This is a genomic window from Massilia norwichensis (genome assembly GCF_024753245.1).
GTDB lineage: Bacteria > Pseudomonadota > Gammaproteobacteria > Burkholderiales > Burkholderiaceae_D > Telluria > Telluria norwichensis.
In genome coordinates this window covers 1-54,641 of sequence record NZ_JANUGX010000020.1, presented here as the reverse complement: position 1 = coordinate 54,641, position 54,641 = coordinate 1, and the positions used below count along the sequence as shown (strand labels likewise).

Sequence of the window (54,641 nt, the reverse complement as noted above, 5' to 3'; positions counted from 1 at the left end):
TGCCGGCACCGTGAAGAACAGCGTCTCCGCAACGCCGCCCTGTGTGGCGGTGCCGTCGACGCAGCAGCCGGCGCCCGTTACGCCGCCGCCGCAACCCACGCAGCCCGCCCAGCCGGCCAATCCGCCGCAACAGGAAAAGCCGGTACCGGCCAACTGGGGCATCACACCGAACAACGCCTGAGTCTTCGAGCCATTTTATGAGCGACACTACCAGCAGCACCCCGACCGTCAAGCGCCGCCTGATCGTGATGGTCTACGAGACCTTCCTGCTGCTGGCGGTCGAGATGCTGGCGGTGGCGCTCTACCTGCTGGTGACGCGCAACAGCCATGAGGCGCTGGCCCAGTACGGCCTGAAATTCTTCCTGTTCCTGGTCACCGGTGCCTACTTCGTCTGGTGCTGGACCGACAGCGGCCACACGCTGGCGATGAAGACCTGGCGCCTGCGCCTCACGGCCGACCAGCAGTCGCGCGTGCCGCTCAAGACCGCGGTGCTGCGCTATGTGCTGGCCTGGGGCTGGTTCCTGCCGGCGCTGCTGGTGTGCGCGGCCTTCGGCCTGAAGGGCAAGCTCGAAGTGTCCGCCGTGATCGCCGCGGGCATCGCCGCCTGGGGCCTGACCGCCTTCCTCGACAAGGACCGCCAGTTCCTGCACGACCGCCTGGCCGGGACCCGCCTGGTGCTGCTGCCCAAGCAGGCCAAGCCCGCCAAGCCCGCCGCCGACGCCGCGCAAACGGCAGGCGCCTGATTTCTCTTCCTTAGAACTTCTCGCTGTCGCGCAGATAGCGCCACTGCCCCACCGGCAGGCTGCTCAAGGCCAGGCGGCCGATGCGCAGGCGGCGCAGGCCTGTCACCTGCAGCCCGACCTTTGCGCACAGGGCTTCGATCTGGCCCGGCACGATGCCCTTGCCGGCGAAGCGCAGCCGCGCCTCGCTCTGCCAGCTGGCCTTGAGCGGCGTCTTCGGGCTGCCGCCCGCGTTCAGGCGCGCCAGGCCGTCCTCGACGATGGCGCCGCTGACCTCCGCCACGTATTCCTGCTCGATACGGTCGCTGTCCTGGCCCAATTTGCGCAGCACGCGCCAGTCCTGGCTGAACACGACCAGGCCGCTGGCCAGGGTCTCCAGCGGCATCGCCGGCGTCAGGCGGCTCAGGTGGCGCTTCAGGAAGCGCTGGCCGGGCTCAGTCTGAAACAGGGTCTCCGCCTGCAGCGAGTCGAGCGCCGCCTTGCCGTGCAGGCCGGCCGGCTTGTGCAGCAGGATGGTGACCGGCTGCGGCTCCTCGGCCGTGGCGCCAGGCAGAAGAGCGACCTGCTGCGCAGGCAGCACACGCGTCGCCGGTTCGTCGACCACGGTGCCGTCCACGCTGACCCAGCCGCCGGCGATGTAACGCTCGGCCTCGGCGCGCGAACACCCCGCGAACTCGGCCACGCGCTTGGCGAGGCGGATGCCTTCGTCACTCATCAGGCGCGCCAGTCCTTGAAGAAGTCCTTGAACGCGGCGACGGTCTTCTGCACGTCGTCGCGGCTGATGTCGAGGTGGGTCACCAGGCGGGTCTGCGTGCCGATCGAGGCACGGATACCCTGGTTCGCCAGGTGCTCGCGCAGGGCGGCGACCGCCGCTGCCGGGATCTCGACGTAGAAGATGTTGGTCTGCGGCGTGGTCACGCGTAGCTGCTCGATCTGGGCCAGACCGCTCGACAGGTCGGCGGCGTTCTGGTGGTCCTCGGCCAGGCGCTCGACGTTGTGCTCGAGCGCGTACTGGGCCGCCGCGGCGATCACGCCGGCCTGGCGCATGCCGCCGCCCAGCATCTTGCGCCAGCGCTTACCTTGCTCGATGAAGGCCTTGGGGCCGAGCAGCACCGAACCGACCGGCGCGCCCAGGCCCTTCGACAGGCAGACCGACACGGTGTCGAAGCCGGCCACCTGCGCGCGCAGGCTCAAGCCATTCTTGACGGCGGCGTTGCAGACGCGTGCGCCGTCCAGGTGGGTCGCCAGGCCCTTGTCATGTGCCAGCCCGGTGGCGGCGAGCACGTAATCCTGCGGCAGCACGCGGCCGCCGATGGTGTTCTCGAGCGCCAGCAGGCGCGTACGCGCGAAGTGCATGTCGTCGGGCTTGATGTAGGCCGCGATGTCGTTCAAGGCGATCGAACCGTCCGGCTGGTTGGCGATCGGCTGCGGTTGGATGCTGCCGAGGACGGCCGCACCGCCGCCTTCGTATTTGTAGGTGTGCGCTTCCTGGCCGACCAGGTATTCGTCGCCGCGGCCGCAATGGGTCATCAGCGCGATCAGGTTGGTCTGGGTGCCCGAGGGTGCGAACATGCCGGCCTCGAAGCCGAACAGCTCGGCCGCGAAATCCTGCAGGCGGTTGACGGTCGGGTCGTCGCCATACACGTCGTCGCCGACGGGGGCCGCGGCCATGGCGGCACGCATCGCGGCGGACGGTTGGGTGACGGTGTCGCTGCGCAGGTCGATCCAGCGCTCGGTGCTCGGGTGCTCGCTCATGGGTCTCTCTTCAAACGTAAAAGCGCTGGGCCATCTCTTCCAGGCCCACTTCGGCCAGCACCTGCTGCAGGCGCTCGGCGGGCCGCTTGCGCGGCAGGTTCTTGTAGGTCGCGACGATCAGCTCGTTCTTCATCGAGTGCTCCCAGCCCACCAGTTCGGTCACGGTGACCTGGTAGCCGTGCGCTTCCAGCTGCAGGCAGCGCAGCACGTTGGTGATCTGACTGCCGAATTCGCGGGTATGGATCGGGTGGCGCCAGATCTCGGTCAGCGCGCTGCGGCCCAGGTCCTTGCCCTTGTTCTTGCGCAGCACCGACGCCACTTCGGCCTGGCAGCACGGCACCAGCACGATGTGTTTCGCCTTCTTCTTGAGCGCGAAGTCGATCGCGTCATCGGTCGCGGTGTTACAGGCGTGCAGCGCAGTGACCACGTCGATGGTGGCCGGCAGCTTGCTCGACTCGGTGGACTCGGCCACCGACAGGTTCAGGAAGGACATGCCCTCGAAGCCGAGGCGCGCGGCCAGCTCGGTCGATTTCTGCACCAGCTCTTCGCGGGTTTCGATGCCGTAGATGTGGCCGCCCTCACCCGCGGGTTTGCCCTTGAACAGCAGGTCGTACAGGATGAAGCCGAGATAGGACTTGCCGGCGCCGTGGTCGACCAGGCTCACGCCCTGCTTGTTCTCGCCCTGCGCAGCGGCGCCCTGCTGCGCCAGCACGTCGGCCACCAGCGGCTCGATGAACTGCACCAGGTGGTAGACCTGCTTCAGCTTGCGCCGGCTGTCCTGGTTCAGCTTGCCCTCGCGGGTCAGGATGTGCAGCTCCTTGAGCAGTTCGATCGACTGCCCCGGCTTGATCTCGGGAAGGAGTTCGTACACGGTCGGCGCCGGCTTCTTTGCGGCGCCCTTCTTTTCAGCTAGCTTCATCTATCCAGGCCGTTTGTATGGCTTCGAGCACGCGTTCGCCGCCGCGGGCGCGGTCGTCGTCGAAGCCTTCCAGCCCGACGACCCAGTTATGCAGGTCCACGAAGCGCACCGTCGTGGGATCGACGTCCGGATACTTCTCGTACAGCGCCTCGGCGATGGCGGTGACGTCGGTCCATTTCATGGTGCGCTCCATGCTCAAGAATCAGTGATTCTCGGCGGCGTGGTTGATCGTGTATTTCGGGATCTCGACCACCAGGTCTTCATCGGCGATGATGGCCTGGCAGGACAGGCGCGAGTTCGGCTCCAGGCCCCAGGCCTTGTCCAGCATGTCCTCTTCCTTCTCTTCCTGCTCGTTCAGCGAGTCGAAGCCTTCGCGCACGATCACGTGGCAGGTGGTGCAGGCGCACACGCGGTCGCAGGCGTGCTCGATCTCGATGTCGTTTTCCAGCAGCGTGTCGCAGATCGACTTGCCGCTCTGGCCGTCGAGCACGGCACCTTCGGGGCAGAAGACGGGATGGGGGAGGATGACGATTTGTGGCACTTCTTTACCTCGTTTGATGATGAATTACGTCGTTCCCGCGAAGGCGGGAACCCAAGTTTACCGGCGTTTCGTCAGCTCAAGGAGAACCTGGATTCCCGCCTTCGCGGGAATGACGTGCTGCCGTTCGTGGCCTTATACCTGATCCAGTGATTTACCAGCCAATACCTTACGCACGCTCTTGTCCATGCGTCGCGCCGCGAATTCCTCGGTGCCGTGGGCCAGCGCCTGCACCGCGTCGTGCAGCTTGTTCTGGCGCTCGTCCACGTTCACGGACTCGTCGTTCGAGCGGGCCAGCGCGTCGCGCACGCCCTGCTCCAGCTTTGCCACCGCCGCGCGTTCTTCATCGCTCAGCAGCTCGGCATCCAGGTCCAGCGCCGATTGGGTGGCCAGCAGGATGCGCTCGGCCTCGACCTGCTCTTCGCGCAGCGCGCGGGCGACCATGTCGACCTGGGCCGAGTTGTACGAGTCCTGCAGCATGCGCGCGACTTCGTCGTCGCCCAGGCCGTAGGACGGCTTGACGGTGATCGAGGCTTCGACGCCGGAGCGGGTTTCGCGCGCCGACACCGACAGCAGGCCATCGGCATCGACCTGGTAAGTCACGCGGATGCGCGCCGCGCCGGCCGCCATCGGCGGGATGCCGCGCAGCTCGAAGCGCGCCAGCGAACGACAGTCGGACACCAGCTCGCGCTCGCCTTGCACGACGTGCACGGCCAACGCTGTTTGACCATCCTTGAAGGTCGTGAACTCCTGCGCACGCGCGCATGGAATCGTCGAGTTGCGCGGGATGATTTTCTCGACCAGGCCGCCCATGGTCTCGATGCCCAGCGACAGCGGGGTCACGTCCAGCAGCAGCCAGTCGTCGCCGGCGGCGCGGTTACCGGCCAGCAGGTTCGCCTGGATCGCGGCGCCCAGCGCCACCACCTTGTCCGGGTCGATGTTCGCGTGCGGGATGGTCTTGAAATAGTCGCCCACCGCGCGGCGCACGTTCGGCATGCGGGTGGCGCCGCCCACCATCACCACGCCGTCGACGTCTTCCACGCTCACGTTGGCATCGCGCATGGCCTTGCGCACGGCATTCATGGTCTTCGCGACCAGCGGCTGGGTGATCTCGGCGAAGGTCTTCGCGCTCACCGTCACCTGCACGATTTCGCCCGACTTCAGGATCGCCTCGACAGTGGTTTCTTCGTTGGTCGACAGCAGCTCCTTGGCCTGGCGCGCCTTGACCATCAGGGTCGCGGTGTCTTCATCCGACAGCGGCGCGAGGCCGGCCTGCTGGGTGATGTGGCAGAACAGGCGCTGGTCGAAGTCGTCGCCGCCCAGGGCCGAATCGCCGCCGGTCGAGAGCACCTCGAACACGCCTTTCGACAGCCTCAGGATCGAGATGTCGAAGGTGCCGCCGCCCAGGTCGTAGACCGCGTAGACGCCTTCCTTGCCATGGTCCAGGCCATAGGCGATGGCGGCCGCGGTCGGCTCCGACAGCAGGCGCAGCACATTCAGGCCGGCCAGCTGGGCCGCGTCCTTGGTCGCCTGACGCTGGGCATCGTCGAAGTAGGCCGGCACGGTGATCACGGCGCCGACCAGTTCGTCGCCGAGCGCGTCTTCCGCGGTCTGGCGCAGCGTGGCCAGGATCTGCGCCGAGACTTCGACGGGGCTCTTCACGCCGGCCACGGTTTTCAGCTGCACCATGCCCGGAGCATCCACGAAATCGTAAGGCAGGTTCTCGGCGTGCGCGATGTCCTTCAGGCCGCGGCCCATGAAGCGCTTGACGGAGACGATGGTGTTCTTCGGATCGGTGGTGCGGTGGGCTTGCGCCTTGTAGCCGATGTTGGCGTGGCCATTCGGCAGGTAACGCACGATCGATGGCAGCAGCGCGCGGCCGTCCTCGTCGCTCAGCACTTCGGGAATGCTGGAACGGACGGTCGCGACGAGGGAATTGGTGGTGCCCAGGTCGATGCCCACCGCCAGCCGGTGCTGGTGCGGTGCGGTCGACATGCCGGGTTCGGAAATCTGCAGTAGTGCCATGGTCGTGTTACCTGATCGTTTTGTTTTTCTTGGAACTGTGTGTGCGTGGGCACGGCGTGCCCACCCTACGAGCCGGCGTTTTCCGGTAGGGTGGACACCCCGTGTCCACCAATGCGTGCCGATTACGATTCGAGCGCTTCGAACGCGTAGTGCAGCTCGTCCGCGAATTTATCGAGGAACATCAGTGCGCGCACGCCCTGCGCCGCCTGGGTGTAGTCCCCTAGATCGAGCAGCTTGCCGACCTGGGCCAGCCGGCTCTTCTTCTCGCTGCGGACCTGGGCCTCGAGTTCGTCGAGCGCCTCGGCATCCTTGGATGCGCGCGCATCGCCGAGCGCCTCGCGCAGCTCCATCTGCTGCATCAGGAAGTCCATCGGCATCGCCGTGTTGGACTCGGTCTGCAGGTCGACGCCGTGCAGCTCGCACAGGTAGCGCGCGCGCTGCATCGGGTTGCGCAGGGTCTGGTAGGCCTCGTTGGCGCGGGTCGCCCATTGCATCGCGACGCGCTTTTCGGTGTCGCTGGCATTGACGAAGCGGTCCGGGTGCACGCGGCCCTGGATTTCGCGGTAGGCGGCGTCCAGCGCGTCCATATCGACGTCGAACCTGGCCGGCAGTTGGAACAGCTCGAAGTGATTCTGCATCGCGGGTCTTCTCTACCTCAGATGCGGAAGGATTCGCCGCAGCCGCAGTTGTCCTTGACGTTCGGATTGTTGAAGCGGAAGCCTTCGTTCAGGCCTTCGCGGGCGAAGTCCAGCTCGGTGCCGTCGATGTAGGGCAGGCTCTTCGGATCGACGAAGACCTTCACGCCGTGCGACTCGAAGACATTGTCCTCGCCCGCCGGCTCGTCGACGTACTCCAGCTTGTAGGCCAGGCCGGAGCAGCCGGTCGTGCGCACACCGAAACGCAAGCCGACACCCTTGCCCCGGCGTTCGAGGTAACGGGTGATGTGACGCGCGGCTTTTTCAGTAAGGGTGATTGCCATTTCGTGATTCTCCAGCTTGATTCGTTAAATGCATCGTGGGCTCGGCGAGCCCACCCTACGTCCTCGTTGCGGATCGTAGGGTGGGCACTCCGTGCCCACGCATCACATTAAGCGGCCTTTTCTTCGGCTGCGTGCTTGTGCTTGTAATCGGCCACGGCGGCCTTGATCGCGTCCTCTGCCAGGATCGAGCAGTGGATCTTCACCGGCGGCAGCGCCAGTTCTTCGGCGATCTGGGTGTTCTTGATCGACAGCGCTTCGTCCAGCGACTTGCCCTTCACCCATTCGGTCACCAGCGAGCTCGAAGCGATCGCCGAGCCGCAGCCGTAGGTCTTGAATTTCGCGTCTTCGATCACGCCGGCTTCGTTCACCTTGATCTGCAGCTTCATCACGTCGCCGCAGGCCGGGGCGCCGACCATGCCGGTGCCGACGTCGTCGGAATTCTTGTCGAACGAGCCGACGTTGCGCGGGTTTTCGTAGTGGTCGAGGACTTTGTCGGAATATGCCATGTCAGTGCTCCTTGGATGCGTATGCGTTAATTAGTGGGCGGCCCACTGGATCGTGTTCAGGTCGATGCCGTCCTTGTGCATTTCCCACAGCGGCGACAGTTCGCGCAGCTTGCCGACTTTATCTTTCAGCAGCTTGATGGCGAAGTCGATGTCTTCCTCGGTGGTGAAGCGGCCGATGGTGAAGCGGATCGAGCTGTGCGCCAGTTCGTCGCTGCGGCCCAGGGCGCGCAGCACGTAGGACGGTTCCAGCGACGCCGAGGTGCAGGCCGAACCCGACGACACCGCCAGATCCTTGACCGCCATGATCAGCGATTCGCCCTCGACGAAGTTGAAGGACACGTTCAGGTTGTGCGGCACGCGGTGTTCCATGTCGCCGTTGATGTAGACCTCTTCGATCTCCATCAGGCCCTTGGCCAGGCGGTCGCGCAGCGCCTTGATGCGTGCGAGTTCGCTGTCCATCTCTTCCTTGGCGATGCGGAAGGCTTCGCCCATGCCGACGATCTGGTGCGGTGCCAGCGTGCCCGAACGCAGGCCGCGCTCGTGACCGCCGCCGTGCATCTGCGCTTCCAGGCGCACGCGCGGCTTGCGGCGCACGTACAGGGCGCCGATGCCCTTCGGACCGTAGGTCTTGTGCGCGCTGAAGCTCATCAGGTCGACCTTCAGCTCTTCCAGGTTGATCTCGACCTTGCCGGTGGCTTGCGCGGCGTCGCTGTGGAAGATGATGCCCTTCTTGCGGCACAGTTCGCCGATTTCCTTGATCGGCTGGACCACGCCGATCTCGTTATTCACCAGCATGACGGAGACGATGATGGTGTCCGGGCGGATCGCCGCTTCCAGCTGCTCGATCGAGATCAGGCCGTTGTCCTGCGGCTCCAGGTAGGTCGCTTCGAAGCCGACGCGCTCGAGTTCGCGCACGGTGTCCAGCACGGCCTTGTGCTCGGTCTTGACGGTGATGATGTGCTTGCCCTTGCTCTTGTAGAACTGGGCGGCACCCTTCAGCGCCAGGTTGTTCGATTCGGTCGCGCCCGAGGTCCAGATGATCTCGCGCGGATCGGCGCCGACCAGGGCGGCGACGTTGGCGCGCGCTTCCTCGACGGCCGCTTCGGCGCTCCAGCCATAGGCGTGGCTGCGCGAAGCCGGGTTACCGAACTGCTCGCGCAGGAACGGGATCATGGCGTCGGCGACGCGCGGATCGATCGGCGTGGTGGCCGAGTAATCCATGTAGATCGGGAAGTGCGGTGCAGTCTGGAAGCTCTGCTCGATTTTTTTGTCCAGGGGCGCGTTCATCAGTTCACTCCAATATGCTTTGCTTCAGTATTTTCCGAAGGAGCGTGGCGGTGCATGACCACCACGTTCTGCTCTTTCTGTTCTTTCTGCTTCTGCTGTTCGACCAGGTCCTGCAGGGTGACCGAATCGAGATAGTCCACCATCTTCGCGTTCAGCGTGGCCCACAGCTCGTGGGTCATGCAGCGCGTGCCGCTGGCGGCATCGGCGCCGTGGCAGTTTTCCTTGCCGCCGCACTGGGTCGCATCGAGCGGCTCGTCGACGGCGATGATGATGTCGGCCACGGTCACCTTGTCGGCGGTGCGCGCCAGGCTGTAGCCGCCGCCCGGCCCGCGCACCGACTCGACGATCTCGTGGCGGCGCAGCTTGCCGAACAGCTGCTCCAGGTAGGACAGCGAAATGGCCTGGCGCTGGCTGATGCCCGACAGCGTGACGGGACCGTTACCCTGGCGCAGGGCAAGATCGATCATCGCAGTAACAGCAAAACGGCCTTTGGTGGTCAGACGCATCACAACCCCGGGTTGGTTTCCAAACAGTGTTAAAATCTTGCTTCTCTTCAACGCCCCAAGTTGATCTCTCGCATAAGCAAGAACAAAAACCTGATTAGTTGATTGATTTAGTCAAGTATAGCGTATTTGATCGGGTTTGTCTTGGCGCCCCCAATTTCTGACCTACCGCAAACCGGGGTCAGACACCGAAATTTGGCAAGTTCCTCGGGGCAGTTTCCAAAAACCGGTGTCTGACCCCGGTTTGATGTTGCGATTTCTGACTTCCCTCAAACCGGGGTCAATTGGGGTGCAGCAGTTGCATCGGGCCGAACAGCTTGTGCATGCCTTCGTGGCCGATGAAGCTCAGGTTGTAGGGATGCTCGGCGTGGATCTGCGGCAGGCCTTCGGTTTCCGGCACCTTCTTTAATTGCTCGGCGATCTTGCCCCACAGGACCAGGGTCGGCTTCTTCGCGCACCCGCTCAGGGCCGCGAACACGGCGCGCTGGAAAGGCAGCCAGGCGCGGGCGTCGACCACCGGCGCGACGTGCTTGCGGAACACCAGCGATGCATTCAGCAGCAGGAAGCCCTGTCCGGTCAGCTTGTCCTGCAGCTCGGGCAGGGTCTGTATGAAGCTGCCGGCGCGCGCGGCCTTCGCGATCGGTGCCAATGCCGCGCCGCCGGTATCGTCGATATTGAGTTGGCCGTCGGCCACCAGCAGCATCTTCATGAAGTTGCGCAGCGAGGTCGCGCGGTTGACCGGCTTCGACAGGCCCGTCTCCGACCACAGCTCGCCCACCGCGCCATCCATGAAACAGACCCCGGTCGCGCTTTCCGCGCGCGGGTACGGCCCCTCGCCCACCAGCACGTAGCGCACCTCGTCCAGCGGCAGCGCGAAGGCGGCGAACAGGCGTCCGCCGGTCGGCAGGTAGTCGTCTTCGGCCAGCGCCGGCAGGTAGCTTGGGTCGGCTTCCATCATGGCGCGCAGGCCGGCTTCCAGGTGCGGGCGCCAGGAGGCGTCGGCAAGCTTCAGGGCATCGAGGATGGGGGCGGGAATGGCGGCAGGGTTGGCAATGATCGGCATGGCGAAATCGGCAAGCTGAAAGGGAGGCAGATTGTAGCCGACCCGTCCGTCCGCAAGGCCGCGCGCCGGCTTTTTTTGCGCGCTGTTCCGCACGTCAAACTGGCGTCCGGGTTTCGCGAATCGGTGCATCATCGGGTCCGCTCAAGCAAGCAATCCCACCAACCCAACTTGGCAGGAGGACCCCATGCAAACGATCCAGGATGTGATGACCCGCGACGTGCAAAGCATCTCGCCGCAGGAAACGATTCAACGCGCCGCCCAGATGATGGACGAGCTGAACGTGGGCGCGATCCCCGTGCTCGACGGCCAGAAGCTGGTCGGCATGATCACCGACCGCGACATCACCGTGCGCGCCACCGCTGCCGGGCAGGCACCCGACAGCACCCGCGTCGGCGACGTGATGAGCACCGACGTGCGCACCTGCTCGCCGAACCAGACCGTCGACGAAGTGCTCGGCCAGATGGGCGACGTGCAGATCCGCCGCGTGCCGGTGATCGACGAGAATTCGCAGGAAGTGATCGGCATCGTGTCGATGGGCGACATGGCGACCAAGCACTCGGCCGGCGTCGACCGCGCGCTGGAAGAGGTCTCGTCGCCGGCCGAACCCGACCGCTCGGGCATCGGCTCGGAAACCCGGCATTAAAAGAAAAACCGGCCGCGGATGCTGCCATCCGCAGCCGGTTTTATCGGGCGTTACAAGGGATTATTCCGCGTCCGGCTGGTTCGAGGGATGGGCCGCGATGAAGGCCGGGATCTCGACGCACTGGGCGTTGATGCGCGCGATATTCGGGTAGACCGACACGTCGATGCCGTGGCGCTGCGCATTGAAGACCTGCGGCACCAGGCAGCAGTCGGCGATGGTCGGCGTGCGGCCATGGCACAGCGGACCGGCGGCGGGGTCGCGCGCCAGGTGCTTCTCCAGCACTTCGAGGCCGCCGACCAGCCAGTGGCGGTACCACTCGTTCTTCTTCTCTTCCGAAATGCCGAGCTCCTGCACCAGGTAGCGCAGCACGCGCAGGTTGTTCACCGGATGGATGTCGCAGGCGATGATCTGGGCCAGCTCGCGCACGTGCGCGCGCTCGGTCGCGTCCTTCGGCATGATCGGCGTTTGCGGGTAGGCGTCTTCGAGGTATTCGAGGATCGCCATCGACTGCGTCAGCGTGATGTAGTCATCCTGGAAGGCCGGCACCAGGCCGCTCGGGTTGATCGAGCGGTACTGCTCCTGCAACTGTTCGCCGCCGCCGCGCAGCAGGTGCACCGGAATCGCATCGTACTGCAGACCCTTCAGGTTCAGCGCGATACGGACCCTGTAGGCTGCCGAGCTGCGAAAATACGTATAGAGCTTCATTGCTTCCTCCCATGATAGTGGGCGACCTCCTGGTCGATCGCCCCGAATATGCTCGCGCCGGCGCCGTCCAGCATCTCGATGCGGACCGTGTCGCCGTAGCGCAGGAACGGCGTTTGCGGCGCGCCCTGCTCGATCGTTTCGTACATGCGCAGCTCGGCCAGGCAGCAGTAGCCGACGCCGCCGTTGGCGATGCTCGAGCCGTGCAGCCCGCCCTGCTTGTTCGACACCGTGCCCGAGCCGATGATGCTGCCGGCCGCCAGCTCGCGCGTCCTGGCGGCGTGCGCGACCAGCTGCGCAAAGCTGAAGGTCATGTCGTCGCCGGCGTTCGGACGGCCGAAGGGCTGGTCGTTCAGTGTCACCTGCAGCGGCAGGCAGAGTTTGCTGTCGCGCCATGCATCGCCCAGCTCGTCCGGGGTCACGGCCACCGGCGAGAAGGCGCTGGCCGGCTTCGACTGGAAGAAGCCGAAGCCCTTCTCCAGCTCCTTCGGAATCAGGTTGCGCAGCGAGACGTCGTTCACCAGCATCACCAGGCGGATGGCGGCCGCTGCCTGCTCCGGGGTCGCGCCCATGGGCACGTCGCCGGTCACCACCGCCACTTCCGCTTCGAGGTCGACGCCCCACTCCTCGGTCAGCACCGCGATCGGATCGCGCGGACCGACGAAGGAGTCCGAGCCGCCCTGGTACATCAGCGGGTCGGTGTAGAAGGACGGCGGCACCTGCGCGCCGCGCGCCTTGCGCACCAGCTCGACGTGATTGATGTAGGCCGAGCCGTCGGCCCACTGGTAGGCGCGCGGCAGCGGCGAGGCGCACTCTTCTTCCAGGAAGGAGACGGCATCCTGGGCCACGCCCTGGTTCAGTTGTCCGTACACCTGCAGCAGCTGCGGCGCCACGCGGGTCCAGTCGTCGAGTGCGGCCTGCAAGGTGGGAGCGATGTGCGGGACGGCCTGGCAGGTGACCAGATCGCGGCTGACGACGACCAGGGTGCCGTCGCGGCCGCCGGTTTTCAGGGTGGCGAGTTTCATGATTTCCTCAGCGATGAATATTGCCGCAATTAAAAATGAAAACGGACTATCATACAAACAATATTTTTCGCCTCATTTATCGGATTATCTGATGAATCCCACCCTGCGCCAGATGCGGGCCTTCATTGCCGTGGCCAAGACCGGTAACTTTACGCTTGCCGCCCAGTTCTTGCACGTCACACAATCAGCTTTGTCCGGTTTGATCAAAGAACTCGAACAAACCCTTGGCGCGCGCGTGATCGATCGCAGCACGCGCCGAATCGCACTGACTGAAATGGGTAAGGAACTCTACCCCCTATTCAGCCAGATGATCGACGATCTGGACCGTGCGCTTGCTAACGTTGCCGATCATGCGCAACTCAGGAAGGGTATCGTGCGGGTCGCCGCGCCCCAGCTGATGGCCTGCACGCTGCTGCCGCAAGCGGTCGCAGCGTGGCGTTTGCGCCACCCCGGAATCAAGGTCAGCCTGGCCGACAGCGGGGTCGAGGACGTCACCGGACGCGTGCTGTCCGGCGAGGTCGACTGCGGCATCGCGCCGGAGCGCGACGAGAGCCCGGAACTCGACGCCCGCCTGCTGCTCGACATGCCGTTCGAGGCCGTGATTCCGCCCGGCCACCCGCTGGAGAGCCGACGGCAACTGAGCTGGGCCGAGCTGGCCGGCTATCCCTTCATCTCGCTGCGCGGCCAGTTCACCGAGCGCCTGTTGGCCGACATGGGCGAAGTCCCGCGCGACGCCACCCTGCGTCCCGAGCACGAAGTCAGCTTCATGACCACCGCCCTGGCGATGGTGGCGGCCGGCATGGGCGTCACGGTCTGCATGCCCTACGCCTCGGCGCTGGTGCACCGCCATGGCCTGCTGACCCGGCCGCTGCTCGAGCCGGTCCTGACGCGCCGCTTCTTCATCTACACGCGCGGGCAGCGCTCGCTGTCGCCGGCGGCCGAAGCCTTTGTGGCGTTTTTGTCGGACTACGTCGGCAAGGGCTTGCCGCAGTAGAATACGTCCCATGTCCCATAACACCATCGCCATCAACCGGGCCATGGACCGCTTCGACAGCCACGCCAGCGTCTGGCTGTTCGGCTACGGTTCGCTGATCTTCAAGGCCGACTTCCCCTTCCTCGAACGCCGTCCCGCCCACATCGGCGGCTGGAGCCGGCGCTTCTGGCAAGGCTCGCACGATCACCGCGGCACCGAGACCGCGCCCGGCCGCGTCGTGACCCTGGTGCCGGACGCCGGCGCCATTTGCCACGGCATGGCCTACCTGGTCACGCCCGAGGAATTCGCCCACCTCGACTACCGCGAAAAGAACGGCTACCTGCGCCTCGCCACCGACATCCACTTCGAAGACGGCAGCACGGCCGAGGGCCTGGTCTATATCGCCACCCACGAGAACGCGGCCTACCTGGGCCCGGCCAGCGAACGCGACATCGCGCGCCAGATCGCCGGCGCCGCCGGACCGAGCGGGCCGAACAGCGAATACCTGCTGGAGCTGGCCAAGGCCCTGCGCGAACTGGGCAAGTTCGACCAGCACGTGTTCGAGATCGAGCGCCACCTGGCGGAGTTTGCGGCCTGATTCCGCTGTCTATGGTCTAATCGTCATCGACCCATTCAAGGAGATGACGATGCAGGAAACCCCTCGCCCACCCTCGGCCGCCGAACTCGACGACGACACGCTCGCCTTCGTGCGCCGGGTATTCGGCTTTGCGCGCGCCGGCGAGGCGGCCGAACTGTCCACCCTGCTGGGCCAGGGCCTGCCGCCCAATCTGCGCAACGAACGCGGCGACAGCCTCTTGATGCTGGCCTGCTACCACGGCCACCTCGACGCCGCCAAAGTCCTGCTCGATCACGGCGCCGATCCCGAGATCATGAACGACGCCGGCCAGGCCCCGCTGCACGGCGCCGCCTTCAAGGGCGACCTGCCGGTGGCGACCCTGCTGCTCGACCACGGCGCGCGGGTCGATGCTGCCGGTCCGAACGGCAAGACGGCGCTGATGTTCGCCGCCATGTTCAATCGCGCCGACATCGCCCGGCTGCTGCTGGCGCGCGGCGCCGATCCCTTCCTGGTCGACGCGGACGGCAACTCGATGCTGGACGCGGCCCGCAAGATGGGAGCCGCGGATACGATGGAACTGTTGACGGCGGTGACGAACGAGCGCTGAGCGGCTGACTAAGGGGCTGACTCAGCGGCTGACTAAGCGGCTGCGGCAGCGCTGGCAGGCGGCGGGCAGATGCGGTCGCGTCCGCCCTGCTTGGCCTCGTACAGCATCCCATCGGCGCGCAGGAAGAGCGCGTTTTCCGTCTGGCAGGCCGGGTAGGCGGCCATGCCGCCACTGAACGAGAACTTGCGCACGTCGCCGGGGCGGACTTCGAAAGGCAGGCTGCCGAAGGCGCGCCGCATCGCGTCCAGTTTGCTCCAGCCCTGTTCCAGGGTGCAATCCCAGAACACGATCACGAATTCCTCACCGCCGAAGCGGCTCAGCAGGTCGCGCTCGCCCAGGTGGGACGCTAGGCAGACGGCGAGGCGCTTGATGACGATATCGCCGAAGTAATGGCCCCAGGTATCGTTGATGGTCTTGAACTTGTCGATGTCGATCACGCCGAAGGCCAGTGGACGCTCCTCGCGCGCGGCCTGGCGGATCAGTTCCTGGACCTTCTTCTGCAGGCCGATCTTGTTGAGCAGGCCGGTCGCACGGTCTTTCGCGATCAGATCCTTGGCTGTGCGGATCTTGCTGGCCCGGTTGACCAGCTGGGCGCACAGCAGGTCGGGGTCGCCCGCCGGCAGCACGGCGTCGAAACCGCTGGCCAGCGCATGCTGCATCAGGGCAGCATCCGGCTTGTGCTGCAGCAGCACGATCTCGCGCACCGGATCGGCTTCGATATTCTTCCTGAGCACGCGCGCCAGCGAATCGATGCGGGCGAACTCGGCATCGCCGATCAGGACCAGGTCGGGCTGCAGTTCGCGTACGCGCAGGTGCAGAGTCTGGGCCTGGTCGTGCGAAATCAGCTCGATGCGCGCGCGCTGCAGGCAGGCATCGTCCAGGCCGTCGACGGCGCCAAGGTGCATCAGGCGCACCAGGTCGCCACGCTTTTGCTGGACGAACAGATTGAACAGCTTGTCCACCAGCACGTCGTTGGCGATCGGCTTTTCGGCATAGGCCAGACAGTGGGAATCGACCAGCTTCTGCTGCAGCAGAAAGCGTCCGCCCTGGCGGCTGCTCTGCAGGTAGACGTATTCCTTGCCGGGCGGCAGGCGCTCCAGCAGCTCGCCCAGCATCAGCGTCTTGCGGCTGTCCTGCATGTCCGACTGCATATTGTGCAGCGCATCCAGGTCGATCACGAACAGGCCGTTGCCGGTATCGCCCTCCACCGCCGCCACGAATTGGCTGACCTCGCTGAAGAAGGCCATGTCGAAGTCGTACTTGTGCGCGTGCAGGCGCAGCTCGGCCTGGTTATCCTTGATGAAGAAATTCTGCGACAGCAGCAGTGCGCGGTATTTGTAGAGCGGGACGTGGCTGGCCATGTTGCGAAGTCCGTCTGTTTGCAAAAGTTGCACAGCAAACATACAAGGATATCGCCCCGAATGGTATAAAAAACAGTAACTTTTTTACCAATTCTGCATTCCGGCATGGCGTGGCAACAACACTCCATCTAGGCTTCGCCTGGTGCCGATGCCATCTGGCCGAGGTATTTGGGCTTGACCTCAGCCGTCAGCCAGACCCCGTTGTCGGATAAATAGAAGACGATCCCATCCGTGCGCATGCGTGCCGCATCGACGGCCAGCACCGCTGGGAACCCATGGCGGGCGCCGACCCGGGTCGCGGTATCGATATCGGCGGACAGGTGAACGTGATGGCGCGCGCCGGGCCGCAGCCCGGACGCCAGGATGGATTTCAAAAAGCGGCTGGCGGTACCGTGGTAGAGCACGGCGGGCGGCTCGGCCTCCTGCAACTGCAGGTCGACGGCGATGGAGTGGCCCTGGCTGGCGCGGATGCGGGTGCCGTCCGGGCTGAAGGCGAAGCGCTGTTTGTCGTTGCTGGCGACCACGCGGTCGAGCAAGGCGCGCTCGACCGGTTTGCCGTGCGCCGCCAGGCAAGCCAGCAGTTCGTCGACGCCGGCCCAGCCGTGGGCGTCCAGCGCCAGCCCGATGCTGTCGGGGCGGTGGCGCAGGACGTAGCTGAGCAGTTTGCTGGTGGCGACAACGGGATCCCGGGACATGCCCCGAGTATATGCCGGCCGCGACCGCAGCCGGCGTCCAGTTCCCGCTTAAACGACGCCCTCGATCACCCGCCGTACCTGCAGCGCACGCTCCTCGACGCTGCCGCTGACCAGCGTATAGGGAATGCCGCGCGCCTCCAGGTCCTTCAGCACCAGCTGGTGGATGCGTCCGCGCCAGGCTTCATCTTCGCGTGCCGGCTGCTCTTCGTAGGGAATGTCATCGGCGCAGACGAAGGTGTAGGCATAGCGTTCGCGGCACTCGTCGGCACAGCGCAGCAGCTCGGCCGGCACCGGTTCGGTGACCTGGCCGAATTCCAGGCCCAGCAGCAGCGTGGTCAGGGCATTCGTATCGACGAACAGATAGCGCCTGGCGTAGGGCATCTGCTCGTCTTCGGCTTCGCGGTGACGCAGGGCGATGTCGACGTAGTCGTCGGCATTCAGCTGGCCCTGCTTGTCTTCCCAGATGTAGCGCCCGATTTCCGGCACCGCGACGCTGCCGTACTGCCGCGCCAGATACTCGCACAAGGTCGACTTGCCGGTCGATTCCGCACCGACGAATACCACCCGCTTGACGCTCGCCTGTCCCTGCGACTGTCCCTGCCCCTGCCCTGCTGCGCTGCCCAGCTCGTCCATATGCATCCCGTGATCAAAAGCTTGCTAATTCCATCCAGAAAGATGGAGGCGCCATCCTAGCCGCGCAATCAGAACAAGTCCAGTTGCGGGCTCGCCTTGGCCTTGCGGCTGGCCGGCTTGCCACCGCCCTCGCCGGCCGGCATTCCACCGAACAGGTCGAGCTGGGTGACGTCCTCGTCGCGGCGCTGGCAGGCCGCCGCCGATGGCACCACCAGCGGGCGGCGGAACTGGGCACCATCCATCTTGCTGAAGCGGCCATTGAAGCCGTCCAGCCCCAGGCGCTTGACCGCCTTCGTGAACCGCTGGCGGATCAGGTCGGCCCACACGCCTTCGCCGCTCATGCGCTTGCTGAAGTCGCTGTCGTACTCCTTGCCGGCATGCATGTCCTTCATGCGGTTCAGCACGCGTTGTGCACGGTCTGGAAAATGAGCGTACAACCATTGATGGAACAAGGGGTTGACCTCCCACGGCATGCGCAGCACCGTGTAATGGGCGCCGACCGCGCCGGCATCCTTGGCGGCCTCGAGGATGCGCTCAATTTCCGGTTCGGTGATGAAGGGAATGATCGGCGCCACGCTCACGCTGACCGGGATGCCGGCTTCGGTGAGGGTGCGGATCGCGCGCAGGCGGCGTGCCGGCGCGGCTGCGCGCGGCTCGAGGGTGCGCGCGATCTCGCCGTCCAGCGTTGTCAGCGTGATCGCGGCGGTGGCCAGGCCCTTCTCTGCCATCGGCGCGATCAGGTCGATGTCGCGCTCGATCAGCGCCGACTTGGTGATCAGGCCATACGGGTGATTGCACTCGCCCAGCACCTGCAGGATCTCGCGGGTAATGCCGCGCTCGCGTTCGCAGGGTTGATAGGCGTCGGTGTTGACGCCGATGGCGATGCTTTCGGGCACGTAGCCGGGCTTGGCCAGTTCGCGGCGCAGCAGGTCCGCCGCATTCACCTTGGCGAACAGACGGCTTTCGAAATCCAGGCCCGGCGACAGACCGAGATAGCTGTGCGAAGGACGGGCGAAGCAATAGATGCAGCCGTGCTCGCAGCCACGGTAGGGGTTGATCGAGACATTGAATGGAATGTCCGGCGAGGCATTGCGGCTGAGGATGGTTTTGGCGAACTCATCCGTGACAATGGTCTTGGGCGCAGGCTTGCCCTCTTCCTTCAGTCCCGGGACCGTCCAGCCGTCGTCGAAACCTTCGCGGCGGTGGACCTCGTAACGGCCCTGGAGATTGGACACGGCTCCGCGTCCCTTGTGCGGCGTCAGCGGCCGTGGAGGGATCATGACCTGTCCTTGCAATTCCACGTCTTCTGCCCAAGCTTGTTGGCGATTCACTATGGCGCTCCCGAGTACTGTATGGATATACAGTATCGTACACCCGCTTTACAGTGGGTTCAAGCGCGAAATAGCTGGGATTGTTGTTCCACAAACGCGTCGAAGCCATCGAACAACGTTTGGTAGTGGGTGGGACGGTTTTCGAGTTGCGACAATGCATATGCGGCCGCTTCCAGCGAAGACAACTGGTCCGGCGCATGGGCCTTGCGAATCCGGTAATTCGAGGGCGGCAGGTCCTGCAGGGCGAGGCGCGGCAGGCCTTGCAGCAAGGAATTAAGGTAGAGCATCTTGCGGCTCTTGCGCCAGGTGGCGTCCAGCAGCACCAGGCGCAAGCGCTCAGGCTGCTGCAACAGGCGAGGCTCCAGCGATGGCGGCGCCGGCAGCCCCAGTGCCGCCTCGCCTGCCAGCTGCGGATACAGCAGCAAGGGCGTGCGCCCGCCGTCATGCAGGGTCGCGTCCAGGACTTCGGGAGCGAAGCTTTCGCCGACCAGCAGACGGCTCGACGGCAGCGACAAATGCAGCAGGCGCGCGCTGTTCTTGGCGTTGCGCACCTCGAGCGGATGCTGCAGCACCAATAGTTCGACATGGCTGTCGAGAGGCGTGACGAAACGGCAGATACAGGCGCTTTGCGCGCGCAGGCAGGCGCCGCAGGTAGCGCGGCGCGGCTGAGGGGTGGAAGAAGTCATTGACGCGGGGAGCCTAAAGCTTCTCCTCCAGCCACAGGATTGCCTGTGACATGTCGTTGTAGAAGACCCGGTACGCGCCTTCGCCGAATTGTCCAAACGCGATACGCGCCAGATAAGCGATACGCGTGTTGGGAACCAGAATGGCTCTGCGCAGCGGAACGGGGCCCAACGCCTGTCTGGCCTCCATGTCCATTTCCTGTTGCAACAGAGCCATGTCAACCGTCGGGTCTTCCAACTCCAGTGCGTCGTACAACACCTTGAACTGGCCGGTATCCTTTACCAGTTCGAAAACGCGGTGCATGCATTCCTTCAATATGTCCTCGTCGCACCTGCCACGTAGGCGCGCCAGAACGATGTCGCCCACCGGCTCCACCCAAATCTGCTGCTGATTCATCTGCTAAGTCATGAAGGTTATGGCAAGACGCGACACTTTATCAGATGCACCAACATCCTCAGAAACTGCCGCCCACCCGCTCCCCGCGCGGCGGCATGTTGTCCGGCACCTCGACCGGCGGATCGTCCTTGCGCAGCGGCTTCAGCGCGCCGGCCCACTGCACCACCTGGTCGAGCATGGTTTCGACCGCGCGCTCATGATGCTCGGCCGGATTGAAGGTCGTGAAATTCTCGAAATCGGTGAACAGCGACAGCATGACCTGGGCCCGCACGTCGGCCACCATCAGCTCGCCCATCACCAGGCGCAGGTTCTCGATCGCGCGCGCGCCGCCGGCGCTGCCGTAACCGACGAAGCCGGCCGCCTTGTGGTTCCACTCCTTATACAGGAAGTCGATCGCGTTCTTCAGCGCGCCGGAGGTGGCGTGGTTGTACTCCGGGGTCACGAACACGAAGCCGTCGAACTCGGCGATCTTCGCGGCCCAGGCCTTGGTATGCGGTTGCGAATACTGGCCCATCGAGGGCGGCACCGGCTCGTCCAGCAGCGGCAGATTGAATGCCTGGATATCGACCAGTTCGAAAGCGGCATCGCCGCGCGTGCCCGCCACTTCCATCACCCAGCGCGCCACGTCGAGCGCCTTGCGTCCGGGGCGGGTGCTGCCCACTATCACTCCGATATTGATCATGCTGCCTCCACTGTTTGCAAGTTTGTCTAAGATGCCACGTTCCAGCCGCCACCGAGCGCGCGATACAGGTCGACGTGCGCCTGCAGCCAGCTTGCCCGGAGCTGCAGCACGCTGGTCTCGGCGCTGAAGGCATTGCGCTGGGCGTCCAGCTCTTCCAGGTAGGACGAATAGCCGTTGCGGTAGCGGTTGTGGGCGATGCGCAGCACCTCGGCGGTGGCGACGCGGCGCGCCTCGGCCTGTTCCAGCTGCTCGCGCAGGCGCTGCACGCTGCTCAAGCCGTTCTCGGTCTCGGCGAAGGCGTTACGCACCACGCTCTCGTAGGCGAACACGGCGCGGTCGCGCAGCGAGGCCGAGATCTCGGCCTGGGCGCGCAGGCGGCCGGCGTCGAAGATCGGCGCCAGCACGCTGCCGCCCACGCTCCACAAGGTGGTGCCGGCGCCCAGCAGGTCCGGCAGATTGTGCGCATAGCCGCCGACCGATGCGGTCAGGCGCAGCGAGGGCAGCATCTGGTCGCGGGCCGCGGCCAGGCTGGCATCCGCCGCCGCCACCGTACGCTCGGCCTGGGCGATGTCGGGGCGGCGGCGCAGCAGTTCGGACGGCAGGCCCGGCGCGATGCCGGGCGGGCGCAGGGCCGTCAGCTCGGCGCCGCGCGCTACCGGTCCGGGATTGGCGCCGGCCAGCAGGTTCAGCGCGTTCTCCTGCTGGGTGATGGCGCGCTCCAGCTGGGGCACGACGGCGGTCGTGTTGCGGTACTCGGCCTCGGCCTGGGACAGCTCCAGGCGCGAGCTGTAGCCGACCTCGAACTGGCGCCGCGCCAGCGCCAGCGACTGTTCGCGCGAGGCCAGGGTCTGGCGCGCCAGCGCCAGCTGGGCATCCAGGCCGCGCAGGTTCAGGTAGCCCGACGCGGTATTCGCCGCCACCGACAGCGCCACCGCATCCGCCGCCGCCTGCTGGGCCGCGAGGTCGAAGCGCGCGGCCTGCGTGGCCGCTTCCAGCCGGCCCCAGGGATCGAATTCGTAGGCCGCCTGCACGTTGCCGGTGATCGCGGTCGATTCGACCGGCGTGCCGAGCGGCCCGATGCTGCGGGCACGGGTCGGGCCGACGCTGACCGACAGGTTCGGTTCCTGGGCCGCGCGCGCCACCCGGATGCGGGCCTGGTATTCCAGCAAACGTGAGCGCGCGGTGCGCAGGTCGCCGTTGCGCGCCAGCGCCTGCGCCACCAGGGCGTCCAGCGCCGGATCGCCGAAGGCGCGCCACCAGCCCTGCTCGACGGCGGCATTCGGCCCGACCTGCAGCGGCGCGCGCCAGGCCACCGGCACCTCGAGCGTGGACACGGGGCGGTCCGGCACCGCGATCCGGCAGCCGGCCAGCAGCAGCGCGGCCGCGCCCGCCGCCAGCGAACAACCCAGCCCGCGCCTCATCGCTGCTGCCCTTTGGAAGCAGCGGCGGCGGCGGCCGGCGCCTTGGTGTCGATGCTGGCGACCACCGACATGCCCGGTCGCAGGCGCGTTGCCAGCTCCTGGTTGGGGTCGATGCTGATGCGCACCGGGATGCGCTGGGCGATCTTGACGAAGTTGCCGGTCGCGTTGTCCGGGGTGATGACCGAGAACTCGGAACCGGTGGCCGGCGCGATCTGCTCGACGTGGCCGCGCATCTTCGCGTGGTTCAGGGCGTCGACGGTGAAGGTGACCGGCTGGCCCAGGCGCACCCCGGCCATCTGCGTCTCCTTCATGTTGGCCACCACCCACATGGTCTGCGGCACCAGGGCCGTCAGCTGGGCGCCGGCGTTGACGAAGGCGCCCAGGCGCACCGTCACCTGGCCCAGCTGGCCGTCGCGCGGTGCCAGGATGCGGGTATTCGACAGGTCGATTTCGGCCAGCCTGACGGCCGCTTCCGCGTTGGCCACCGCCGCTTCCAGCGAGGCGCGGTTGACGTCCACGGTGCGCAGGTTCTGGCGCGAGATCTCGAGCGCGGCGCGCGACTGCGCGGTCTGGGCCACCGCCTGCGCGTGCGCGGCGCGCGCGGCGTCGCGTTCACGCGTGGACAGCGAACCGTCGGCCGCCAGCTCCTCGACCCGGCGCAGGTCGGCCTGGGCGCGCTGGGCCTGGGCGCCGGCGTTCGCCACCGCCGCCTCGTTCTGGGCGATGGTGGCGGCCGCGCTCTTCTGGCTCTGGGCGAAATTGGCGAGCGCCGCGCGCTGGGTCGCCAGCTGGGCGCGCGCCTGCTCCAGGCGCTGCTGGTAGATGCGGTCGTCGATGCGCATCAGGAGCTGGCCCTGCTTGACGTTCTGGAAGTCCTGCACGTCGACCTCGACGATGTAACCGGACAACTGCGGACTGATGATGGTCACCTGCCCGCGCACGGTGGCGTTCTCGGTGGTCTCGACGGTGCTGCGGAAGGGCGGCAGGTCCCAGGCATACAGCACGATCAGCACGCCGATCAGCGCGATGAGCGCGAACAGGGCGCCGCTGACGATGACGTGGCGGTTCGATTTTTGCTGGGCTGCGGTCGTGGTGGTTTCGGCCATGGCTGTGTCGTTTCAAATGTTCATGTTGGGCGTACCGATCCGTCGACGGTCGGCTCGGGCGCCTCGCCCTGCGCGTCGGCGATCGGCGAATCGGTCAAGGTTTCGGGCACCTCCGCCGGAGGCGCCGGGGTCGGGGTCGGGGTCGGCGGCGGCGCGGCGGGCTTCGGCGGCGCCACATACTTCAGCCACAGCGCGCGGCCGAAGATCCAGGCCGCCAGCAGGGCGGCGAGGATGGAGATCATCAGGAACACGTCGTTGTAGGCCAGGATGTTGGCTTCGCGCGTGGCGGTCTGGCTCAGCACCGAAATGCCCTGGCGCGTGCGCGAGGACGGGTCGGCGAGTACCCGCCCATAGGCCGCACCGCCCTGCTGGATGCGGGCCGCCACCAGCGGATCGAGGCTGCTGAGCTGGTCGGCCAGGTTCGAGGAATGGAATTTTTCGCGCATCACCTGCCAGGTGCCCAGCAGCGAGGAACCGAGCAGGCCGCCCAGGTTCTGGGTCAGGCCGAACAGCACCGAGAAGGTGATCAGGTTGGCCGGATTCGTGATCACGGTACCCAGCAGCGTGAGCAGCAAGGGGCCGAGGAAGAACACGCCGCCGAAGGCCAGCAGGGCCTGGCTGACATACATCTCTTCCGGGCGGGTCTGGCTGGTGGCGTGCGAATCGATCCAGGCGCCCAGCGCCATGATCAGCAGGGCGACCACCTGCGGCGCCATCAGGTGCGGCGGATTGAAGGTCAGCGCCGACATCACGATGCCGAGGATGGTCGCGCCCAGCACCACCAGGAACAGGGTCTGCAGCTGGTCGTTGTTCAGTCCCACCATGCGCAGGAAGCCGACCGCGCCCACGCTCTGCTCGGACAGCACCACCCGCACCAGCACCATCGCGATGAACAGGCGCGCGATCATGCCATTGGTGAGCCAGCGCAGGTTCAGCAGCGGGTTCTTGCGGTTGTGCTCGACGGCCACCGCCGCCAGGAGCAGGAAGATCGACACGGCCAGCGCCACGCCGACCCAGGGCTCCTGGGTCCACCACAGCACGCGGCCGAAGCTCAGCGCCGCGCACAGCAGCGCCATGCCGGGCGCGAACAGCGCGAAGGTCACGAAGTCGGTCGGGCGGAAGGCTTTGAAACGGTCGCCAGGCGGCAGCTTGAGCCACAGCACCGCGCCCAGCGTAACCAGGGTCAGGCCCAGCTCGAACACATACAGCCCGCGCCATTCGGCCACTTCCAGCAGCCGTGTCGAGAACAGATAGGCGATCGGCTGCGCCAGCTGCGAGATGCCGGTCGAAATGATGATGCCGCGCGGCCGCCACTCCTTCTTGAAGGATTGCAGCGTGTAGTACAGGCCCAGCGTGGACAGCGCCGCGCCGACCATGCCGTGCGCCGCGCGCACCGCGATCGCCGAGCCGAGATCGTTGACGAACAGGTGGGCGAAGGTCACCAGCGCGTACAGCACCAGGAAGAACTCGGTGAACGCGCGCAGGCCGAACTGCTGGCGGAACTTCACCAGCAGCAGGTTCATCGAGACGTTGGTCATCACATAGGCGGTCGGCAGCCAGTTGGTCTCGGCGGCAAACGCGCCCAGCGTGCCCTGCAGATTGACCAGGTTGACCGTCACCAGCGCATTGCCGAGGCCACCGGTCAACGTGACCAGGGTGCCGACCAGGAAGAAGGCGATGCGGCGCGGCGTGGAGTGAGCCGGGAAGGACGGCCCGCCCGGCATGGTCGGGCGTTCGTCGGGGTGCCATTCGCGCGGGGCGTACTTGTCGCTCATGCGTTCTCCAGCACCTGCTGCAACTGTTCCAGCACCTCGGCGGCCACCGCGAGACCGCCGGGGTCGAGACGCGCCAGCGCCTCGCGCCGCAGGGCATCGGCCTGGGCCCGCGCCTTTTCTTCGAGCTGCCTGCCCTGTTGCGTGAGCACGACGAGCTTCACGCGGCGGTCCTGCCGGCTCGGTATCCGTGCGATCAGATTCGCACTCGCCAGGCGGTCGATGGTGGCGACCAGGGTCGCGCCGTCCACGCCCAGCTGCTGGGCCAGCGCGGTCTGCGAAGGCGGGCGCGCATCCTCGCCGGCGGCGCGGCGCATCTCGGCCAGCGCGGCGATGGCGCTCCAGCCGGCCGCGGTCAGGCCGCAGGTCTTGAGCTGGCGCTCGAGCGCCTTTTGCCAGGCCCTTCCACCTGCCTGCAGAGCCTGCATGAACTTCTCATCAAGCGTATCCATAGGCCACCCAATCGTTGGACATGCGAATTATCTGCCTGTTCTGGCATATGTGGCCACACGCGAAGATTTAATGCGCGAATTGGTTAAACGGATATTGCTCTCAGAAATTACAGTGCTTAGAATCAACTTATTCCGCTAAGCAATTGGTTTCTTGCGAGCACATCCGTAAGGCCACTGTCTCAGAGTTTTCCATGTTTAGAGCACCCGCATCTGTTCGCAAACTTACCTCCGCAGCGATTGTGGTCCTGGCCATGCTGCCCGGCTTCTCGGTCGAGCAGGAGCTGCAGCTGGACTACCGCATCAACGAGCACATCGTTCTGATCCCGGCCGGCCGCAATCACCAGGCACGCCTGGAGACGACCGTGTTCCAGCCCAACGGTCCGGGCCCGTTCCCGCTCATCATCATCAACCACGGCAAGGATCCGGGTCACCCGAACCTGCAGCCGCGCGACCGCTTCTACCACATGGCGCACGCCTTCGTGGCCCGCGGCTATGCAGTGATGGTGCCGATGCGCCAGGGCTTCGCCAACTCGACCGGCCGCTACCGCGACCACGGTTGCGACATGACGGCCAACGGCTACACCCAGGCCGAGGACATCCGCGACACCCTGGAATATGCCCGCTCGCAGAAGTGGATCGACGCCGACCATATCGTGGTTGCCGGCCAGTCCTATGGCGGCCTGGCGACGATTGCCCTGGGCACCCAGGAACTGCCGGGCGTGCGCGGCCTGATCAACTTTGCCGGCGGCCTGCGCGACGACAGCAACGGCTGCGGCTGGCGCTCGGCTTTGGTCTCGGCCTTTGCCGAATACGGTGCGCAGAACAAACTGCCGAGCCTGTGGATGTACGGCCAGAACGATTCGCTGTTCGGCCCGGAACTGGTGGCGCGCATGCACGACGCCTTCGAGCAGGCCGGCGGCAAGGCCAAGCTGGTCGAGTACGCGGCCTTCAAGCGCGATTCGCACGGCATGCTGGCCAGCCGCGACGGCGGGAAGGTCTGGCTGGCCGACACCATGGAATTCCTGGACCGCATCGGCATGCCGACCAAGGTGATCTACAAGGTGCCCGAGCCGCCGATGCCGCAGCCGACCAATTTCGCGAAGGTCGACGACGTCGAGTCGGTGCCCTTCCTGAGCGAAAACGGCAAGCGCGCCTATGCGGAGTACCTGACCAAGATGACGCCGCGCGCATTCGCGGTATCGAGCAGCGGCGCCTGGTGCTGGGCCGAAGAAGGCGAAGATCCGGAAGCACGCGCCCTGGCGACCTGCTCGGCCAAGAGCGACAAGCCGTGCCGCCTGTACTCGGTCGACGAGCACGTGGTGTGGAACCCGGACCTGGCCGAAAAGGCCGCGGTGACGGCCTCGAATACGCCGGCGCCGAGCAGCGATGCGGCCGGGACCGCGCAGATGGGTAGTACGGCGGCGGTGACCAACTAACTGCTCCGTCGTTCCCGCTCCCTGAACGTCATTTCCGCTGCCTGAACGTCATTCCCGCTGCCTGAACGTCATTCCGCTGCCTGAACGTCATTCCGCTGCCTGAACGTCATTCCCGCGAAGGCGGGAATCCATACGCCGCGTGCTTAGTGGCTCAGCATGGATTCCCGCTTCCGCGGGAATGACGTTTTGGGGCAGCGGGAATGACGTTTTGGGGCAGCGGGAATGGCGGCGTACTCAGCGGTTTGGGTTCGCGCAAACTCCTTACCCGATACCACTTCGACAATGCAGTGTCCGCCACCCAAAACGGGAGCCCTGCATGTCGTCCCTCAATACCCTCTGCACCCGAGCCCTGCTGGCCCTGGCCTGCCTGCTCGGCATGGCACCAGCCGGGGCCGCCAATAACGACCCGGTGGTCCTGGTCCACGGCTTCCTCGGCTTCGGCCCCGACACCTATCCCGGCAACGGTTTCCTGTACTGGGGCGGCTACCGCAACATCGCCGCGCGCATGCAGGTCTACAAGGGGCCGCATGCGGTCTACACGGCCGGCGTCGGCGCCATCAGCTCCAACTGGGACCGCGCCGCCGAGCTGTACGCGCAGATCAAGGGCGGCTGCGTCGACTATGGCGCCACCCACGTGGCGCGCTACGGCTATCCCGGCCAGGCGCGCCAGCCCACCGGTAAATGCTGGGCCGCCGATCCGAACAACAATCCGCACGGCTACCCGCTCGCCTTCTATCCGCAATGGGATGCGGCGCACCCGGTCCACCTGGTCGGCCACAGCCAGGGCGGCACCACGATCCGCGCCCTGGTCCAGCTGCTGGAGTACGGTTCGCCCGACGGCGACGAAGGCGGCGGCGACCTGTACCGCGGCGGCAAGCGCGGCTGGGTGAAGAGCGTGGTGACGATCTCGGCGCCGCACAACGGCACCACGCTGCGCGATGCCGTGCTCTACGTCCTGCCGAACCTGAGAAGCCCGCTGCGCGATATCCTCGACAACCGCCTGGCGCACTGGGAGCTGGCGCCGGACGGCGCGCGCGAGTTCAACCGCTGGGCGCAGACCTCGCCCTCGGTGTACTGGTTTTCGGTGGGGACGCTGGCGACCGTGGCGGGGACGTGGTGCTGCAACGGCAGCGACCGCGTGCTGGCGCCGGTCCAGAGCAGCCAGTTCCAGTACCCGCGCGATGACATGATCCCCTACTTCAAGCTGTTCGCGGGCGAAACCATCGCCGGCACGCTGGGCCAGCCGGGCATGGGTTCGTACACCCAGTCGGCGCTGGGTCGGGTGCGCATCGACAGCAGCTGGTTCGCCAGCGACGGCGTGGTCAACACAGTGAGCATGCGCGCGCCCGCCGGCCATCCGGTGCGCGACTACGACGGCCATGCGGTCAAGGGCAGCTGGAATTACCTCGGCACCTACGAGGGCTACGACCACTTCGATATCCTGAACTGGCCGAATACCGGGCCGTCGGCGGATCCGGTCTACGACCGCATCTGCGACATCATTTTCGGGTTGTAGCGGATCGTGGGCACGGGGTGCCCACTCTACTTTACATTGCGGAACGCAGCGTCCGCGCCAGGTCTGCCAGCCGGTAGGGCTTGTTGACGAAGGCGAAGTCGTTCAGGTTCTGGCCATGACGCTGCTTGAGCGCCGGCAGCGGGTAGCCGGAGGCCAGCACGATCTTGGTGTCCGGGTAGTGGGTGCGTGTGTAGCTGGCCAGTTCCAGTCCGTCCATCCCGTTCGGCATGACGACGTCGGTGAACAGGATGTCGACGTCGCGCTGTTCCAGCACGTCCATCGCCTCGCGGCCGCTGGAAGCGGTCAGCACGTCGTAGCCCATGCTGGTGAACAGCGATGCGGCGACGTCCATCAGGTCCGGCTCGTCCTCGACGATCAGCACCCGCTCGACATGGGAACGCTTGTCTTCCTGGGCATCGGACACCACCGCCGGCAGGTAGATCGCGATCGTGGTGCCCTCGCCTTCGCAGCTCTCGATCACGACTTCGCCGTCCGACTGCTTGATGAAGCCGTACACCTGGGACAGGCCGAGCCCGGTGCCCTTGCCCACTTCCTTGGTGGTGAAGAAGGGCTCGAAGGCGCGCCCCACCACCTCGCGCGGCATGCCGGTGCCGGTATCGCTGACCGTCACCTTGACGTATTCGCCGGCGGGCAGGCTGCCCGCCTCGTGGTGGTCGAGCGTGACGTTGCGGGTGGCGATGACGATGCGGCCGCCGTCCGGCATGGCGTCGCGCGCGTTGACCACCAGGTTCAGCAGCGCCGACTCGAAACGCGCGCTGTCGATCACGGCGCTGTGCGCCTTGCGGTCGAGGTCGACCACGAATTCGATGTTCGAATTGCCGGCGCGGCGCAGCACCGGTTCGAAGCCGGTGATGATGCGGTTCAGGCTGCGGGTCTCGGCCTGCAGCGGCTGCTGGCGCGCGAACGCGAGCAGCTGCTGGGTCAGGCGCGCGCCGCGGTCGACGGCGCGGCGCATGCTGTCGATGGTGCGGCTGTCGCCGCCCTCGCCGCCGCGCAGGGACGCCTGCCGCTGCAGCGCCAGCACTTCGAGGCCGCTCGACAGCACCGACAGCAGGTTGTTGAAGTCATGCGCGATGCCGCCGGTGAGCTGGCCGATCGATTCCATCTTCTGCGCCTGGTAGAGCGCGGCGTTGGCCGCTTCCAGCGCCTCCGCGGTGCGCTTCTTCTCGGTCAGGTCGCGGGTGATCTTGGCGAAGCCCATCAGCTTGCCCTCGTCGTCGTGGATCGCGTCGATGATCACGTGGGCCCAGAAGCGGGTGCCGTCCTTGCGCACGCGCCAGCCCTCGGCCTCGAAGCGTCCGACCTCGCCGGCGGTCGACAGCGCGCGCTTGGGCACGCCGGCGGCCTGGTCTTCGGGGGTGTAGAAGCGCGAGAAGTGGCTGCCGACGATCTCGTCGTGGGTGTAGCCCTTGATGCGTTCGGCGCCCGAGTTCCAGTTGGTGACCAGGCCTTCCGGCGACAGCATGTAGATCGCGTAGTCGGTCACGCCCTGCACCAGCAGGCGGAAACGCTGCTCGCTTTCGCGCAGCTTGTCCTCGGCCTTCTTGCGCTCGGTGACGTCGCGGGTCACCTTGGCGTAGCCGAGCAGGATGCCGTCCTCGTTGTAGATCGGGTCGATCACGACGTGGGCCCAGAAGCGGCTGCCGTCCTTGCGCACACGCCAGCCTTCGGATTCGAACTTGCCCTGCTCGAGCGCGGTCTTGAGGGCGTAGGTCGGCAGGCCGGAGGCGCGGTCTTCGTCGGTGTAGAAACGCGAGAAGTGCTGGCCCAGGATTTCCTGCGCCACGTAACCCTTGAAGCGATTGGCGCCCGCGTTCCAGCTGCTCACGTGCCCCTGCGGGTCGAGCATGTAGATCGCGTAGTCGTTGATGCCGGTGATCAGGTATTGGTAGCGCCGCTCATCCGACATGACCTTTTTTTGCTGCGTATGTTCGTTCATGGCTAACGCGCGTTCGAGACGCCCTAATTCATTGATTCAAATCCATTTAATCATACACGCATGAGGGGCTTCTTGTCGGTGCGCGCGCCAACGGATTTCACGCTGTCCGACAGGCGCCAACGTTGCGTTATCGCCTCATCGGCAATATTGTCAAATAGCCCAGCGGAAGGCCGGTAAACTTTTCAATGTAAAATAGTGGGCTTGAAACCACGATCGCCCATCCGTCACCTTGCACATGAATCCGGCCCCGTCCGTCCCTGAACTCGACCTGTCGGCCTGCGACCGGGAGCCGATTCGCACGCCCGGCAGCATCCAGCCGCACGGCTTCCTGCTGTCCCTGTCGAGCGACATGGTGGTGCTGCAGGCCAGCGCCAACCTTGGCGACTGGACCGGCCGTAGCGCCCAGGCGGCGGTCGGCCGCCCGCTGGCCGAGGTGATCGGCGAGGCCGCGGCCCTGCGCCTGGCGCCCGAGCTGGAGACCAGGCTGGACTCCCGTCCTTACTATGTGGGCACGGTCACCGCCGCCAACGGCCGCCATTTCGACGTGCTGGCCCACCGCTGGGACGAATTGACCATCCTCGAGTTCGAGCCGACCGAGCGCGCGGCGCCGGCCGACTTCCGTCATTTGTACTCGCTGATCGGCGATTTCCTCAAAAAAGTCGACGGCGCCGAAAGCATCGAATCGCTGTCCCAGTTGGCCTGCCACCACGTACGCTCGGTCACCGGCTACGGCCGCGTGCTGGTCTACCAGTTCGACCGCGACGGCCACGGCCATGTCGTGGCCGAAGCCAAGCAGGACGACTACGCCTCCTACATGGGCCAGCATTTCCCGGCCTCGGACATTCCGGCCCAGGCGCGCCAGCTGTACGCGCTGTCGCCGATCCGCCTGATCCAGAACGCCAACTACACGCCGGCGCCGCTGGTGCCGAACCTGAACCCGCTCACCGGCAAGCCGAACGATTTGTCGTTCGCGGTGCTGCGCAGCGTCTCGCCGGTGCACCTGCAGTACATGCGCAACATGCACACGCTGGCCTCGATGTCGGTGTCGCTGATGGTCAAGGGCAAGCTGTGGGGCATCATCTCCTGCCACAACGAAGATCCGTCGCCGGTGCCCTTCGAACAGCGCACCGCCTGCGAACAGCTGGCCCAGCTGCTGGCGCTGTGCATCGAGTCGCGCGAGGATGCCCACGAGCTGCAGTTCCGGCTCGACGTGCGGCGCATCATGGTGTCGATGCTGGCCGGCCTGAGCCAGGGTAACAACTTCATCGAGAACCTGTCCGGCGTGTTCCCCGAACTGCTGCGCTTCGCGCGCGCAACCGGGGCCGCGGTGGTGTTCGACGAGCGCGTGCTGACCTTCGGCGATGCGCCGGAGGAGGAAGACATCCTCGGCCTGGTCGACTGGCTGGCGGTGCACGACCACGGCGATGTCTACCACACCGACAAGCTGTCCGCCGAATGGCCTGCGGCCGCGAAGATGATCCGCAATGCCAGCGGCCTGCTGGCGATGCCGATCTCGCGCATCCACAAGCACTACCTGCTGTGGTTCCGTCCCGAATTCGTGCACACCATCGAATGGGCCGGCAATCCGCACGACAAGCTGGTGCAGGCCACCGCCGCCGGCCTGCCGATCAATCTGTCGCCGCGCACCAGCTTTGCCGCCTGGCGCGAAACCATCCATGGCACCAGCGTGCCCTGGCACGGCGGCGAGATCGAACTGGCGCTGGAATTCCGCACCGCGCTGCTGGGCATCGTGCTGGAGCGCGCCGAGCAGATGGCCGAGCTGGCCGAGGAGCTGACGCGCTCGAACAAGGAGCTCGAAGCCTTCTCGTATTCGGTGTCGCACGACCTGCGCGCGCCCTTGCGCCACATCGTTGGATTCGCCGACCTCCTGATCGAATCGGCCGGCAGCGAGAACGGCGAGCAGCGCCAGCGCTTCCTGAAGAACATCAAGGATGCGGCGCGCATGGCCGGCAAGCTGGTCGACGACCTGCTGTCCTTCTCGCAGATGGGCCGCGCCTCGCTGCGCCCGACCACGGTCGACATGAAGGACCTGGTGGCCGCCTGCATCGACAAGCTGGCGCTGGAAACGCGCGGCCGCAACATCGAGTGGGATATCGCCCCGCTGCCGACGGTCTACGCGGACCCGACCTTCCTGCACCTGGCGATGTTCAACCTGCTGTCGAACGCCGTGAAGTTCACCGGCAAACAAGACCCGGCCGTGATCCGCATCGGCTTCGAGGACATGCCGCACGAGACCATCTTCCATGTGGCCGACAATGGCGCCGGCTTCAACATGGATTACGTCCACAAGCTGTTCGGCGTATTCCAGCGCCTGCACCGTATGGAAGATTTCCAGGGAACCGGCATCGGCCTGGCCAACGTCCGCCGCATCGTCGAGCGGCACAATGGCAGGGTTTGGGCCGACTCAAGGCAGGGCGAAGGCGCGACCTTCTCGTTTGCACTTCCCAAACAAGTATCGAATAACTGATCCAATCCTGAAAGAACACATGCTCAAGCCCATCCTGCTCGTCGAAGACAATCCGAACGACCTGGAGCTGACGCTGATCGCATTGTCGAAGAGCCAGCTCGCCAACCAGGTGATCGTCGTACGCGACGGCGCCGAAGCACTCGACTACCTGCACCGCCGCGGCGAGTACGCGCAGCGCCCGGCCGGCAACCCGGCCGTCGCCCTGCTCGACCTGAAGCTGCCGAAGGTCGACGGCCTGGAAGTATTGAAGGAGATCCGCACCACCGACGGCCTGAAGCCGCTGCCGGTCGTGATGCTGACTTCCTCGCGCGAAGAACAAGACCTGGTGCGCAGCTACGAACTGGGCGTGAATGCCTACGTGGTCAAGCCGGTCGACTTCACGGAATTCGTGCGCGCGATCGCCGACCTGGGCATCTTCTGGGCCGTGCTGAACGAACCGCCGCCGGGTTCGCAGAAGTACATCCGGCCGAACAAGTAAGCTTACGCCGAGCGCCGGCGCAGCAAATGACGGATGCGCGCACTGAGCGCATCCGGGTGGTAGGGTTTCTGCAGCAGATTGACGTTCGCTTCCATCTTCCCCTCGTGCGCCAGCACGCCTTCCGCATACCCCGAGGTGTATAGAATCTGCGCTTTCGGCAGCCGCTCGCGCACCACTTCTCCCAGCTGCAGGCTGCTGACCGGTCCCGGCATGATCACGTCGCTGAACACCAGGTCGATCTGTTCGCCGCTTTCGACGATGGCCTTGGCGGCCGCCGCATCCGGTGCCTCCAGCACCCGGTAGCCCAGCGCCGACAGGATGCCGCAGGTGGCGCTGCGCACGTCTTCCTCGTCCTCGACCACCAGGATGGTTTCCGGCCCGCCCAGCAGCGGCGCCACGGCGATGTCCTCGACCAGGTCCGGTTCGCCTTCGCTGCGCGGCAGGTAGATGCGCACGCTGGTGCCCTTGCCGGCTTCGCTTTTCAACACGATCTCACCGCCCGACTGCTTCACGAAACCGTAGGCCATCGACAGGCCCAGGCCCGTGCCCTGCCCGGTCGGCTTGGTGGTGAAGAAGGGTTCGAAGGCGCGCTCCAGCACTTCCGGCGGCATGCCGCCGCCGGTGTCGGCCACCTCGATCAGCACATAGCGCCCGGCCGGCAGCGAGGGCGGCAGCATCTCGCTGTCCGGACCGACGTTGGCGGCGCGGATCGTCAGCGTGCCGCTGCCGGCCATCGCATCGCGCGCATTGATGGCCAGGTTCAGCAGCACGTTGTTCAACTGGTTCGGGTCGACCAGGGTGCTGCCCAGGCGATGCTCGATCTCGGTGACGACGCGGGCGCGCGGGCCGAGCACGCGGCGCATCATGTCGTCCATTTCGCGCAGCAGGTGGCCCGGGTTGATCACCACAGACTGCAGCGGCTGGCGGCGCGCGAAGGCCAGCAGGTGCGAGGACAGCTTGGCGCCGCGCTCGACGCCGGACAGCGCGACGTCGACACGGGCCCGGCCTGCATCGTTCAGGTCGCCCACCAGCTTGAGCAGCTGCAGGTTGCCGCCGATGATCTGCAGGACGTTGTTGAAGTCGTGCGCCACGCCGCCGGTGAGCTGGCCGATCGCTTCCATCTTCTGGGCCTGGAACAGGGCCGACTGGCTGGCCGCCAGTTGCTCCTGGCTGAGGCGCAGCGAGACAAAGGCGTCGTCGCGCTGGCGCCGCGCGATGAAGGCGTCGCTGTGGTAGCGCACGCGCGCCACCAGTTCGCGCGGGTCCGGCCACTTCACCAGGTAATCGTTGGCGCCGACCGCGAAGGCCTTGGCCTTGACGTCGGGGTCATCCTCGGACGAGAGCACGATCACGGGGATGTGCTCGGTATCCTTGTCGGCGCGCAGGCGGCGCGTGACCTCCAGCCCGTCGATCTCCGGCATGCGCAAATCGACCAGCACCACCGTCGCGCCGATCTCCCTGGCCAGCTCGACCGCCATCGACGGCTGGCTGGCATAGCGCAGCGTATGCGGCGCGCAGGCTTTCAGACCGTGGGTGATGATGTCTTCGGAAAAGGATTCGTCGTCGATGAGGAGGACGGAACAGCGGGTGGAGTCGTCTTGGGTCATTGCAACTGCGGTAAAAGAGGAGGGACTGCTACGCGAATTGCAAAATTGGAAGACTTAATTTTACACCCAAGAATAATCACCAGGCATCATTTCTTGGAACGAACGCCGGTTTTTTTGCCGAATTTGCGCGATCCTCGGCGAAATGATTGTAAATACCCGCGTTCAACGCCCCTTCTTTTTATTCGACGTGAACGTGTAAAACCCCGGCGGCTTTTTTGCCACCCATTCGATGAAGGAACGGATGTCTTCGTGGCCCTGCAGCGCCTCCCAGGTGTGATACCCGCGCAGCAATTCCTTTTCCGAAAAGGTCGCGTGGATCTTCCGGTGGCAGACTTTATGGATCGGGAACTGCTCCCTGCCCTTCAGGGACTTGGGGACCAGATGGTGGCGGTCGACGTTCTCGCTGCCGAGCGGACGGCCGCACAAGGGGCAGGGACTGTCCGCGGCGGGAGCCGGGGGCAGCTCGGGAAAGTCGGGAATGCGGGAGCGGCGCGCCATCCTCTCCATATCGAGGCGCGCGCCGTCATTTAAAGCCTTGCCGAAGCCTTGATTCAGCCGCGCACCAGAGCGGCGATCGCATCGCCGACCTCCGCCGTGCCCGCCTCGCCGCCCAGGTCGCGCGTGCGCGGACCGCTGCGCAGCACTTCCTCGATCGCGGACAGGATCGCGTCGTGGGCCTGGCCATAGCAGGCTGGCACCTTGGCGCCGGCCGCCAGGAAGGCCAGCATCATCGCACCCGACCAGATCATCGCGATCGGGTTGGCGATGCCCTGCCCGGCGATGTCCGGCGCCGAGCCGTGCACCGGCTCGAACAGCGAGGGGAACTTGCGGTCCGGGTTCAGGTTGCCGGACGGCGCCAGGCCGATGGTGCCGGTACAGGCCGGACCGAGGTCGGACAGGATGTCGCCGAACAGGTTGGAGGCCACCACCACGTCGAAGCGGTTCGGCTGCAGCACGAAGCGCGCGGTGAGGATGTCGATGTGCTGCTTGTCGACCGTGACTTCCGGGTACTCGGCGTGCATGGCGTCGGCGCGGCCGTCCCACCAGGGCATGCTGATCGCGATACCGTTCGACTTGGTGGCCACCGTCAGGTGCTGCTGCTTTCGCGCCTTGGCCAGCTCGAAGGCATAGCGCAGCACGCGGTCGGTGCCGTGGCGGGTGAATACGGATTCCTGGATCACCATCTCGCGCTCGGTGCCCGGGAACATGATGCCGCCCAGGTTGGTGTACTCGCCCTCGGTGTTTTCGCGCACCACGAAGAAGTCGATGTCGCCGGGCTTCCTGCCCGCCAGCGGACAGGGCACGCCTTCGAACAGGCGCACCGGGCGCAGGTTGATGTACTGGTCGAACTCGCGCCGGAACTTCAGCAGCGAACCCCACAGCGAGACATGGTCCGGCACAGTGGCCGGCCAGCCGACCGCGCCGAAGTAGATCGCGTCCATGCCGGCCAGCTGCGCCTTCCAGTCGGGCGGCATCATGTCGCCGGTCTGCTGATAGTAGTCGCAGCTGGCCCAGTCGAACTGCGTGATCTCGAGTTCGAGGCCGAAGCGTTCGCTGGCCGCGGCCAGCACTTTCAGCCCCTCCGGGAGCACTTCCTTGCCGATGCCGTCGCCGGGGATGGCGGCGATCTTGAATACCTGGGTCATGATGAGCCTTTCCTGTAACGAGACAGCATCCTAGCAGGCTTCGCGGCGGCCCGCCGGGCCTGCCGCCGGCGTGATAACGTTGCAAGTCGGATACATTTGGTGAGAATCGGCGATGTATCGTGCGCGATGCTTCATGTAGAATATATTTACTTAAGGCAATACGGTACCTTCCCGCCCTGCTGCCATGCCCAATCCCCGCATGCAGAACGACGCCGTGCGCCATCCAACCATTTTCGCCCACCGGGCCAAGCCAAGCACATGAACCACCACGCACATCCCGCGGCGGCATCGGCCGTCGCCTCGCCGCGCGCCGAGTCTGCGCTGCTGGAAGCCATCGACCGCACCCAGGCCATCATCGAGTTCGCCACCGACGGCACGATCCTGCATGCCAATCCGCTGTTCCTGCAGACCACCGGCTATGCCCTCGACGAGATCGTCGGCCGCCATCACCGCATGTTCTGCGAACCCGGCTATGCGCGCTCGACGGCGTACGCCGCCTTCTGGGGCCAGCTGGGCAAGGGCGAGCCGCATGCCGGCGTCTTCAAGCGCCTCGACAGGAACGGCCGCGAAGTCTGGATCCACGCCAGCTATCACCCGGTGCTGGACGGCGCCGGCAAGACGCTGAAGATCGTGAAGTTCGCCACCGACATCACCCAGGACAAGCTGACCACCAGCGACCACGAAGGCAAGATCGCCGCCATCGAGCGGGTCCAGGCGGTGATCGAGTTCGACCTGCACGGCCGCGTGCTGCGCGCCAACGACAACTTCCTCGACACCTTCGGCTACACGGCCGATGAAGTGCTGGGCCAGCACCACCGCATGTTCTGCGACCCGGCCTATACCCGCACGCCCGAATACCTGGCCTTCTGGGAGCACCTGGCGCGCGGCGAATTCAACGCCGGCGAATACCGCCGCGTCGACAAGAAGGGCCATGACGTCTGGATCCAGGCTTCCTACAACCCGATTTTCGACATCGAGGGACGCCTGCTAAAGATCGTCAAGTTCGCCACCGACGTCACGCCGGCCAAGCTGCTGAGCGCCGAGACCGCCGGCAAACTCGATGCGCTGTCGCGCTCGCAGGCCGTGATCGAATTCGACCTGCGCGGCAACATCCTGACCGCCAACCGCAACTTCCTGCGCACGGTCGGCTACACGATGGACGAGATCCAGGGCCAGCACCACAGCATGTTCTGCACGCCGGACCTGCCGCAGACGGCCGAGTACCGCAACTTCTGGTCCGACCTGGCCGAAGGCAAGTTCAAGAGCGCACGCTTTCGCCGCCGCGGCAAGCACGGCGCCGAGATCTGGCTGCAGGCCACCTACAACCCGATCCTGGACGTCAACGGCAAGCCCTTCAAGGTGGTCAAGTTCGCCACCGACATCACCGAGCAGGTGCAGCGCGAACAGATGGTCAAGGACAAGGTGGCCGACATCACCCAGGTGCTGGGCGAGCTGACCCGCTCGATCGAAAGCATCGCCGGCAATTCGGAGCGTTCGCGCGACCTCGCGGTCCAGACCCAGCAGGAAGCCCGCGACGGCAACCAGCTGCTCGACCGCTCGCGCGAGGCCATCCTCGAAATCCAGAAGTCCTCGCGCGACGTGCACGACATCATCGACACCATCAGCGACATCGCCAGCCAGACCAATCTGCTGGCTTTCAACGCCGCGATCGAAGCGGCGCGCGCCGGCGAGCACGGCCTGGGCTTTTCGGTGGTGGCCGACGAGGTCCGCAAGCTGGCCGAGAAATCGGCCAGGGCCGCGCGCGAGATCGGCAAACTGATCAACGAGACCATCAACCGGGTCAACGAAGGCAGCCTGCTGTCCGACCAGGTCAAGCACGCCTTCGACCGCATCGAGCGCTCGGTCGGCACGACCTCCGACTCGATCGTCCAGATCCACGGCGCCACCAGCGAGCAGGCCGACGCCAGCCGCGACGTCGCCGCGCTGCTGGCCCAGCTGAGCGCCAACTTCGAGCGGCGTCCGGCGGCATGATGGAACACGCGCGCGAAGCCGGCGCCGAACCGCTGCTGGCCTACGCCCGGGTAGCGCTCGGCGAGCTGGCCATCGGCATCGACACCCGCCACGTGGTGCGCGCCCTCGCCCGCCCGCCTGCGCTGGCGCGCCTGCCGCGCAGCCACGGCGCGATCGACGGCGTGTTCAGCGACGGCGCGCAGGCGATACCGGTGGTCGATTTGCGCAAGTGGATGGGCGAGACGGCGGACGCCGCACCCGCGCAGATCCTGGTGCTGGGCGCGCAGGGCCGCCGCATCGGGCTGGCGATCGACACCGTGCGCGGCCTGGTGCGTGCGCGCGCCTCGCAACTGCAGCGCGTCCATCACGAACAGGTCGAGGACGACTTCTTCCACAGCGTGCTGGCGGCCGGCGATGGCGACCTGCTCAGCGTGCTCGATCCGCTGCAGCTGATGGCGCGGGTGCAGGCCTGGACCGCGTCCACCGACGCTGCTTCCGACGCTGCTTCCGACGCCGTGCAAGCGCAGGCTGCGCCGGAGCCGCTCCAGGCCCTGGTCCGCATCGGCGCGACGGTGCTGGCGCTGCCGGCCGCACTGGTGGCGCAGGTGCTGGACCGGCCCGAGGCCCAGCCGCTGCTGGGTGCCGGCCGCGAACTGCTGGGCATGATCCAGTGGCGCGGCCGGCATCTGCCGCTGGTCGACCTGGGGGCGCTGCTCGGCATCGACAGCGGCCCGGCGCCGCTGGTGGCGATCGTGGCGCAGGACGATTTGCTGGTGGCGCTGCCGGTCGACGAAGTGGTGGCGGTGCGCGCCCTGCCCGCCGACAGTGCCGCCGCGGCGCCGGACGCCGGCATCGATCATCCGCTGGTGCGGGCCATCGCCCTGCTCGGCGACGAGGAAGAACCGCAGCGCGTGCTGCAGATCGATACCGAGGCGCTGCTGCGCACGCACGCGGCGCCGGGCTTGTCGCGGCAAGAGGCGATTCAGGACGCATCCGCCAGAAGCGCGAAGCGCGCCCCGGCCCACGTCGTGTTCGATACCGGCCGGCGCTGGGCGATTGCGATGGCGGCGCTGGAAGCGATCCTGCCGCTGCCCGACACGATGGATGGAGACGCCGGCGCGATGCCGACCTTCGCCTGGCGCGGGCGCAGCCTGCCGCTGATCGATTTGCGCGAAGGGCCGGACGATGCGGCGTGCCAGGGACCGCAACGCGTGCTGGTGGTACGGCATGCGGACCGCCACGCGGCGCTGCGCGTGCACGACGTGGTCGAGCTCCTGAGCGCGAACACCGGCGAACTGCTGGCTTTCCAGGCCGCCGGCGGCGCGCGCGTGCAGATGATCACCGTCGGCGAGGGCATCGATCGCATCAGCTATCCGGTGCTGGAGCTCGACACCCTCCCCTTTTTCAGCGCCAGCTAGGGATCAGGCAGGCGCCCTGGCCACCACCAGCCGCGAGAAGCTGGCGATGCTGGCCACGGCGGCAAAGGCGGCGGCGATGGCGATCGCATACCAGGTGCCGCGCAGGTGGAACATGGTCAGGCAGAAGGCCACCAATGCGGCCCCGGTCGACTGCCCGATCAGGCGCGCGGTCGCCACCATGCCGCTGGCGCTGCCGCTGCGCGATGCCGGCGCGCTGCTCATGATCGCCTTCACGTTGGGCGCCTGGAAGAAACCGAAGCCGACCCCGCACACGGCCATGCGCCAGCCGATTTCGAAGGCCGAAGGATTGCCGGACATCCCCAGCAGCAGGGCCAGGCCGGCCGCCAGGATCGCCAGGCCGACGCCGCCCAGCAGGCCGGGCGAATAGCGGTCGGACAGGCGCCCCGCCACCGGCGCCATCACGCCGACCATCACCGGCCAGGGCGTCAGCAGGAAGCCGGTCTCCACCGCCGAGCGGCCCAGCTGGCTCTCGAAGTAGAACGGCAGCGCCACGAAGGCCAGCGCCTGCGCCGCGAAGGTGCAGATCGAGGTCAGCGTGGACAGCGAAAACAGCGGCAGCCGGAACAGGTCCACCGGCAGCAGCGGCGCCGGGTGCCCCTTCTGGCGGCGCAGCAGCAGGAAGAAGAACAGCAGCGCCAGCAAGGTCTCGGGCAGCAGGGTGCGCATGCCGACGCGGTGCGCGGCATCGCCCAGCGCCAGCACCGCCATGCCGAAGGCGGCCACGTTGTACAGCCCGGCGACGCCGTCGACCTTGTGGCTGGCGCGCGCGGTTTCCGGCAGCGCCCTGCGCGCCAGGAACCAGCCGAGCACACCGGGCAGCACGTTGATCCCGAACAGCCATTCCCAGGACGCGGTCGCGAGGATGATCGAGGCCAGGCTCGGCCCCAGCGCAAAGCCGATCGCCACCACCAGCGCATTGTTGCCGAAGCCGCGTCCGTGCAGGCGGGACGGATAGACCGCGCGGATCAGCGCCGAATTCACGCCCATCAGCGCCGCCGCACCGAGTCCCTGGAACAGGCGCGCCACGATCAGCATCGGCAGCGACCAGGCCAGCGCGCAGCCCAGCGATGCCGCCGTGAAGATCGCCATGCCGGCGATGTAGACGCGCTTGTAGCCGACAGTCTCGCCCAGCGCCGCGATCGGCAGCAGGGTCGCGACCATCGCCAGCTGGTAGGCGTTGACGATCCAGACCGAGTCCGCCGGGCTGGCGTGCAGCTGCTGGGCCATGGCCGGCAGCGCCGTGTTGGCGATGGCGGTGTCGAGCGCGGACATGCCGACGCCCAGCGAAAGGACGATCACGGCCCAGATGAGCTGGCTGCCCTTGAGGCCGTCCACAGGGATCGCGGATTTCTCGTAAGTACTTGTATTTACTGGGGATTGCATGATCGGCCTGCGCTAAAAAACCGATTATAGGGGGCTTGGGCGAGGTCTGCTGGCAGGACTGAAAAACCGGCGGCATCCGATATGCAGGCACTCCGTTAATTGCCGCACGCGCTTTTTGCAATGCTTAGGCTAGGCTAGTTCGGGACTCGCTACTGCTTTCCGGGAGCCTCATGGATCGTGCCCTTTATCATTCGTTTTTTCTGAATGCGCCGATAGGGCGTATATCCTGTCGCCGAGCGCCGACCCGGTCATCCTCGACGTCAACAATGCCTTCCTGCGCAACGTCAACCACACACGCGAGCAGCTGGTCGGACAGTTATTGTTCCAGGCACTTCCCGCCGATCCGAACGACCCCTTCGATACCGGCGTCGAGGCGCTGCGAGCCTCCCTGGAACGCGCCATCGAAACAGGCCAGCCGCAGGCGATGCCGACCCAGCGTTACCCGATTCGCACAGTGAACAAGGATGGGGTCGAAGTCTTCGTCGAACGATTCTGGAATGCGGTCAACACCCCGATTTTCGACGAGGATGGCGCACTGCTATGCATCTACCACGTGACGATCGAGGTCACCGAGCAAAAGCGCGCCGAGGAGGCCTTGCGCCTGAGCCAGCAGGAAGCCTTGCGTGCCGCGAGCGAAGCCGAAGCGGGACATGCGCGTCTCAACGCCGTACTCCAGGCGACACCGGTCGGCATCATGATGGCCGATTCGAACGGCAAGGTCCTCGAATCGAACGCTGCCCATGACACCTTGTGGTCCTGCAGTTCGCTGCCGAGGAATACGGTCATCGATTTTTCCGCGTGGCGCGGATGGTGGGCCGATGGATCGGAGCGGCAAGGCCGGCGCGTCGCACCGGACGAGTGGCCGCTGGCACAGGCCTTGCGCGGCCATCCTCAGACACATGCCTTGATCGAAATCGAGACCTTCGACGAACCGCGCATACGCCGTATCGTCGTCTGTTCGGCGGCCCCCATCCGCGACCGCGACGGGCACGTGATCGCCGGGGTCGTTGCGCTGCTCGACATGACCGAACGTTTGAAAGCGGAAGACGCCTTGCGCGAATCCGACCGCCGCAAGGACGAATTCCGGGCGATGCTGGCGCATGAACTGCGCAACCCGCTCGCACCCATCATGGTCGCTGCCGAACTGTTGAGCCGTAAAACGACCGCCGACGGACAGGTCGAGCGTACCAGCGCCGTCATCCTGCGGCAGGTAAAGCATCTGACCGGACTGGTGGACGATTTGCTCGATGTCTCGCGTGTCACACGCGGGCTGGTCGTCATCGACCAACGCCGCGCCGACCTGCGGGCCATCCTTGCATAGGCAGTGGAGCAGGTCATTCCCCTCATCCGTGCACGCGGCCACCAGCTCGACCTGCCGCTGCAGACGGAACCCCTGGTGGTCTGCGGCGATGCGAAGCGCTTGATCCAGGTATTCGCGAACCTGCTCAACAATGCAGCCAAGTACACACCGCCCGGAGGCCGGCTGTGGGTCGAGATGGCGGCCAGGGAAGGACGTATTCATGTCGCCGTGAACGACAACGGCATCGGGATGAGCGAGGATTTGATCGCCAGCGCATTCGACCTGTTCGCCCAGGCCGAGCGTGCCGCGGACCGTGCGCAAGGTGGCCTCGGGATTGGACTTGCCGTCGTCAAGCGGCTTGTCGAGCTGCATGGCGGCGTCATCGGCGCCAGCAGCGGCGGCCTGGGAAAGGGCAGCTGCTTCACCTTGATATTGCCGATGGCGCCAGCCGGCGCCGACCTGGAGCCGCATGCGCCTTTCCCGGCATCGGCCAGCCCGGCGAGCCCGCTGCGCATATTGGTCGTGGATGACAATATCGATGCAGCCGAAATGCTGTCGACCAGAATTGCGGCCGAGGGCCATGAAGTATGCACCGAACACAGCTCGGTCGCCGCCTTGCGCAAGGCGATGGACGCCCCCGCCGATGTCTATCTGCTCGATATCGGCCTGCCCGAAATCGATGGCTTCGCTCTGGCGCGTCGCCTGCGTGCAAATCCTTCGACGGCAAACGCCGTCCTGATCGCCGTGACAGGGTATGGACGCGATGAGGACCGCGCGGCGACGAAGGCCGCCGGTTTTGATTTTCACTTCGTCAAGCCGGTCGACGGAAGCGATCTTGCTGCGCTGTTGGCCGAGATTGCGGCCAGTCGCCGTGCGTCGGCGAAAGCCACGTCACTACGATAATTTTCGTACCTCGGTGTCGTCCGGCGACACCGTGCGCCCATCCATTGTCCGAGGCGCCATGAAATCCAGGGGTTCGCCCGTCGCCTTCTCTACCAGCTCGGAATGCGGCTCATTTTCCGCGAACAGATGCCGTTCGCCCCACTGACGAAGCGCCACCACAACGGGAAACAAGGCCTGGCCTTGCTCGGTCAGCACATATTCCTGGTAGGCGGCGCTGTCCGCGGCCGGCTGGGTTGCCAGGATGCCGGCATCGACCAGTCGGCGCAGTCGTTCCGACAAGATATTGCGCGCGACGCCGAGCTGGCGCTGGAAGTCGCTGAACCTGCGGACCCCGTCGAAGGCGTCGCGCACCACCAGCAAGCTCCAACGGTCGCCGATGACCTCAAGCGAGCGGCCCACCGGGCAAGGTTGCGAACTCATGTTCTTACGGCTTTTCATTTTCACTCGAGCTCCAAAGTGGTTGCATTTTAAAACCAAGCTGGCTATTCTCCAACTGGTTTCGTTTTGCAACCACCTTGGAGAGACTCGATGCAGGCAAGTCAGATCACATCCACAGTCCCGGCAATGCCGCGCGGGCTCATGCTGCTGTTTGCCTGCGCGAGCGGGCTGAGTGTCGCGAATGTGTATTACGCCCATCCCCTGCTGGATGCCCTGGCTGCGGACTTCTCCATTCCGCGTGCCGGGATCGGTGCCGTGGTCACGGCCACGCAGGCCGGGTGCGCACTGGCGCTGGTGCTGCTCGTTCCGCTCGGCGATCTGCTCGATCGCCGGCGCCTGATGCTGGTGCAGGCGCTGATGCTGTCGGCTGTACTTGTCCTTGTGGGACTGGCCTGGTCCCCCGCCGTCCTGTTCGCAGCCATGCTGCTGACCGGTGCGCTTGGAACCGCGATGACCCAGGGCTTGATTGCCTATGCCGCCGCTTCCGCCCCCGAACATGAACGGGGACGGGTGGTGGGCGCAGCGCAAGGCGGCGTATTTGTCGGTCTGCTGCTGGCCCGGGTACTGGCCGGTGGCATCAGCGATATCGGCGGCTGGCGCGCCGTCTATGCCTGCTCGGCGGCGGCGATGCTGATGCTTGCGATGCTGCTACGGTCAGGCCTGCCCCGTCTGGCGAAGCCTTCGCATCGGATGGAATATCTTCGCCTGATCGGCTCGATGTTCCTGCTGCTCCGGGACAACCGCATATTGCAGGTCCGCGGTGCGCTGGCGCTGCTCATGTTCGCCGCGCTGAACATCTTCTGGAGCGCCATGGTGTTGCCGCTGAGCGAAGCCCCTTACCTGCTTTCGCACACCGCAATCGGGGCCTTCGGCCTGGTGGGCGCCGCCGGTGCCTTGTCTGCCGCACGCGCCGGACACTGGGCAGACCGGGGCTTCACGCAGGCCACCACGTTCGGCGCACTCGTCCTGCTGGCGGTCGCGTGGTTGCCGCTGTTCTTCCTGGGCACATCGCTGTGGGCGCTCGTGCTTGGCATCGTACTGCTCGATCTCGGCGGACAGGCCATTCACGTCACCAATCAGAGCATGATCTTTCGCTCGCAATCGGACGGGCACAGTCGCGTTGTCGCCGCCTACATGCTGTTCTACGCCGCAGGCAGCGGCCTCGGCGCTTTGGCGACCACCGCGGCCTACGCCGCCTTTGGCTGGACAGGCGTCTGCCTGCTCGGCGCCGGGGTCAGCCTGCTGGCGCTTGGTGTGTGGGCTGTGACGCGGCGATAAAGGACCGGAATCAAGTCATCAAGACCTTGCAAGTCCTTTCGACAGTCGCCAGAACACCGCTAGGCCGGCGATGCCGCCGGCTGCGCAGGCGGATGATGGCGACGCTTTCCAGGCTCGAGGAAGACGCGCATGGCGAAATCGTGCGGCAACGGTCGCTCCGAAAGCCCATCTGCAGCATGCGCGCGGACTTCGGCGGACGCGGCGTAGACCACGGCATCGATCAGCAAGGCAGTCTTGTAGTCGCGACGTCTGTTCATCATGCACTCCCAATAGTGGCCGGATATGCTGAGTATATTCATTCGCGACGGAAACGGCGCGCTCGGCTGTGAAGCGAATCGACCTCATGCAGCATGACTGGCAATCTAGCGCCGAAAAGCAAAAAGGCCACTTCGATGAAGTGGCCTTTTCTGGATTCTGGCTCCCCGACCTGGACTCGAACCAGGGACCTGCGGATTAACAGTCCGTCGCTCTACCGACTGAGCTATCAGGGAATTGAGGCCGAATTATAACGGCTGAGTTGCGATTTGACCAGTGCTTGCGTGCGGCACCAGCAAAGCGTGCTGGGAAGCCGTGTGGAAGTCGCGCCAGACACGGTTGATCGGCGCATCCTCGCGCATGGCGTACAGGCCGCAGTAAGGGAACAGCGCATCGACCGCGCGCCGCGATGCGTTCACCCATGCCATCGCCAGCGCCTGCATCTGCGCGGCTTCATCCTCGCTGACCGGCGCGCCCGCGGCCACCTGCGCCCAGGTCGCATCCAGGCGCGCATAGAAGCGTGCACGAACCGCATCCAGCGAAGCACGGGTCGCGTCCAGCAGCGCACGCACGGCCGGCACCTCGATCAAGGGCTCGTCCTGCCCGCTGAAGCGGTTGCGGCGGTGCGCGATGCATTCCTCGGCCAGGTCGACGAAATGATGGGCCATGCCGGCCACGTTGGCCGCCAGCGTGACGAAGGCGAACGCCATGAAAGGGAAACGGTAGAGCGGGCCCTGCTCGACTGCTTTACTAGGATCGATCGCGAAGCCGTGCTCGGCATGCACCCATTGCCCGCTCACGCGATAGGCGTGCGAAGCGGTGGCGCGCAGGCCGATGCTGCGCCAGCGCGGCACCATCTCCACCAGCGCCGCCGGCACCACGAAAGCCTGGATGCGCGGCTGGCCCGCGGCGTCCAGCAGTGCCGCGCCGTGCTCGCGCAGGACCGCATTGAAGGTGAAGTGCGTGGCCATCGGCGCGCCGCTGGCGTAGTCCCACAAGCCGGTGATGCGCCAGCCCTCGCCTTCGCGCTCGGCGACACCGGTCGGGGCGCCGCTGCCGGCCAGGCAGACATCCGGCGTCGCCAGGATCTCGCGCGCCAGCCGCGGCGCCAGGAAGCCGGCGAACCAGCCGGCGCCGGCGCATAGGGTCACGGTCCAGCCCATGCTGCCGTCGACGCGGGCGATGGACTCTTCGAGGCGCACGACGTCCGGCAAGGCCATTTCCAGGCCGCCGGCTGCACGCGGCGCCAGCATGCGCAGCCAGCCGCGCTCGTGGATCAGTGCCTGCTGCGCCGGATGCAGCCAGCCTTCGCGGTCGGCTTCGAAAGCGCGGTCGGCGATGAGTGCTGCGTCGTTGGTGGCGATCATGGGCAGGACCTGGAAAAGCAAAAGGCCGCTTCGATGAAGCGGCCTTTCTTGAATCTGGCTCCCCGACCTGGACTCGAACCAGGGACCTGCGGATTAACAGTCCGTCGCTCTACCGACTGAGCTATCAGGGAATTGAGGCCGCAATTATAACCGCTGGATAGAATCCGGCAAGCTTTTTTATTTTGCTATAGTGTGCGCCTCCCCTCTCACCATCCAGAACCATGACGAAAGCACCCATCCTCGGCACACCCCTTTCCTCTTCTTCTACCCGCGTCATGCTGCTCGGCTCCGGCGAACTCGGCAAGGAAGTGATCATCTCGCTGCAGCGCCTCGGCATCGAAGTGATCGCCGTCGACCGTTACGCGAATGCGCCGGGCCACCAGGTCGCGCACCGCGCCCACGTGATCGACATGACCGACGGCGACGCGCTGGCCGCGCTGATCGAACGCGAGCAGCCCGACCTGGTCGTGCCGGAGATCGAGGCGATCGCCACCGACAAGCTGGCCGAACTGGAAGCCGCGGGCAAGATCACCTGCATCCCGACCGCGCGCGCAGCCCAGCTGACCATGAACCGCGAAGGCATCCGCCGCCTGGCCGCCGAAGAACTGGGCCTGGCAACCTCGCCCTACCGTTTCGCCAGCAGCCTGGACGAGCTGAAAGCGGCCTGCGCCGAGATCGGCTTTCCGAACGTGGTGAAGCCGGTGATGTCGTCTTCGGGCAAGGGCCAGTCGAAACTGGACAGCGCGGATGACGTGGAAAACGCCTGGAACCACGCGGCCGCCGGCGGGCGCGTCGATGCCGGCCGCGTGATCGTCGAAGGTTTCATCGACTTCGATTACGAGATCACGCTGCTGACCGTACGCTCCAACAACGCCGACGGCGAGATCGTCACCGGCTTCTGCGAGCCGATCGGCCACAAGCAGGTGCAGGGCGACTATGTCGAATCCTGGCAGCCGCAGGTGATGAGCCCGCGCGCTCTGGAAAGCGCGCGCGAAATTGCCAGCAAGGTCACCGCAAGCCTCGGCGGCCGCGGCGTGTTCGGCGTCGAGCTGTTCGTGAAGGGCGACATGGTGTGGTTCTCGGAAGTCAGCCCACGTCCGCACGATACCGGCATGGTGACGATGGCGACCCAGATCCAGAGCGAATTCGAACTGCACGCCAAAGCCATCCTCGGCCTGCCGGTCAATCCGGAGCTGCGCTCGGCAGGCGCCTCGGCGGTGATCTACGGCCAGCTGGAGCAGGCAGGGATTGCGTTCGAAGGCGTGGCCGAGGCGCTGCGCGTGCCGGGATCGGACATCCGCCTGTTCGGCAAGCCGGAATCCTTCGCGCGCCGTCGCATGGGCGTGGCGCTGGCGACGGCGCCGGATGTCGATACGGCGCGCCAGCGGGCGCTGGAGGCAGCCGGGAAGGTGCGGCCGGTCGCAGGCAAGTAAGACGCGTTACCGCGGTCCCGGGCCCATCAGCCTGGGATCGTAAGTCCACTTCCTGCACTTGTGCGCCACGATCCGCGCAGCGTCCGGATGCTGCGGATTGATCAGCACATTCCGCTCCTCGCTGACGATCACGGAAGGCACGATCAGCAGCGCGCTGGTATTCGCCTTGAGCCAGCGGTCGCCTTCGTCGAGGCTGGTCTTGCCGGTCGGGATGGCATCCCAGCCGACCGCCGGCGGCAGCAGCGACATCGCGCGCGCCCAGACATCGTCGGGAATGGCGAGCTCGACCAGGTAGCGGTTCAGCGGCAGGCTGCCGGCCTTCAGGTGGACAAAGGTTTCGAGCACCGCCAGCGAGATATTGCTGGCGCAGTAGAGCATGGCGTTGCCGGGCCGGTTCCAGCGCCCGCCGGAGAGCTTGGCGCCGGTGCCGGTGAGGTCGTCTGCGGTGTAGCCGGGCGCGTCGGTGGCGATGCGCCAGACGCTGATCAAGCGTAGGCTCCGGTCTGCATCGTCGCGAGCAGGCGCGAGATCATTTCCTGGCCTTCGATGGTGTCCATGTAGTCGGCGGGCGTGGCGCCGCCCAGGGCGGGAATCGGCTCTTCCATCCAGTGGGTGAGCCAGCGCGCGGCGTCGAAGTCGCGCATGAGGTCGGGATCGCCCGATTCCTCGAGCATGGCCTCGACCTGGCCGATGAGTTTGGCCATGCCGACGATCTTTTCGCTGTCTTCGCGCGACAGCGACTCGTTGCGGCTGGCCTTGCGGTTGACGGTGGCGGTGGCGATGTCCAGCATCGTGAAGACTTTTTCTTGCTGGATATCGAGGCGGCTGACGAAGTTCTTGAAGTCGGCGGCGTTCACGCCGCTGCGGATGAGGTCGATGCGATCGACGGGGGTGGTGTGATAAAGCTCGCGGAAGTTGAGCCAACGGCTTTTGTCGCCGTCGTCTGACTCCGGGTGAAATTGCTGCGCCGCCATCGTCGTCATGATTTGCTCCTTTGAGCAGAAATTTTAGATCAAATGAGCAGACGGCACAAGCGGCGTGCGCCAAAAGAAAAAGGCCGCTTGGTTGAACAAGCGGCCTTCTCATGTATTCTGGCTCCCCGACCTGGACTCGAACCAGGGACCTGCGGATTAACAGTCCGTCGCTCTACCGACTGAGCTATCAGGGAATTGATGTTGCTATTATAGCTTCCCCGTCGCGACTTGCACAGAGCAACTTACTAACTGTGCATGCCTCGCCGAGGCTGAAACTTTGGCTCCCCGACCTGGACTCGAACCAGGGACCTGCGGATTAACAGTCCGTCGCTCTACCGACTGAGCTATCAGGGAATCGTCTTCCGATTCATGCTTGCTGAATCGGAAGAGCCAAGAGTTTAGAGAACTTTTGCGATGGCGTCAACGACCCGATCGATGTTCTTCGAATTCATCGCTGCCACGCAGATGCGGCCGGTGTCCACGGCGTAGATCGATTCCTCGCGCAGCTTGCCGACCTGCTCCTTGGTCAAGCCCGAATACGAGAACATGCCGACCTGCTGGCGCACGAAGCCGAAGTCGCGGCGCGGCGCTTTCTCGGCCAGCTTGGTCACCAGCTGTTCGCGCATTTCCTTGATGCGTACGCGCATGCCGGCCAGCTCGTCTTCCCACAGCTGGCGCAGTTCCGGGGTCGACAGCACGGTGGCGACCACCTTGCCGCCGTGCACAGGCGGGTTCGAGTAGTTGGTGCGCACCACACGCTTGAGCTGCGACAGCACGCGCGCCGCTTCTTCAGCGGACGACAGCACCACCGACAGCGCGCCGACGCGTTCCCCATATAACGAGAACGACTTCGAGAACGAATTCGACACCAGCAGCGGGCCGCCGGCCTCGACGAAGCGGCGGACCACGGCGCCATCTTCGGCGATGCCCGAGCCGAAGCCCTGGTAAGCCATGTCCAGGAAAGGAATCAGGCCATTTTGCTGCACGGCAGCGATCACCTCACCCCACTGCTCGGCGCTCAGATCCGCGCCGGTCGGGTTGTGGCAGCAAGCGTGCAGCACGACGATCGCACCTTCCGGCATGTTGCGCAGGTCGGCCAGCATGCCTTCGAAATTCACGCCGTGGGTGGCCGGGTCGTAGTAAGCGTAATTTTTGACAGTGAAGCCGGCGCTTTCGAACAGCGCGCGGTGGTTTTCCCAGCTCGGATCGCTGATGTAGACACTTGAGCCCGGCGAGAAACGCTTGAGGAAATCGGCGCCGATCTTCAGCGCGCCGGTGCCGCCCAGGGCCTGCACGGTGATCGCACGTTTCTCTTGAATTACCGGGCTGTCGGCCCCAAATACGAGTTCTTGCACAGCCTTGTCATACGTACCCAGGCCTTCGATCGGCAGATAGGTACGCGGCGCAGGTTGTTCCATCAGCATTGCTTCCGCCTTGCGCACACATTCCAGCAGGGGCACTTTTCCGTTGTCATCGTAGTAGACGCCCACACCCAGGTTAATCTTGGCCGGGTTGGTATCTGCATTGAAGGCTTCGGTAATGCCCAGGATGGGGTCGCGTGGGGCCATGGCGATGGCGCCGAAGATGCTGGCAGGGGCTGTGGAATTCATCGTGATAAACTTTATGTTTGTCGGCTGGGTTCGCAGCGGTTGTATAGACAGCGGCATGGATGTTGCACTGCCGCAGGCGGATTCCCATTCTAGCAAAGGTCTGATCTCATGGCAGAACTATCGGTCGTTGATACTCCCTCACCTACCGTCATTACCTACCCCAACTCGCCGTTCAAGCTGCACCAGCCCTTCCCGCCCGCCGGCGACCAGCCGACCGCGATCCAGGGCCTGGTCGACGGCATCGACGACGGCCTGATGTACCAGACGCTGCTGGGCGTAACGGGTTCCGGTAAAACCTACACGATGGCCAACGTGATCGCCAAGGCCGGCCGGCCGGCAATCGTGTTCGCGCCGAATAAAACCCTGGCGGCCCAGTTGTACGCGGAGTTCCGCGAGTTCTTCCCGCAGAACGCGGTCGAGTACTTCGTCTCCTACTACGACTACTACCAGCCGGAAGCCTATGTGCCGCAGCGCGACCTGTTCATCGAAAAGGACTCGTCGATCAACGAGCACATCGAGCAGATGCGTCTGTCGTGCACGAAGTCGCTGATGGAGCGCCGCGACGTGGTCATCGTCGCGACCGTCTCGGCCATCTACGGTATCGGTAATCCGAACGAGTACCACAAGATGATCCTGACGCTGCGCACCGGCGACAAAGTCGCGCAGCGCGACGTCATCGCCCGCCTGATCCAGATGCAGTACACGCGCAACGAAATGGACTTCGCGCGCGGCTCCTTCCGCGTGCGCGGCGACACCATCGACATCTTTCCGGCCGAGCACGCCGAACTCGCGATCCGCGTCGAGATGTTCGACGACGAGATCGAATCGCTGCAGTTGTTCGATCCGCTGACGGGCAAAGTGCGCCAGAAGATCCCGCGCTTCACCGTGTATCCGGGCTCGCACTACGTCACCCCGCGTTCGACCGTGCTACGCGCCGTCGACTCGATCAAGGCCGAGCTGCGCGACCGCCTCGAAGAGTTCCGCCAGCAGGGCAAGCTGCTGGAAGAACAGCGCCTCGAGCAGCGCACCCGCTTCGACCTCGAAATGCTGGCCGAAGTCGGCTTCACCAAGGGCATCGAGAACTACTCGCGCCACCTGTCCGGCGCGATGCCGGGCGAGCCGCCGCCGACGCTGATCGACTACCTGCCGAAGGACGCGCTGATGTTCATGGACGAGTCCCACGTGATGATCGGCCAGCTCAACGCCATGTACAACGGCGACCGTTCGCGCAAGGTGAACCTGGTCGATTACGGCTTCCGCCTGCCGTCCGCGCTGGACAACCGGCCGCTGAAGTTCCAGGAGTTCGAGAGCAAGATGCGGCAATGCATCTTCGTCTCGGCGACGCCTGCCGAGTACGAAAAGCAGAAGGCCGACAACGTGGTCGAACAGGTGGTGCGTCCGACCGGCCTGGTCGACCCACAGGTGATCGTGCGCCCTGCCCGCTCGCAGGTCGACGACCTGATGGGCGAGATCAACGACCGCATCGCCAAGGACGAGCGCGTGCTGGTGACCACGCTGACCAAGCGCATGGCCGAGCAGCTGACCGAGTACCTGGGCGACCACGGCATCAAGGTGCGCTACCTGCACAGCGACATCGATACCGTCGAGCGCGTCGAGATCCTGCGCGACCTGCGCCTGGGCACCTTCGACGTGGTGGTCGGCATCAACCTGCTGCGCGAGGGCCTCGACCTGCCGGAGGTGTCGCTGGTGGCCGTGCTGGACGCCGACAAGGAAGGCTTCCTGCGTTCCGAACGCTCGCTGATCCAGACCATCGGCCGCGCGGCGCGTAACCTGAACGGCGTGGCGATCCTGTACGCCGACCAGATCACCGACTCGATGAAGAAAGCCATCGACGAGACCGAGCGCCGGCGCGCCAAGCAGATCGCCTTCAACGAAGCCAACGGCATCGTGCCGAAGGGCGTGAACAAGAAGATCAAGGACATGATCGACGGCGTCTACAGCGCAGCCGCCGCCAGGAACATGTCGCAGGCCGACGGGTTGTCTACGGAAGCGGCGAAGGTCGAGGGCATGTCAGAGAAGCAGATTTCGAAAGAGATCAAGCGCCTCGAGAAGCTCATGGTCGACCACGCCAAGAACCTCGAGTTCGAGAAGGCAGCCCAGGTGCGCGACCAGCTGCATGTGCTGAAGCAGCAGGCGTTTGGGGCGCCTGGGGCCGATAATGTGGTGTCGATTCTGGGCAAGTAAGCGCTAGATACTTGCCGGTGAAGGCTGAACCCTGATCTTGGGTTCAGCCTTTTTCATTTACAAACGAGCCTTACATCCATCGGATCACGACCGGGCTTGTCCCGAAGCTGGATCTTGCAGTTTCCCGCCTTGGTGAGTTCCGGTCGCAATTCCTGCCACCACGCCACTGCCCGTCCACCGCCGTACCAGCAGACGAACCATTTGGCGAAGGTTGGCACGGCAGTGTCCATGCCGCCTTTGACCTTTCTGCTCCCACCGGTCATCTCGCCGAATGTATCGTTGAATTCGCCTCCCATCCAGCTTGCTCCTGAAAGCTCCTGTTTCTTGAGTACGCCTTTGCCGTCTTGCTGAACAGCGTCCTCCGATGGGTAAAATTTGGGACAGGCTATCTCCTGCGCTTGTGCCACAGCGCTTCCTAGCAAGCACACAAAAAGAAGTCCTTTCATGGCACCACCACGACAAAGAACTCGGACGCATCGTTGGAAGGTGTTCCGTACAGCGGATTCGCCTTCTTCCACTCCGGCGTCAGTATCGCGACGCCGCGAAGACCGGCTGGCTTTCCATGAAATTGATCGAACATCGAAAACTCGCATGGCAAGCCATTCACCAATCTCGCACCGCGCCAGAACCGGTCGAACAGGCCGACGTGCCAACCGCTCTGGTTCGGGAATACGTGCCGGCCGTTGACGTTCTTGAAGTTGGCAATGACAGTGCCGGGAACAAGGAAATCGAGATCGATTACCCGTGGACCCGGCGCCCACCTGCCGGTGTAGCCGACGTCGGTCAGCGCCTGGGGCAGCGCAGCGCATTCGTGATTCCTGCCCAGGAATTCGCCGTGACCGGCGAGGAACATCCCATTGTATTTGTCGACAAGTGCGTCGTAACCGAGGCCTTGATACGTGCCCTGATAAACGACGTTGCGCTTTGGAAGATCATCGATGGCGCCCATGCCGCCACCTTCTCATACGCATTTGTGGGCGGCGCAGTCCCAGCCACCGGAGCTGTTGCCATCGGTGCCGCCGCGGATGCCTTGTTTCGTGTACTTCCACTTCATCTTGGAAAACGCCAGGAACACGTGTTCGTTGATGATGCCGCCCTCGCCGCTTGTCGGGTTCACTCCGGAGATCATGACGTTTTCCAGTTCGACCGCGTAATAGCAGATCGGCTTGCCGTCACCGTCAGCGCGCATGAACTCGAACCTCGCTTTGGGGAGGGTCTTCCCCATTGCACAGTGCTGCTGCAGGACTGGCGAAGACAGGTCGGCCAGCTTCCGGAAGGACATATCGGATAAGCTTGCCCTGCCCGTGGTATGACCGCCGGCAGTCGATACGACTGACGCCCGAGGCTGATGAACGCTCCACGCGACGTTCGACACTTCGATCCAGTCTTTGTGCCTGTCGTCGGCGGATTCGCCTTTGATGCCTTCGATCTGCAGGTATGCGTCGACTGCCATTTGCCCCTCCCTTGTGAATGTCCGGAAATCAAAGGAAGAATTGTCACGCTGCGGCAAACCGCAAAGCTTGGCCGGAATCAAACCACGGAAGAGCCCGCTTCTAAACGTAAAAAGCGGCCCGCAGGC

The 54,641-nt window shown here is 65.3% G+C and carries 56 protein-coding genes and 4 tRNA genes (1 of these 60 running past the window's edge); 17 read left to right on the top strand and 43 right to left on the bottom strand.

The window, feature by feature from the left end:
• On the top strand, nt 1-181 hold the 3' portion of the coding sequence (locus NX782_RS16540; RefSeq protein ID WP_258846576.1) for a DUF3106 domain-containing protein. Its footprint begins 599 nt before the window's first position; only the last 181 of its 780 coding nucleotides appear in the window; its start codon lies off the left edge, out of view; it ends in the stop codon at nt 179-181.
• Nucleotides 182-197: 16 nt separating this feature from the next.
• Nucleotides 198-743 carry an RDD family protein gene (locus tag NX782_RS16535; protein WP_258846575.1) on the top strand — a complete coding sequence of 182 codons (546 nt, stop codon included), beginning with the start codon at nt 198-200 and terminating at the stop codon, nt 741-743.
• Between the two features lie 10 nt (nt 744-753).
• Here the strand turns inward: NX782_RS16535 and NX782_RS16530 are convergent, their stop codons facing one another.
• From NX782_RS16530 to NX782_RS16475, 12 genes are all read right to left on the bottom strand, one after another.
• Complete coding sequence (locus tag NX782_RS16530) at nt 754-1,455, bottom strand: RNA pseudouridine synthase (RefSeq protein WP_258846574.1); 702 nt, start codon at nt 1,453-1,455, stop codon at nt 754-756.
• A complete protein-coding gene (gene ltaE / locus NX782_RS16525; RefSeq protein ID WP_258846573.1) occupies nt 1,455-2,495 on the bottom strand; it encodes a low-specificity L-threonine aldolase in 1,041 nt (346 codons plus the stop codon). Before ltaE ends, NX782_RS16530 begins: the two co-directional genes overlap by 1 nt.
• A 10-nt stretch (nt 2,496-2,505) precedes the next feature.
• Nucleotides 2,506-3,414, bottom strand: a complete 909-nt coding sequence (locus NX782_RS16520; protein ID WP_258846572.1) for a class I SAM-dependent methyltransferase — start codon at nt 3,412-3,414, stop codon at nt 2,506-2,508.
• Nucleotides 3,401-3,595: a Fe-S cluster assembly protein IscX gene (gene iscX / locus NX782_RS16515; RefSeq protein ID WP_258846571.1), complete on the bottom strand. Its 195-nt coding sequence runs from the start codon at nt 3,593-3,595 to the stop codon at nt 3,401-3,403. The genes NX782_RS16520 and iscX overlap by 14 nt, the downstream gene beginning before the upstream one ends.
• A gap of 21 nt (nt 3,596-3,616) precedes the next feature.
• Entirely contained in the window at nt 3,617-3,955 is a 339-nt protein-coding gene (gene fdx / locus NX782_RS16510) for an ISC system 2Fe-2S type ferredoxin (protein ID WP_036230756.1), read from the bottom strand.
• Between the two features lie 132 nt (nt 3,956-4,087).
• Nucleotides 4,088-5,977 (bottom strand): Fe-S protein assembly chaperone HscA, encoded by a 1,890-nt coding sequence (hscA, locus tag NX782_RS16505; protein WP_258846570.1) that lies wholly within the window; start codon nt 5,975-5,977, stop codon nt 4,088-4,090.
• A 122-nt stretch (nt 5,978-6,099) separates the two neighbouring features.
• A complete protein-coding gene (gene hscB, locus NX782_RS16500; RefSeq protein ID WP_258846569.1) occupies nt 6,100-6,615 on the bottom strand; it encodes a Fe-S protein assembly co-chaperone HscB in 516 nt (171 codons plus the stop codon).
• 17 nt (nt 6,616-6,632) lie between these two features.
• On the bottom strand, nt 6,633-6,956 hold the full coding sequence (iscA, locus tag NX782_RS16495) for an iron-sulfur cluster assembly protein IscA (protein WP_258846568.1): 324 nt from the start codon (nt 6,954-6,956) through the stop codon (nt 6,633-6,635).
• Nucleotides 6,957-7,063: 107 nt separating this feature from the next.
• Nucleotides 7,064-7,462, bottom strand: a complete 399-nt coding sequence (iscU, locus tag NX782_RS16490) for a Fe-S cluster assembly scaffold IscU (protein WP_036168742.1) — start codon at nt 7,460-7,462, stop codon at nt 7,064-7,066.
• A gap of 30 nt (nt 7,463-7,492) precedes the next feature.
• Nucleotides 7,493-8,749 (bottom strand): IscS subfamily cysteine desulfurase, encoded by a 1,257-nt coding sequence (locus tag NX782_RS16485; protein WP_258846567.1) that lies wholly within the window; start codon nt 8,747-8,749, stop codon nt 7,493-7,495.
• On the bottom strand, nt 8,749-9,255 hold the full coding sequence (gene iscR, locus NX782_RS16480) for a Fe-S cluster assembly transcriptional regulator IscR (protein ID WP_258846566.1): 507 nt from the start codon (nt 9,253-9,255) through the stop codon (nt 8,749-8,751). The genes NX782_RS16485 and iscR overlap by 1 nt, the downstream gene beginning before the upstream one ends.
• A 277-nt stretch (nt 9,256-9,532) precedes the next feature.
• Nucleotides 9,533-10,315, bottom strand: coding sequence for a uracil-DNA glycosylase family protein (locus NX782_RS16475; protein WP_258846565.1), 783 nt, complete (start codon nt 10,313-10,315; stop codon nt 9,533-9,535).
• 184 nt (nt 10,316-10,499) lie between these two features.
• Here NX782_RS16475 and NX782_RS16470 point away from each other — a divergent pair, with 184 nt between their 5' ends.
• Nucleotides 10,500-10,958 carry a CBS domain-containing protein gene (locus NX782_RS16470; protein WP_258846564.1) on the top strand — a complete coding sequence of 153 codons (459 nt, stop codon included), beginning with the start codon at nt 10,500-10,502 and terminating at the stop codon, nt 10,956-10,958.
• A gap of 60 nt (nt 10,959-11,018) precedes the next feature.
• Here NX782_RS16470 and maiA read toward each other — a convergent pair whose 3' ends face one another.
• Together maiA and NX782_RS16460 are read right to left on the bottom strand one after the other, a co-directional pair.
• Nucleotides 11,019-11,663: a maleylacetoacetate isomerase gene (gene maiA / locus NX782_RS16465; RefSeq protein ID WP_258846563.1), complete on the bottom strand. Its 645-nt coding sequence runs from the start codon at nt 11,661-11,663 to the stop codon at nt 11,019-11,021.
• Nucleotides 11,660-12,685: a fumarylacetoacetate hydrolase family protein gene (locus tag NX782_RS16460; RefSeq protein WP_258846562.1), complete on the bottom strand. Its 1,026-nt coding sequence runs from the start codon at nt 12,683-12,685 to the stop codon at nt 11,660-11,662. Before NX782_RS16460 ends, maiA begins: the two co-directional genes overlap by 4 nt.
• 91 nt (nt 12,686-12,776) lie before the next feature.
• On the opposite strand from NX782_RS16460, the gene NX782_RS16455 reads away from it, so the two are divergent.
• The 3 genes from NX782_RS16455 to NX782_RS16445 are packed head-to-tail and all read left to right on the top strand — an operon-like array spanning nt 12,777 to nt 14,842.
• Nucleotides 12,777-13,679, top strand: a complete 903-nt coding sequence (locus NX782_RS16455; RefSeq protein WP_258846561.1) for a LysR family transcriptional regulator — start codon at nt 12,777-12,779, stop codon at nt 13,677-13,679.
• A gap of 10 nt (nt 13,680-13,689) precedes the next feature.
• Nucleotides 13,690-14,256, top strand: coding sequence for a gamma-glutamylcyclotransferase (locus tag NX782_RS16450; protein WP_258846560.1), 567 nt, complete (start codon nt 13,690-13,692; stop codon nt 14,254-14,256).
• A gap of 49 nt (nt 14,257-14,305) precedes the next feature.
• A complete protein-coding gene (locus tag NX782_RS16445) occupies nt 14,306-14,842 on the top strand; it encodes an ankyrin repeat domain-containing protein (RefSeq protein ID WP_308632987.1) in 537 nt (178 codons plus the stop codon).
• Between the two features lie 32 nt (nt 14,843-14,874).
• On the opposite strand, the gene NX782_RS16440 is transcribed toward NX782_RS16445, so the two are convergent.
• From NX782_RS16440 to NX782_RS16390, 11 genes are all read right to left on the bottom strand, one after another.
• Nucleotides 14,875-16,203 carry a GGDEF domain-containing protein gene (locus tag NX782_RS16440; protein WP_258846558.1) on the bottom strand — a complete coding sequence of 443 codons (1,329 nt, stop codon included), beginning with the start codon at nt 16,201-16,203 and terminating at the stop codon, nt 14,875-14,877.
• A gap of 128 nt (nt 16,204-16,331) precedes the next feature.
• The gene (locus tag NX782_RS16435) at nt 16,332-16,898 is read right to left on the bottom strand and encodes an RNA 2'-phosphotransferase (protein WP_258846557.1); all 567 of its coding nucleotides are present in this window, start codon (nt 16,896-16,898) and stop codon (nt 16,332-16,334) included.
• Between the two features lie 48 nt (nt 16,899-16,946).
• Nucleotides 16,947-17,537 carry an AAA family ATPase gene (locus tag NX782_RS16430; RefSeq protein WP_258846556.1) on the bottom strand — a complete coding sequence of 197 codons (591 nt, stop codon included), beginning with the start codon at nt 17,535-17,537 and terminating at the stop codon, nt 16,947-16,949.
• A 62-nt stretch (nt 17,538-17,599) separates the two neighbouring features.
• Nucleotides 17,600-18,811: a PA0069 family radical SAM protein gene (locus NX782_RS16425; RefSeq protein ID WP_258846555.1), complete on the bottom strand. Its 1,212-nt coding sequence runs from the start codon at nt 18,809-18,811 to the stop codon at nt 17,600-17,602.
• 110 nt (nt 18,812-18,921) lie between these two features.
• Nucleotides 18,922-19,548 (bottom strand): tRNA-uridine aminocarboxypropyltransferase, encoded by a 627-nt coding sequence (locus tag NX782_RS16420; RefSeq protein ID WP_258846554.1) that lies wholly within the window; start codon nt 19,546-19,548, stop codon nt 18,922-18,924.
• 13 nt (nt 19,549-19,561) lie between these two features.
• The gene (locus NX782_RS16415; protein WP_258846553.1) at nt 19,562-19,942 is read right to left on the bottom strand and encodes a hypothetical protein; all 381 of its coding nucleotides are present in this window, start codon (nt 19,940-19,942) and stop codon (nt 19,562-19,564) included.
• A gap of 58 nt (nt 19,943-20,000) precedes the next feature.
• The gene (locus NX782_RS16410; RefSeq protein WP_258846552.1) at nt 20,001-20,624 is read right to left on the bottom strand and encodes an NADPH-dependent FMN reductase; all 624 of its coding nucleotides are present in this window, start codon (nt 20,622-20,624) and stop codon (nt 20,001-20,003) included.
• Between the two features lie 26 nt (nt 20,625-20,650).
• Nucleotides 20,651-22,045 (bottom strand): efflux transporter outer membrane subunit, encoded by a 1,395-nt coding sequence (locus tag NX782_RS16405; protein WP_258846551.1) that lies wholly within the window; start codon nt 22,043-22,045, stop codon nt 20,651-20,653.
• Nucleotides 22,042-23,151 carry an HlyD family secretion protein gene (locus NX782_RS16400; protein ID WP_258846550.1) on the bottom strand — a complete coding sequence of 370 codons (1,110 nt, stop codon included), beginning with the start codon at nt 23,149-23,151 and terminating at the stop codon, nt 22,042-22,044. The genes NX782_RS16405 and NX782_RS16400 overlap by 4 nt, the downstream gene beginning before the upstream one ends.
• 20 nt (nt 23,152-23,171) lie before the next feature.
• A complete protein-coding gene (locus NX782_RS16395) occupies nt 23,172-24,926 on the bottom strand; it encodes an MFS transporter (RefSeq protein ID WP_258846549.1) in 1,755 nt (584 codons plus the stop codon).
• Nucleotides 24,923-25,351 (bottom strand): MarR family winged helix-turn-helix transcriptional regulator, encoded by a 429-nt coding sequence (locus tag NX782_RS16390; protein WP_258846548.1) that lies wholly within the window; start codon nt 25,349-25,351, stop codon nt 24,923-24,925. Before NX782_RS16390 ends, NX782_RS16395 begins: the two co-directional genes overlap by 4 nt.
• A 263-nt stretch (nt 25,352-25,614) precedes the next feature.
• Between NX782_RS16390 and NX782_RS16385 the strand changes: the two genes are divergently transcribed.
• A complete protein-coding gene (locus tag NX782_RS16385) occupies nt 25,615-26,811 on the top strand; it encodes a dienelactone hydrolase family protein (protein ID WP_258846547.1) in 1,197 nt (398 codons plus the stop codon).
• A gap of 316 nt (nt 26,812-27,127) precedes the next feature.
• On the top strand, nt 27,128-28,327 hold the full coding sequence (locus NX782_RS16380) for a lipase family alpha/beta hydrolase (RefSeq protein ID WP_258846546.1): 1,200 nt from the start codon (nt 27,128-27,130) through the stop codon (nt 28,325-28,327).
• 31 nt (nt 28,328-28,358) lie between these two features.
• Here NX782_RS16380 and NX782_RS16375 read toward each other — a convergent pair whose 3' ends face one another.
• Nucleotides 28,359-30,287, bottom strand: coding sequence for a hybrid sensor histidine kinase/response regulator (locus NX782_RS16375; protein ID WP_258846545.1), 1,929 nt, complete (start codon nt 30,285-30,287; stop codon nt 28,359-28,361).
• Nucleotides 30,288-30,522: 235 nt separating this feature from the next.
• Between NX782_RS16375 and NX782_RS16370 the strand changes: the two genes are divergently transcribed.
• Entirely contained in the window at nt 30,523-32,775 is a 2,253-nt protein-coding gene (locus tag NX782_RS16370) for an ATP-binding protein (protein ID WP_258846544.1), read from the top strand.
• A gap of 19 nt (nt 32,776-32,794) precedes the next feature.
• Complete coding sequence (locus NX782_RS16365) at nt 32,795-33,253, top strand: response regulator (protein WP_258846543.1); 459 nt, start codon at nt 32,795-32,797, stop codon at nt 33,251-33,253.
• 2 nt (nt 33,254-33,255) lie between these two features.
• Here NX782_RS16365 and NX782_RS16360 read toward each other — a convergent pair whose 3' ends face one another.
• The 3 genes from NX782_RS16360 to NX782_RS16350 form a co-directional block, all read right to left on the bottom strand.
• Nucleotides 33,256-34,860: a response regulator gene (locus tag NX782_RS16360; RefSeq protein ID WP_258846542.1), complete on the bottom strand. Its 1,605-nt coding sequence runs from the start codon at nt 34,858-34,860 to the stop codon at nt 33,256-33,258.
• A gap of 162 nt (nt 34,861-35,022) precedes the next feature.
• A complete protein-coding gene (locus NX782_RS16355; RefSeq protein ID WP_258846541.1) occupies nt 35,023-35,358 on the bottom strand; it encodes an HNH endonuclease in 336 nt (111 codons plus the stop codon).
• Nucleotides 35,359-35,411: 53 nt separating this feature from the next.
• Nucleotides 35,412-36,506 carry a tartrate dehydrogenase gene (locus NX782_RS16350; protein ID WP_258846540.1) on the bottom strand — a complete coding sequence of 365 codons (1,095 nt, stop codon included), beginning with the start codon at nt 36,504-36,506 and terminating at the stop codon, nt 35,412-35,414.
• Nucleotides 36,507-36,764: 258 nt separating this feature from the next.
• Between NX782_RS16350 and NX782_RS16345 the strand changes: the two genes are divergently transcribed.
• Together NX782_RS16345 and NX782_RS16340 are read left to right on the top strand one after the other, a co-directional pair.
• Entirely contained in the window at nt 36,765-38,498 is a 1,734-nt protein-coding gene (locus NX782_RS16345) for a methyl-accepting chemotaxis protein (RefSeq protein WP_258846539.1), read from the top strand.
• Entirely contained in the window at nt 38,495-39,895 is a 1,401-nt protein-coding gene (locus NX782_RS16340) for a chemotaxis protein CheW (RefSeq protein ID WP_258846538.1), read from the top strand. The genes NX782_RS16345 and NX782_RS16340 overlap by 4 nt, the downstream gene beginning before the upstream one ends.
• A 3-nt stretch (nt 39,896-39,898) precedes the next feature.
• On the opposite strand, the gene NX782_RS16335 is transcribed toward NX782_RS16340, so the two are convergent.
• Complete coding sequence (locus NX782_RS16335; protein ID WP_258846537.1) at nt 39,899-41,299, bottom strand: MFS transporter; 1,401 nt, start codon at nt 41,297-41,299, stop codon at nt 39,899-39,901.
• A gap of 223 nt (nt 41,300-41,522) precedes the next feature.
• Between NX782_RS16335 and NX782_RS16330 the strand changes: the two genes are divergently transcribed.
• Together NX782_RS16330 and NX782_RS16325 are read left to right on the top strand one after the other, a co-directional pair.
• Nucleotides 41,523-42,620 carry a PAS domain-containing protein gene (locus tag NX782_RS16330; protein ID WP_370661805.1) on the top strand — a complete coding sequence of 366 codons (1,098 nt, stop codon included), beginning with the start codon at nt 41,523-41,525 and terminating at the stop codon, nt 42,618-42,620.
• 3 nt (nt 42,621-42,623) lie between these two features.
• Nucleotides 42,624-43,502, top strand: a complete 879-nt coding sequence (locus tag NX782_RS16325; RefSeq protein ID WP_258846536.1) for an ATP-binding response regulator — start codon at nt 42,624-42,626, stop codon at nt 43,500-43,502.
• Here NX782_RS16325 and NX782_RS16320 read toward each other — a convergent pair.
• Nucleotides 43,494-43,940 (bottom strand): winged helix-turn-helix transcriptional regulator, encoded by a 447-nt coding sequence (locus tag NX782_RS16320; protein ID WP_258846636.1) that lies wholly within the window; start codon nt 43,938-43,940, stop codon nt 43,494-43,496. The genes NX782_RS16325 and NX782_RS16320 overlap by 9 nt on opposite strands.
• A 90-nt stretch (nt 43,941-44,030) precedes the next feature.
• On the opposite strand from NX782_RS16320, the gene NX782_RS16315 reads away from it, so the two are divergent.
• Nucleotides 44,031-45,218: an MFS transporter gene (locus NX782_RS16315; protein ID WP_258846535.1), complete on the top strand. Its 1,188-nt coding sequence runs from the start codon at nt 44,031-44,033 to the stop codon at nt 45,216-45,218.
• Between the two features lie 59 nt (nt 45,219-45,277).
• Here the strand turns inward: NX782_RS16315 and NX782_RS16310 are convergent, their stop codons facing one another.
• The 4 genes from NX782_RS16310 to NX782_RS16295 all read right to left on the bottom strand — a co-directional run bounded on the left by NX782_RS16310 (nt 45,278) and on the right by NX782_RS16295 (nt 46,971).
• Nucleotides 45,278-45,475 (bottom strand): hypothetical protein, encoded by a 198-nt coding sequence (locus NX782_RS16310; RefSeq protein WP_258846534.1) that lies wholly within the window; start codon nt 45,473-45,475, stop codon nt 45,278-45,280.
• 158 nt (nt 45,476-45,633) lie between these two features.
• Nucleotides 45,634-45,709 (bottom strand) — tRNA-Asn (locus tag NX782_RS16305).
• A gap of 12 nt (nt 45,710-45,721) precedes the next feature.
• Nucleotides 45,722-46,840, bottom strand: a complete 1,119-nt coding sequence (locus NX782_RS16300) for an acyl-CoA dehydrogenase family protein (RefSeq protein WP_258846533.1) — start codon at nt 46,838-46,840, stop codon at nt 45,722-45,724.
• Nucleotides 46,841-46,895: 55 nt separating this feature from the next.
• A tRNA-Asn gene (locus tag NX782_RS16295) sits at nt 46,896-46,971 on the bottom strand.
• Between the two features lie 90 nt (nt 46,972-47,061).
• Between NX782_RS16295 and purT the strand changes: the two genes are divergently transcribed.
• Nucleotides 47,062-48,273 carry a formate-dependent phosphoribosylglycinamide formyltransferase gene (purT, locus tag NX782_RS16290; protein ID WP_258846532.1) on the top strand — a complete coding sequence of 404 codons (1,212 nt, stop codon included), beginning with the start codon at nt 47,062-47,064 and terminating at the stop codon, nt 48,271-48,273.
• 6 nt (nt 48,274-48,279) lie between these two features.
• Here purT and NX782_RS16285 read toward each other — a convergent pair whose 3' ends face one another.
• The 5 genes from NX782_RS16285 to NX782_RS16265 all read right to left on the bottom strand — a co-directional run bounded on the left by NX782_RS16285 (nt 48,280) and on the right by NX782_RS16265 (nt 50,857).
• Nucleotides 48,280-48,762, bottom strand: coding sequence for an RES family NAD+ phosphorylase (locus NX782_RS16285; RefSeq protein WP_258846531.1), 483 nt, complete (start codon nt 48,760-48,762; stop codon nt 48,280-48,282).
• The gene (locus NX782_RS16280; protein WP_258846530.1) at nt 48,759-49,256 is read right to left on the bottom strand and encodes an Xre family toxin-antitoxin system antitoxin; all 498 of its coding nucleotides are present in this window, start codon (nt 49,254-49,256) and stop codon (nt 48,759-48,761) included. Before NX782_RS16280 ends, NX782_RS16285 begins: the two co-directional genes overlap by 4 nt.
• Before the next feature lie 109 nt (nt 49,257-49,365).
• Nucleotides 49,366-49,441, bottom strand: a tRNA-Asn gene (locus NX782_RS16275).
• Nucleotides 49,442-49,525: 84 nt separating this feature from the next.
• Nucleotides 49,526-49,601 (bottom strand) — tRNA-Asn (locus NX782_RS16270).
• 44 nt (nt 49,602-49,645) lie between these two features.
• Entirely contained in the window at nt 49,646-50,857 is a 1,212-nt protein-coding gene (locus tag NX782_RS16265) for an amino acid aminotransferase (protein ID WP_258846529.1), read from the bottom strand.
• A gap of 108 nt (nt 50,858-50,965) precedes the next feature.
• Here NX782_RS16265 and uvrB point away from each other — a divergent pair, with 108 nt between their 5' ends.
• Nucleotides 50,966-53,062, top strand: coding sequence for an excinuclease ABC subunit UvrB (uvrB, locus tag NX782_RS16260; RefSeq protein WP_258846528.1), 2,097 nt, complete (start codon nt 50,966-50,968; stop codon nt 53,060-53,062).
• Nucleotides 53,063-53,115: 53 nt separating this feature from the next.
• On the opposite strand, the gene NX782_RS16255 is transcribed toward uvrB, so the two are convergent.
• The 3 genes from NX782_RS16255 to NX782_RS16245 form a co-directional block, all read right to left on the bottom strand.
• Nucleotides 53,116-53,508 (bottom strand): hypothetical protein, encoded by a 393-nt coding sequence (locus NX782_RS16255; RefSeq protein WP_258846527.1) that lies wholly within the window; start codon nt 53,506-53,508, stop codon nt 53,116-53,118.
• Nucleotides 53,505-54,011: a BPSL0067 family protein gene (locus NX782_RS16250; RefSeq protein ID WP_258846526.1), complete on the bottom strand. Its 507-nt coding sequence runs from the start codon at nt 54,009-54,011 to the stop codon at nt 53,505-53,507. Before NX782_RS16250 ends, NX782_RS16255 begins: the two co-directional genes overlap by 4 nt.
• A 12-nt stretch (nt 54,012-54,023) precedes the next feature.
• Nucleotides 54,024-54,641: Hcp family type VI secretion system effector (locus NX782_RS16245; RefSeq protein WP_308632985.1), on the bottom strand; the 618-nt coding region annotated here is incomplete at its 5' end.

What these genes read in the sequence shown, in the direction of transcription:
- NX782_RS16535 (WP_258846575.1), top strand. Translation starts at nt 198, where the DNA reads ATGAGCGACACTACCAGCAGCACCCCGACCGTCAAGCGCCGCCTGATC.
- NX782_RS16530 (WP_258846574.1), bottom strand. Translation starts at nt 1,455, where the DNA reads ATGAGTGACGAAGGCATCCGCCTCGCCAAGCGCGTGGCCGAGTTCGCG.
- ltaE (WP_258846573.1), bottom strand. Translation starts at nt 2,495, where the DNA reads ATGAGCGAGCACCCGAGCACCGAGCGCTGGATCGACCTGCGCAGCGAC.
- NX782_RS16520 (WP_258846572.1), bottom strand. Translation starts at nt 3,414, where the DNA reads ATGAAGCTAGCTGAAAAGAAGGGCGCCGCAAAGAAGCCGGCGCCGACC.
- iscX (WP_258846571.1), bottom strand. Translation starts at nt 3,595, where the DNA reads ATGAAATGGACCGACGTCACCGCCATCGCCGAGGCGCTGTACGAGAAG.
- hscA (WP_258846570.1), bottom strand. Translation starts at nt 5,977, where the DNA reads ATGGCACTACTGCAGATTTCCGAACCCGGCATGTCGACCGCACCGCAC.
- hscB (WP_258846569.1), bottom strand. Translation starts at nt 6,615, where the DNA reads ATGCAGAATCACTTCGAGCTGTTCCAACTGCCGGCCAGGTTCGACGTC.
- iscA (WP_258846568.1), bottom strand. Translation starts at nt 6,956, where the DNA reads ATGGCAATCACCCTTACTGAAAAAGCCGCGCGTCACATCACCCGTTAC.
- iscU (WP_036168742.1), bottom strand. Translation starts at nt 7,462, where the DNA reads ATGGCATATTCCGACAAAGTCCTCGACCACTACGAAAACCCGCGCAAC.
- NX782_RS16485 (WP_258846567.1), bottom strand. Translation starts at nt 8,749, where the DNA reads ATGAACGCGCCCCTGGACAAAAAAATCGAGCAGAGCTTCCAGACTGCA.
- iscR (WP_258846566.1), bottom strand. Translation starts at nt 9,255, where the DNA reads ATGCGTCTGACCACCAAAGGCCGTTTTGCTGTTACTGCGATGATCGAT.
- NX782_RS16475 (WP_258846565.1), bottom strand. Translation starts at nt 10,315, where the DNA reads ATGCCGATCATTGCCAACCCTGCCGCCATTCCCGCCCCCATCCTCGAT.
- NX782_RS16470 (WP_258846564.1), top strand. Translation starts at nt 10,500, where the DNA reads ATGCAAACGATCCAGGATGTGATGACCCGCGACGTGCAAAGCATCTCG.
- maiA (WP_258846563.1), bottom strand. Translation starts at nt 11,663, where the DNA reads ATGAAGCTCTATACGTATTTTCGCAGCTCGGCAGCCTACAGGGTCCGT.
- NX782_RS16460 (WP_258846562.1), bottom strand. Translation starts at nt 12,685, where the DNA reads ATGAAACTCGCCACCCTGAAAACCGGCGGCCGCGACGGCACCCTGGTC.
- NX782_RS16455 (WP_258846561.1), top strand. Translation starts at nt 12,777, where the DNA reads ATGAATCCCACCCTGCGCCAGATGCGGGCCTTCATTGCCGTGGCCAAG.
- NX782_RS16450 (WP_258846560.1), top strand. Translation starts at nt 13,690, where the DNA reads ATGTCCCATAACACCATCGCCATCAACCGGGCCATGGACCGCTTCGAC.
- NX782_RS16445 (WP_308632987.1), top strand. Translation starts at nt 14,306, where the DNA reads ATGCAGGAAACCCCTCGCCCACCCTCGGCCGCCGAACTCGACGACGAC.
- NX782_RS16440 (WP_258846558.1), bottom strand. Translation starts at nt 16,203, where the DNA reads ATGGCCAGCCACGTCCCGCTCTACAAATACCGCGCACTGCTGCTGTCG.
- NX782_RS16435 (WP_258846557.1), bottom strand. Translation starts at nt 16,898, where the DNA reads ATGTCCCGGGATCCCGTTGTCGCCACCAGCAAACTGCTCAGCTACGTC.
- NX782_RS16430 (WP_258846556.1), bottom strand. Translation starts at nt 17,537, where the DNA reads ATGCATATGGACGAGCTGGGCAGCGCAGCAGGGCAGGGGCAGGGACAG.
- NX782_RS16425 (WP_258846555.1), bottom strand. Translation starts at nt 18,811, where the DNA reads ATGATCCCTCCACGGCCGCTGACGCCGCACAAGGGACGCGGAGCCGTG.
- NX782_RS16420 (WP_258846554.1), bottom strand. Translation starts at nt 19,548, where the DNA reads ATGACTTCTTCCACCCCTCAGCCGCGCCGCGCTACCTGCGGCGCCTGC.
- NX782_RS16415 (WP_258846553.1), bottom strand. Translation starts at nt 19,942, where the DNA reads ATGAATCAGCAGCAGATTTGGGTGGAGCCGGTGGGCGACATCGTTCTG.
- NX782_RS16410 (WP_258846552.1), bottom strand. Translation starts at nt 20,624, where the DNA reads ATGATCAATATCGGAGTGATAGTGGGCAGCACCCGCCCCGGACGCAAG.
- NX782_RS16405 (WP_258846551.1), bottom strand. Translation starts at nt 22,045, where the DNA reads ATGAGGCGCGGGCTGGGTTGTTCGCTGGCGGCGGGCGCGGCCGCGCTG.
- NX782_RS16400 (WP_258846550.1), bottom strand. Translation starts at nt 23,151, where the DNA reads ATGGCCGAAACCACCACGACCGCAGCCCAGCAAAAATCGAACCGCCAC.
- NX782_RS16395 (WP_258846549.1), bottom strand. Translation starts at nt 24,926, where the DNA reads ATGAGCGACAAGTACGCCCCGCGCGAATGGCACCCCGACGAACGCCCG.
- NX782_RS16390 (WP_258846548.1), bottom strand. Translation starts at nt 25,351, where the DNA reads ATGCAGGCTCTGCAGGCAGGTGGAAGGGCCTGGCAAAAGGCGCTCGAG.
- NX782_RS16380 (WP_258846546.1), top strand. Translation starts at nt 27,128, where the DNA reads ATGTCGTCCCTCAATACCCTCTGCACCCGAGCCCTGCTGGCCCTGGCC.
- NX782_RS16375 (WP_258846545.1), bottom strand. Translation starts at nt 30,287, where the DNA reads ATGAACGAACATACGCAGCAAAAAAAGGTCATGTCGGATGAGCGGCGC.
- NX782_RS16370 (WP_258846544.1), top strand. Translation starts at nt 30,523, where the DNA reads ATGAATCCGGCCCCGTCCGTCCCTGAACTCGACCTGTCGGCCTGCGAC.
- NX782_RS16365 (WP_258846543.1), top strand. Translation starts at nt 32,795, where the DNA reads ATGCTCAAGCCCATCCTGCTCGTCGAAGACAATCCGAACGACCTGGAG.
- NX782_RS16360 (WP_258846542.1), bottom strand. Translation starts at nt 34,860, where the DNA reads ATGACCCAAGACGACTCCACCCGCTGTTCCGTCCTCCTCATCGACGAC.
- NX782_RS16355 (WP_258846541.1), bottom strand. Translation starts at nt 35,358, where the DNA reads ATGGCGCGCCGCTCCCGCATTCCCGACTTTCCCGAGCTGCCCCCGGCT.
- NX782_RS16350 (WP_258846540.1), bottom strand. Translation starts at nt 36,506, where the DNA reads ATGACCCAGGTATTCAAGATCGCCGCCATCCCCGGCGACGGCATCGGC.
- NX782_RS16345 (WP_258846539.1), top strand. Translation starts at nt 36,765, where the DNA reads ATGAACCACCACGCACATCCCGCGGCGGCATCGGCCGTCGCCTCGCCG.
- NX782_RS16340 (WP_258846538.1), top strand. Translation starts at nt 38,495, where the DNA reads ATGATGGAACACGCGCGCGAAGCCGGCGCCGAACCGCTGCTGGCCTAC.
- NX782_RS16335 (WP_258846537.1), bottom strand. Translation starts at nt 41,299, where the DNA reads ATGCAATCCCCAGTAAATACAAGTACTTACGAGAAATCCGCGATCCCT.
- NX782_RS16320 (WP_258846636.1), bottom strand. Translation starts at nt 43,940, where the DNA reads ATGAAAAGCCGTAAGAACATGAGTTCGCAACCTTGCCCGGTGGGCCGC.
- NX782_RS16315 (WP_258846535.1), top strand. Translation starts at nt 44,031, where the DNA reads ATGCAGGCAAGTCAGATCACATCCACAGTCCCGGCAATGCCGCGCGGG.
- NX782_RS16310 (WP_258846534.1), bottom strand. Translation starts at nt 45,475, where the DNA reads ATGAACAGACGTCGCGACTACAAGACTGCCTTGCTGATCGATGCCGTG.
- NX782_RS16300 (WP_258846533.1), bottom strand. Translation starts at nt 46,840, where the DNA reads ATGATCGCCACCAACGACGCAGCACTCATCGCCGACCGCGCTTTCGAA.
- purT (WP_258846532.1), top strand. Translation starts at nt 47,062, where the DNA reads ATGACGAAAGCACCCATCCTCGGCACACCCCTTTCCTCTTCTTCTACC.
- NX782_RS16280 (WP_258846530.1), bottom strand. Translation starts at nt 49,256, where the DNA reads ATGACGACGATGGCGGCGCAGCAATTTCACCCGGAGTCAGACGACGGC.
- NX782_RS16265 (WP_258846529.1), bottom strand. Translation starts at nt 50,857, where the DNA reads ATGAATTCCACAGCCCCTGCCAGCATCTTCGGCGCCATCGCCATGGCC.
- uvrB (WP_258846528.1), top strand. Translation starts at nt 50,966, where the DNA reads ATGGCAGAACTATCGGTCGTTGATACTCCCTCACCTACCGTCATTACC.
- NX782_RS16255 (WP_258846527.1), bottom strand. Translation starts at nt 53,508, where the DNA reads ATGAAAGGACTTCTTTTTGTGTGCTTGCTAGGAAGCGCTGTGGCACAA.
- NX782_RS16250 (WP_258846526.1), bottom strand. Translation starts at nt 54,011, where the DNA reads ATGGGCGCCATCGATGATCTTCCAAAGCGCAACGTCGTTTATCAGGGC.